The sequence below is a fragment of the Arthrobacter sp. 05T442 genome (assembly GCF_056395945.1).
Genome location: NZ_JBFTKM010000004.1, coordinates 172,757 through 230,427 on the forward strand (window position 1 = coordinate 172,757; position 57,671 = coordinate 230,427).

At 67.6% G+C, this 57,671-nt stretch carries 46 protein-coding genes (2 of these 46 running past the window's edge); 24 read left to right on the forward strand and 22 right to left on the reverse strand.

Annotation, left to right across the window (positions count from 1 at the left end; all coding sequences use genetic code 11):
- The 9 genes from AC1DES_RS06810 to sufU form a co-directional block, all read left to right on the forward strand.
- Positions 1–154, forward strand: the 3' end of a protein-coding gene (locus AC1DES_RS06810) for a ribose-phosphate diphosphokinase (protein WP_476894924.1). The gene continues 827 nt to the left of window position 1, outside the view; 154 of the gene's 981 nt are visible here — the last part of the coding sequence; its start codon lies off the left edge, out of view; the stop codon is at positions 152–154.
- A 288-nt stretch (positions 155–442) separates the two neighbouring features.
- A complete protein-coding gene (locus AC1DES_RS06815; RefSeq protein WP_476894925.1) occupies positions 443–1,039 on the forward strand; it encodes a 50S ribosomal protein L25/general stress protein Ctc in 597 nt (198 codons plus the stop codon).
- 121 nt (positions 1,040–1,160) lie between these two features.
- Positions 1,161–1,748, forward strand: coding sequence for an aminoacyl-tRNA hydrolase (gene pth, locus AC1DES_RS06820; RefSeq protein ID WP_476894926.1), 588 nt, complete (start codon positions 1,161–1,163; stop codon positions 1,746–1,748).
- A 206-nt stretch (positions 1,749–1,954) separates the two neighbouring features.
- Positions 1,955–4,699, forward strand: coding sequence for a helix-turn-helix transcriptional regulator (locus AC1DES_RS06825; protein WP_476894927.1), 2,745 nt, complete (start codon positions 1,955–1,957; stop codon positions 4,697–4,699).
- Positions 4,677–7,400, forward strand: a complete 2,724-nt coding sequence (locus tag AC1DES_RS06830) for a LuxR C-terminal-related transcriptional regulator (RefSeq protein WP_476894928.1) — start codon at positions 4,677–4,679, stop codon at positions 7,398–7,400. The genes AC1DES_RS06825 and AC1DES_RS06830 overlap by 23 nt, the downstream gene beginning before the upstream one ends.
- Before the next feature lie 242 nt (positions 7,401–7,642).
- Positions 7,643–10,381: a helix-turn-helix transcriptional regulator gene (locus AC1DES_RS06835; RefSeq protein WP_476894929.1), complete on the forward strand. Its 2,739-nt coding sequence runs from the start codon at positions 7,643–7,645 to the stop codon at positions 10,379–10,381.
- Positions 10,382–10,441: 60 nt separating this feature from the next.
- Positions 10,442–13,078, forward strand: a complete 2,637-nt coding sequence (locus AC1DES_RS06840; RefSeq protein WP_476894930.1) for a LuxR C-terminal-related transcriptional regulator — start codon at positions 10,442–10,444, stop codon at positions 13,076–13,078.
- A 721-nt stretch (positions 13,079–13,799) separates the two neighbouring features.
- Entirely contained in the window at positions 13,800–15,107 is a 1,308-nt protein-coding gene (locus AC1DES_RS06845; protein ID WP_476894931.1) for a SufS family cysteine desulfurase, read from the forward strand.
- A gap of 12 nt (positions 15,108–15,119) precedes the next feature.
- Positions 15,120–15,575, forward strand: coding sequence for a Fe-S cluster assembly sulfur transfer protein SufU (gene sufU, locus AC1DES_RS06850; protein ID WP_476894932.1), 456 nt, complete (start codon positions 15,120–15,122; stop codon positions 15,573–15,575).
- 10 nt (positions 15,576–15,585) lie between these two features.
- On the opposite strand, the gene AC1DES_RS06855 is transcribed toward sufU, so the two are convergent.
- From AC1DES_RS06855 to AC1DES_RS06870, 4 genes are all read right to left on the reverse strand, one after another.
- Positions 15,586–16,899 carry a UDP-glucose dehydrogenase family protein gene (locus tag AC1DES_RS06855; protein ID WP_476894933.1) on the reverse strand — a complete coding sequence of 438 codons (1,314 nt, stop codon included), beginning with the start codon at positions 16,897–16,899 and terminating at the stop codon, positions 15,586–15,588.
- 158 nt (positions 16,900–17,057) lie between these two features.
- Positions 17,058–17,279 (reverse strand): SCO4848 family membrane protein, encoded by a 222-nt coding sequence (locus AC1DES_RS06860; protein WP_476894934.1) that lies wholly within the window; start codon positions 17,277–17,279, stop codon positions 17,058–17,060.
- 4 nt (positions 17,280–17,283) lie between these two features.
- Positions 17,284–17,781 carry a DUF2505 domain-containing protein gene (locus AC1DES_RS06865; protein WP_476894935.1) on the reverse strand — a complete coding sequence of 166 codons (498 nt, stop codon included), beginning with the start codon at positions 17,779–17,781 and terminating at the stop codon, positions 17,284–17,286.
- Between the two features lie 46 nt (positions 17,782–17,827).
- On the reverse strand, positions 17,828–19,339 hold the full coding sequence (locus tag AC1DES_RS06870) for an SDR family oxidoreductase (RefSeq protein ID WP_476894936.1): 1,512 nt from the start codon (positions 19,337–19,339) through the stop codon (positions 17,828–17,830).
- 246 nt (positions 19,340–19,585) lie between these two features.
- Between AC1DES_RS06870 and mfd the strand changes: the two genes are divergently transcribed.
- Positions 19,586–23,233 carry a transcription-repair coupling factor gene (gene mfd / locus AC1DES_RS06875; RefSeq protein ID WP_476894937.1) on the forward strand — a complete coding sequence of 1,216 codons (3,648 nt, stop codon included), beginning with the start codon at positions 19,586–19,588 and terminating at the stop codon, positions 23,231–23,233.
- A 3-nt stretch (positions 23,234–23,236) separates the two neighbouring features.
- Complete coding sequence (locus AC1DES_RS06880; protein WP_476894938.1) at positions 23,237–24,067, forward strand: metal-dependent hydrolase; 831 nt, start codon at positions 23,237–23,239, stop codon at positions 24,065–24,067.
- 122 nt (positions 24,068–24,189) lie between these two features.
- Here the strand turns inward: AC1DES_RS06880 and AC1DES_RS06885 are convergent, their stop codons facing one another.
- The 6 genes from AC1DES_RS06885 to nirB form a co-directional block, all read right to left on the reverse strand.
- Positions 24,190–24,414, reverse strand: a complete 225-nt coding sequence (locus AC1DES_RS06885; protein WP_476894939.1) for a hypothetical protein — start codon at positions 24,412–24,414, stop codon at positions 24,190–24,192.
- A 53-nt stretch (positions 24,415–24,467) separates the two neighbouring features.
- Positions 24,468–25,196 carry a deoxyribose-phosphate aldolase gene (gene deoC / locus AC1DES_RS06890; protein WP_476894940.1) on the reverse strand — a complete coding sequence of 243 codons (729 nt, stop codon included), beginning with the start codon at positions 25,194–25,196 and terminating at the stop codon, positions 24,468–24,470.
- Positions 25,197–25,337: 141 nt separating this feature from the next.
- Positions 25,338–26,195 carry an FAD-dependent oxidoreductase gene (locus AC1DES_RS06895; RefSeq protein ID WP_476894941.1) on the reverse strand — a complete coding sequence of 286 codons (858 nt, stop codon included), beginning with the start codon at positions 26,193–26,195 and terminating at the stop codon, positions 25,338–25,340.
- A 209-nt stretch (positions 26,196–26,404) separates the two neighbouring features.
- Positions 26,405–27,574: a uroporphyrinogen-III synthase gene (locus AC1DES_RS06900; RefSeq protein WP_476895003.1), complete on the reverse strand. Its 1,170-nt coding sequence runs from the start codon at positions 27,572–27,574 to the stop codon at positions 26,405–26,407.
- 17 nt (positions 27,575–27,591) lie between these two features.
- Positions 27,592–28,626 (reverse strand): uroporphyrinogen-III C-methyltransferase, encoded by a 1,035-nt coding sequence (gene cobA / locus AC1DES_RS06905; RefSeq protein WP_476894942.1) that lies wholly within the window; start codon positions 28,624–28,626, stop codon positions 27,592–27,594.
- A gap of 2 nt (positions 28,627–28,628) precedes the next feature.
- Positions 28,629–31,331: a nitrite reductase large subunit NirB gene (gene nirB / locus AC1DES_RS06910; protein ID WP_476894943.1), complete on the reverse strand. Its 2,703-nt coding sequence runs from the start codon at positions 31,329–31,331 to the stop codon at positions 28,629–28,631.
- 269 nt (positions 31,332–31,600) lie between these two features.
- On the opposite strand from nirB, the gene nirD reads away from it, so the two are divergent.
- Positions 31,601–31,978 (forward strand): nitrite reductase small subunit NirD, encoded by a 378-nt coding sequence (gene nirD / locus AC1DES_RS06915; RefSeq protein ID WP_476894944.1) that lies wholly within the window; start codon positions 31,601–31,603, stop codon positions 31,976–31,978.
- Here nirD and AC1DES_RS06920 read toward each other — a convergent pair whose 3' ends face one another.
- The gene (locus tag AC1DES_RS06920; RefSeq protein ID WP_476894945.1) at positions 31,979–33,718 is read right to left on the reverse strand and encodes a phospho-sugar mutase; all 1,740 of its coding nucleotides are present in this window, start codon (positions 33,716–33,718) and stop codon (positions 31,979–31,981) included.
- Between the two features lie 107 nt (positions 33,719–33,825).
- On the opposite strand from AC1DES_RS06920, the gene AC1DES_RS06925 reads away from it, so the two are divergent.
- Positions 33,826–34,305, forward strand: a complete 480-nt coding sequence (locus tag AC1DES_RS06925) for an RrF2 family transcriptional regulator (protein WP_476894946.1) — start codon at positions 33,826–33,828, stop codon at positions 34,303–34,305.
- A gap of 42 nt (positions 34,306–34,347) precedes the next feature.
- Here the strand turns inward: AC1DES_RS06925 and AC1DES_RS06930 are convergent, their stop codons facing one another.
- A complete protein-coding gene (locus tag AC1DES_RS06930; RefSeq protein ID WP_476894947.1) occupies positions 34,348–35,166 on the reverse strand; it encodes a purine-nucleoside phosphorylase in 819 nt (272 codons plus the stop codon).
- Positions 35,167–35,278: 112 nt separating this feature from the next.
- Here AC1DES_RS06930 and AC1DES_RS06935 point away from each other — a divergent pair, with 112 nt between their 5' ends.
- Together AC1DES_RS06935 and AC1DES_RS06940 are read left to right on the forward strand one after the other, a co-directional pair.
- Positions 35,279–36,694 (forward strand): NAD(P)H-quinone dehydrogenase, encoded by a 1,416-nt coding sequence (locus AC1DES_RS06935; protein WP_476894948.1) that lies wholly within the window; start codon positions 35,279–35,281, stop codon positions 36,692–36,694.
- 166 nt (positions 36,695–36,860) lie between these two features.
- Positions 36,861–37,067 carry a hypothetical protein gene (locus tag AC1DES_RS06940; protein WP_476894949.1) on the forward strand — a complete coding sequence of 69 codons (207 nt, stop codon included), beginning with the start codon at positions 36,861–36,863 and terminating at the stop codon, positions 37,065–37,067.
- A 171-nt stretch (positions 37,068–37,238) separates the two neighbouring features.
- On the opposite strand, the gene AC1DES_RS06945 is transcribed toward AC1DES_RS06940, so the two are convergent.
- Together AC1DES_RS06945 and AC1DES_RS06950 are read right to left on the reverse strand one after the other, a co-directional pair.
- The gene (locus tag AC1DES_RS06945; protein ID WP_476894950.1) at positions 37,239–38,669 is read right to left on the reverse strand and encodes a UDP-glucose dehydrogenase family protein; all 1,431 of its coding nucleotides are present in this window, start codon (positions 38,667–38,669) and stop codon (positions 37,239–37,241) included.
- A 323-nt stretch (positions 38,670–38,992) separates the two neighbouring features.
- Positions 38,993–40,450, reverse strand: a complete 1,458-nt coding sequence (locus AC1DES_RS06950; protein WP_476894951.1) for a benzaldehyde dehydrogenase — start codon at positions 40,448–40,450, stop codon at positions 38,993–38,995.
- Between the two features lie 225 nt (positions 40,451–40,675).
- Here AC1DES_RS06950 and AC1DES_RS06955 point away from each other — a divergent pair, with 225 nt between their 5' ends.
- Entirely contained in the window at positions 40,676–41,245 is a 570-nt protein-coding gene (locus tag AC1DES_RS06955; protein ID WP_476894952.1) for a flavodoxin domain-containing protein, read from the forward strand.
- Here the strand turns inward: AC1DES_RS06955 and AC1DES_RS06960 are convergent.
- Complete coding sequence (locus AC1DES_RS06960) at positions 41,242–41,955, reverse strand: hypothetical protein (RefSeq protein WP_476894953.1); 714 nt, start codon at positions 41,953–41,955, stop codon at positions 41,242–41,244. The two genes, AC1DES_RS06955 and AC1DES_RS06960, sit on opposite strands and share 4 nt — an antisense overlap.
- 319 nt (positions 41,956–42,274) lie before the next feature.
- Between AC1DES_RS06960 and AC1DES_RS06965 the strand changes: the two genes are divergently transcribed.
- A complete protein-coding gene (locus AC1DES_RS06965) occupies positions 42,275–42,637 on the forward strand; it encodes a hypothetical protein (RefSeq protein WP_476894954.1) in 363 nt (120 codons plus the stop codon).
- Between the two features lie 135 nt (positions 42,638–42,772).
- Here the strand turns inward: AC1DES_RS06965 and AC1DES_RS06970 are convergent, their stop codons facing one another.
- Positions 42,773–42,994: a hypothetical protein gene (locus tag AC1DES_RS06970; RefSeq protein ID WP_476894955.1), complete on the reverse strand. Its 222-nt coding sequence runs from the start codon at positions 42,992–42,994 to the stop codon at positions 42,773–42,775.
- A 295-nt stretch (positions 42,995–43,289) separates the two neighbouring features.
- On the opposite strand from AC1DES_RS06970, the gene AC1DES_RS06975 reads away from it, so the two are divergent.
- The 3 genes from AC1DES_RS06975 to AC1DES_RS06985 are packed head-to-tail and all read left to right on the forward strand — an operon-like array spanning position 43,290 to position 45,582.
- Positions 43,290–44,111, forward strand: coding sequence for an amino acid ABC transporter substrate-binding protein (locus tag AC1DES_RS06975; protein WP_476894956.1), 822 nt, complete (start codon positions 43,290–43,292; stop codon positions 44,109–44,111).
- A gap of 36 nt (positions 44,112–44,147) precedes the next feature.
- Positions 44,148–44,813, forward strand: a complete 666-nt coding sequence (locus tag AC1DES_RS06980) for an amino acid ABC transporter permease (RefSeq protein ID WP_476894957.1) — start codon at positions 44,148–44,150, stop codon at positions 44,811–44,813.
- Positions 44,800–45,582 carry an amino acid ABC transporter ATP-binding protein gene (locus AC1DES_RS06985; protein ID WP_476894958.1) on the forward strand — a complete coding sequence of 261 codons (783 nt, stop codon included), beginning with the start codon at positions 44,800–44,802 and terminating at the stop codon, positions 45,580–45,582. Before AC1DES_RS06980 ends, AC1DES_RS06985 begins: the two co-directional genes overlap by 14 nt.
- Here AC1DES_RS06985 and AC1DES_RS06990 read toward each other — a convergent pair.
- Genes AC1DES_RS06990 through AC1DES_RS07000 form a run of 3 tightly spaced genes read right to left on the reverse strand, consistent with a single transcriptional unit; the run spans position 45,579 to position 50,777 of the window.
- Positions 45,579–47,159: an FAD-dependent oxidoreductase gene (locus AC1DES_RS06990; RefSeq protein ID WP_476894959.1), complete on the reverse strand. Its 1,581-nt coding sequence runs from the start codon at positions 47,157–47,159 to the stop codon at positions 45,579–45,581. The genes AC1DES_RS06985 and AC1DES_RS06990 overlap by 4 nt on opposite strands.
- On the reverse strand, positions 47,156–49,384 hold the full coding sequence (locus AC1DES_RS06995) for a molybdopterin oxidoreductase family protein (protein ID WP_476894960.1): 2,229 nt from the start codon (positions 49,382–49,384) through the stop codon (positions 47,156–47,158). Before AC1DES_RS06995 ends, AC1DES_RS06990 begins: the two co-directional genes overlap by 4 nt.
- Position 49,385: 1 nt before the next feature.
- Positions 49,386–50,777, reverse strand: a complete 1,392-nt coding sequence (locus AC1DES_RS07000) for an MFS transporter (protein ID WP_476895004.1) — start codon at positions 50,775–50,777, stop codon at positions 49,386–49,388.
- A gap of 331 nt (positions 50,778–51,108) precedes the next feature.
- Between AC1DES_RS07000 and AC1DES_RS07005 the strand changes: the two genes are divergently transcribed.
- The gene (locus tag AC1DES_RS07005; RefSeq protein ID WP_476894961.1) at positions 51,109–52,518 is read left to right on the forward strand and encodes an MFS transporter; all 1,410 of its coding nucleotides are present in this window, start codon (positions 51,109–51,111) and stop codon (positions 52,516–52,518) included.
- 155 nt (positions 52,519–52,673) lie between these two features.
- Here AC1DES_RS07005 and AC1DES_RS07010 read toward each other — a convergent pair whose 3' ends face one another.
- The 3 genes from AC1DES_RS07010 to AC1DES_RS07020 all read right to left on the reverse strand — a co-directional run bounded on the left by AC1DES_RS07010 (position 52,674) and on the right by AC1DES_RS07020 (position 56,173).
- On the reverse strand, positions 52,674–53,405 hold the full coding sequence (locus AC1DES_RS07010) for a glutamine amidotransferase (RefSeq protein WP_476894962.1): 732 nt from the start codon (positions 53,403–53,405) through the stop codon (positions 52,674–52,676).
- Positions 53,406–53,474: 69 nt separating this feature from the next.
- Positions 53,475–55,298 (reverse strand): acetyl/propionyl/methylcrotonyl-CoA carboxylase subunit alpha, encoded by a 1,824-nt coding sequence (locus AC1DES_RS07015; protein ID WP_476895005.1) that lies wholly within the window; start codon positions 55,296–55,298, stop codon positions 53,475–53,477.
- Between the two features lie 179 nt (positions 55,299–55,477).
- The gene (locus AC1DES_RS07020) at positions 55,478–56,173 is read right to left on the reverse strand and encodes a Maf family protein (protein ID WP_476894963.1); all 696 of its coding nucleotides are present in this window, start codon (positions 56,171–56,173) and stop codon (positions 55,478–55,480) included.
- 127 nt (positions 56,174–56,300) lie between these two features.
- Here AC1DES_RS07020 and AC1DES_RS07025 point away from each other — a divergent pair, with 127 nt between their 5' ends.
- The 3 genes in view from AC1DES_RS07025 to AC1DES_RS07035 are tightly spaced (each overlapping or abutting the next) and all read left to right on the forward strand, a layout consistent with a single transcriptional unit that may run on beyond the window.
- Positions 56,301–56,468 carry a hypothetical protein gene (locus AC1DES_RS07025; protein ID WP_476894964.1) on the forward strand — a complete coding sequence of 56 codons (168 nt, stop codon included), beginning with the start codon at positions 56,301–56,303 and terminating at the stop codon, positions 56,466–56,468.
- Positions 56,465–57,226, forward strand: a complete 762-nt coding sequence (locus AC1DES_RS07030) for a cytochrome b N-terminal domain-containing protein (RefSeq protein WP_476894965.1) — start codon at positions 56,465–56,467, stop codon at positions 57,224–57,226. The genes AC1DES_RS07025 and AC1DES_RS07030 overlap by 4 nt, the downstream gene beginning before the upstream one ends.
- Positions 57,223–57,671 carry the beginning of a hypothetical protein gene (locus AC1DES_RS07035; protein WP_476894966.1) on the forward strand. 505 nt of this gene lie beyond the right edge of the window, so only the first 449 of its 954 coding nucleotides appear in the window; the start codon lies at positions 57,223–57,225; its stop codon lies beyond the right edge, outside the window. The genes AC1DES_RS07030 and AC1DES_RS07035 overlap by 4 nt, the downstream gene beginning before the upstream one ends.

Sequence of the window (57,671 nt, forward strand, 5' to 3'; positions counted from 1 at the left end):
CCGCGAGGTCGTCGTCACCAACACGCTGCCGATCACCGCGGACAAGTACTTCCCGCAACTCACCGTGCTGTCCATCGCGCCGCTCATCGCCCGTGCCATCCGCGAGGTGTTCGACGACGGCTCCGTCACCAGCCTGTTCGACGGCCAGGCTTAGGCAGTCCCGGCGCCTGGCGAACGGGCCGGGCCCGCGGATGAACCGCAGGCCCGGCCCGTTTTCGTGAAACCAGTTCCACGCTGGTAGCCTTGTAGCGAAACCTTGGCGAGGGAGAGCGCCGGTAATCCGTATTAATGGGAAATTAATCGGTGAGCCGGAGTGCTGGTCTCCGTAATCGACTGGGTCTGAATCTCCCTTCGGAAGGGCAGCCGCACGGCCGCCCGGCGTTGAAGGTCGCAAACAGACCTCCGCCCTTGCTGATCACCGTTAGTCCCTTAGGAGATACACATGTCTGAGCAGAAGCTCGCAGCAGAAGTCCGCACCGAATTCGGCAAGGGCTTTGCCCGCCGCGCCCGCATGGCTGGCCTCATCCCCGCAGTGATCTACGGCCACGGCGCCGAGCCGATCCACATCACCCTGCCGGCGAAGTCCACCACGCTGGCCGTCCGTGTCGCCAACGCCCTGCTGACCCTGGACATCAACGGCGAACAGCACCTCGCCCTCGTCAAGGACATCCAGCGCGACCCGATCAAGCAGATCATCGAGCACCTCGACCTCCTGACCGTCCGTACGGGCGAGAAGGTCACCGTGGACGTTCCCGTGCACCTGACGGGCGAACTGGCTCCGGGCAACGTGTACAACCAGGAAATGACCGTCGTCTCCCTCGAGGCCGAGGCAACCCACCTGCCGACCGCCATTGAGGTCAGCATCGAGGGCCGCACCGCCGGCGAGCACATCCACGCCTCGGACCTGGTGCTGCCGAAGGGATCCGTCCTGCTGGCCGACGCCGAGTCCCTCGTCGTTCACATCTCCGAAGCCACCGAAGTCTCCGAGGAAGAGGCCTCGGCCGACACCACGGAAGGCTCCTCGGTCGCAGCCGAGTAATTCCGGCGAAATCACCGGTGGCCGGGTCCCTCTGGGGCCCGGCCGCCGTCGTCTGTTCTGCCTTACGAACCGTCCGGAGCCGGCCGTCGTCACCCGGGCCGGCCCACAGAAGGATTGATCCATGACTGACACCTGGCTGATCGTAGGCCTAGGCAACCCGGGACCCGAGTACAGCCACAACCGGCACAACGTCGGACAGATGGTCCTGGACGAACTCGCCGCCCGCGTGGGAGGCAGCTTCAAGTCCCACAAATCGCGGGCGCAGGTCCTGGAAGGCCGCCTCGGCATCGGCGGCCCACGGATCGTGCTCGCCAAGCCGCTGTGCTACATGAACGTCTCCGGCGGGCCGGTCTCTGCCCTGGCCCAGTTCTACGACATCGATCCCGGACATGTCATCACTGTCCATGACGAGATCGACATCCCTTTTGACACCGTGAAGCTCAAGGTCGGCGGCGGCGAAGGCGGCCACAACGGCCTGCGGGACATCTCGAAATCCCTGGCCACCAAAGACTACTTGCGCGTACGGGTCGGCGTCGGCCGCCCGCCCGGACGGATGGACACCGCGGACTTCGTCCTGAGGGACTTTTCCGCCCCGGAGAAGAAAGAACTGCCGTTCCTCATCGACTCAGCAGCTGACGCCGTGGAAGCGCTGGTCAAGGACGGACTGCTCGCCGCGCAGCAACAATTCCACCCGTCGAAGGCCCCGTAACGGCGCCGGCCGAGCCTGGCCGGCGGCCCTTGGCCAGCGGCCGCGGCGCCCCCAGCGTCACGGCCCGGCGCGCATGACGGGATTCCTTTCCAAGGATCTGCGAATACAGCTATGATCTGTCTACTCTCATGTCGGGGGATAGAGATAGGCTACTTCTATGCGGACAGTCGGGGGTTGCTGACCGCAAGCAGTACGAAGGAAACTACATGTCGAGGGATTCGCTGGGCTGGGGGAATGTTTCCACTACATTGGCACCCGCCGAAGAAGAGTTTGCCGCCGGTCCGGTCAACAGGCACAGGTGGTCCGGTCTGGCGCGCAACGCCGACGCCGAACGGGTTCGCAAGGAACTGCTTGAGCCCGACCGCATGGGCGTCGTCATCACCGGGGACCGCGGTGTAGGCAAGACCCTCGTCGGACGGACAGCCCTAGCCGGATTCGGCCCGGATGTCTACACTCTCCAGCTCCGTAGCGCAGGGCCCGGCTCCGCTACCCCGTACGGCTGCCTGGCCTTCACCCTCGCCCGCCTCCCGCAAAGCTCCCTTGGATCACCAACCGCGATCCTGCACGGCATCACCTCCCTGATCCGTGACGACGCCGCCGGACGCGAATGCGTCATCCTGCTGGACAACGCCGGGTCCCTGGACGAATTAAGTACCGGTGTCCTGCTGAACCTGCTCCAGACCCGGACCGCCCGGCTGATCGCTACGGCCCAGCGCACCACGGACCTTCCTCCCGACTTCTACTGGCTCATCACCTCCGGACAGCTCGCCGAGGTCCGACTGGCGAACCTGACCGAGGTCGAGACCCTCGAAGTGCTGCAGTCAGCGCTCGGCCACCGGGTCTCGACCGCACTGGCCAGCCAGATGCACCAGCTGGTCGGCGGCAGCCCCACCCTGCTGCAGGCCGTCGTCTCGGAGCAAATCGAACGGGGCAACCTCGTGTTGTCCGGCTCCGTCTGGACCCTGCTCGATGAAGTGGTGCTGGACGGCCGCACGGCACTGGAAGACATCGTCAGGGCCCGCTATGCGCGCGAGTCGCCGATCGCGCGGGAAGTCATCGACGTCCTTTCCTGCGCGAGGACCCTTCCGCTGTCCCGGCTCGCGAGGATGTACGGCCCGGGAATCATCGCCGACATGGAGGATGCGGGCCAGATCGTCATCGACCGGACGGACCGGCACCTCGTGACGCTGGGCGACCGCTACCTCGGAGACATTGTCCGGAACTGGCTCAGCGTGGAGCGCCGGCTCGAGTTGAGGGACAAAGTCCCGGGACACCAGCAGCATGAACTTGGCGAGCTCACGGTTGAGGACCTGCTCGCCTACGCAGCCTGGACCCACGATTGCCACGCCCAGCTCGCGCCGGCGCATGCACTCGCGGCCGCCAGCGCCGCGGTCAGGCTCTTTGACCCGAAATTCGCCCTCAAATGTGCCAGCAGCCTGAGCCCGGGGGACCGGGAATGGGCCGCGGGGCAACTGCAAAAATCGGCCGCGTACCTGCAACTGGGCCTGCCCGTGCAGGCCATGGCGGCCTTGGACGACGTCTCCGAGCCGCAGGTCAATGCGCTCCCCGCCGAGAGCTTTGCTGACTTCGTTGCGGCGAAAGCCGACTGCATGGCCTGGCTGGAAGACCGGTCCGGAAAGGTCCCCGAGCTCATCCGGGAGGCACGGGTCCGGCTCCAGGAACTGAGCTTGGACGACCCGGTCCCGGGCCAGGACGAACTCTCGCGGGCAACACTGTGCCTGGACCTCTGCGAATTCAACTACCTGTCCTTCGTCGGAGATTTCCGGCCCATGATGGAGCGGCTGACCGCAGCGGCCACAACCCAGGTTCCGGGTGCTGACCCGGTGCACCGGCTCAGGACGTCGATCATCCTGATGGAAGCGTTGTCCGTGATGGGCAAGGAGCTGGAGGCCCGCAACCTCATGCGGGAAATCGGCGGACAGATGGGCGACTGGTCCAACGTTCCTCGAATCCGCGAGAACTTCGCGTGGCGGTCCTTCAACGTGCTGCTCTTGTCCGGACTCTGGCGCCAGAGCATCGACATGCTTAAAGACGCCAGTGGCCGGGCCGGCCACGGACTGCATTCGGGGAGTGCCGCGACGGACCTTGCGGTCGGACTCGCCTACGTCTATGCCGGCCGCGGTTACATGGCGCTTGATCCGCTGCTCGCCGCGATAGCGCAACTGGAAGTCAGGTCGAGCCTGCAGTCGCTGCGGCAGGCCTACGCCGCGACTGCCTTCGCGTACGCCCAGACCGGCAACTCGATGCAGGCCACGATCTACCTCGACCGGGCCCGGTCGGCAGACGGTCCGGCCCGCTTTGCGATCAGCAGCTCCACGGAATTCTGCATGGACATGGCATCGCGGTGGCTGGGCGATCCCGAGGCGAAGGACCGGCTGGTGCGCTCAGCGGAGGAACATTTCAGGAACGGCCGCTACACGCTGGCAGGTATCTGCATGCTCGGGGCCACCGTCAACGGAACCGCCAAGGACTTCCACTTCATGGAGGAGATCGCGGCGCTCCGGCAGGGCCCGCTCTCAGAACTTTCCCGGACAATTGCCATCGGCAGCAGGAAGAAAGACGCCTCGATCATGCTCGAGGCTGCCGAGCAATCCATCGCCCTGGAACTCGACGCCGTCCAGGCACGATGCGCCGCGCTGGCCTTCGACTTCGCTAAGAGCGCCGGATTGACCGCCAGCGCCAACGTCGCCTACAGCATGTTGGAGAGCCTGTCCGAATCTGTTCCGGCACTGCCGATCATGCCTCGGAACAAGGGCCCGCTGCTGACCGAACGTGAGCGGCAAATAGCAACGCTTGCCGGAAACGGGGTCTCCAACAAGGACATTGCCCTGGAAGTGGGCATTTCAGTGAGAACCGTGGAGGGCCATTTGTACCAAGTGTTCACAAAGCTTGGAGTTTCGTCGCGAAGTGATCTGCTTGGACTCATCTAGGCCCCCCGCGGCAGAGCCCCGCAGTGCTGCGTCTCCAGCCTTGACCGGGCGGTCGGAGGATCTGCAATCGGCCGTGGCCGCCATCGAGGGCAGCACCTTCGTGGCCGTCTTCCTGCTCGGAGACAGCGGCATCGGCAAGTCGACGCTCATTGACGCGGTCGTGGGAGAACTCGGCTCGGAGATCACCCCGGTCCGTATCCACGGCAGCCCCTCCCTGACCAGCGTGCCGTATGGGGTACTCGGTCCCTTCATCGTTGGACTGCCGGTACAGGAAGCGACGTCGCAGCTCGCGGTTTTGAGGACCTTGTGGTCCCATTTGGAAAATGAGAAACGATCGACCCAGAGGCCCCTACTGCTGATTGTCGACGACGCTCACGATCTCGACGAAGCGACGGCGGGAATTCTGGCTGAACTCGCTGCGGCTGGCTGGGCGAAACTGATCGTGGCCGCGGCCGCCCGTCCCGGGCTGCCGGAGCCGCTGCTGCAGCTATGGTTCGAAGGTATCGCCGAACGACATGACCTGAGGCCGCTGACCCTGGTCCAGACCACGGATCTGCTGGAGCAGGAGCTCGGGTCCCAGATCCTGCCTCATGTCGCAGAGATCCTCTGGGAAGTCTCCGGCGGCAACCCCTTGCTGCTCCACGGGCTCCTCGACGACGCGCGGAACGACGGGACGCTCCTGCGGCGCAACGGAGTCTGGCTCTTCACCCGGCCGCTCAACAGCCATGGGGACCGGCTGACAGATGTTGTGCGGCGGCAGCTGCTCCGGCGCCCACCTGAAGAACGGCAGGCCCTGAATCTCGTTGCCCTGGCCGAACCGGTCTCGAGGGAGCTGATCGAGGCCGTCGTGGGGGCACAGGTGGTGACGTCCCTGCTGGACAACGAATTGATCCGCGTCTCGGCCTCCGACCCTCCTGAGCTGCGGTTGTGGCACACGGTCTACGGGGACACGATCCGGAACTTGATTTCGCCCGCGAGGAGCCTCCAGCTCCGGCAGAGCCTCCTGCGGCTCATGGACAGCGAACCGGCCTCCGCCGAAGGTCTGCTCCGGCACGTGAGCTGGTCAATTGAATGCGGCGTGGAGCTCGAGGACCGCCAGCTGTTGAGCGCAGCCGTCCTGGCCAGCCGGCTGTTCGAAGACGAGCTGGCCCGGAAGGCCGCACGTCTGGTCAAGGATCCCGAACTCCAGATTGCCGCCAGGGCGGTCATGGCGCGGACCCACTTCAACACTTCCGACTATTCAGCGGCCCGGGACATCCTTGAGGCCGATCTCGGCCACGGCAGCAGCGTCTCCAGCCTGCTGACGGGGACCCTGCTGTGGGCCGCGGTGCTTTCCGCCCTGGGCCACACACCGGCGGACATCATGGAACGCGCCCAAGTGATACAGCGAGCCGGCGAGCGGCTGGCCAAGGACAACCCGGAAGATGCCGAACGGATCCTTGCAGCCACGCGGGAGCGCTGGCGGACCATGGAGACCATGGTCCTCGCGCTGGCCGGCGAATACCAGGAGGACGGACCTGCGGCGGATGGGGCCGCTGCGCCGCGTCCTCCGGCCAACAACCTCGAGGCGGCGTTCCGCCTGTCCCTGGAAGCGGAACGGCTCCTCGTCCAGGGAAAGCCGCTGACCGCTTTCACTGCCATGACCGAGGCCCTGGACGCATCAGGCGGCGACCTCGCCGAACTCGACGAACTCTACTTCCTTACCGATTTCCTGGTGGTCCGCTCCGCCGCCGTCGCGATCCACGCAGGCGACTGGAAGTCGGCAGAGACCCTCCTGGCAGGATTCGTCGCAGGGTCCGGGCCCAGCCTGATCTCGTTCGGCGGGGGAGTCCACGCCGCCCACGGCATCATCCTGCTGTACCAGGGAAAGGCGACCCAGGCCTTGAATACGCTAAGCGCCGCCGTGGAAGCGCTGCGATTGGCTGACCCCCAGCAACTCTTTGCCCTGACAGCGTCGATGGCTTTCGCAGCCGCCGCTGAAGTCGGGGCCCAGGAGAAGGCGACGCTGTTTCTGGCTGACTACGAATCCTCGCCACCGGCCGTTTCGCGTTACACGCGCGCCCTGTCCAGGATGGCCATCATCTACGGCAAGGCGCGCCTTGGAAACTACCCCGGCGCCATAGCGGCACTCAGGGCGCTGGGCCGGCCCGATCCCGCAACGAACACGGCGGGCCTTGAACTCGACGCGCTTGCGTTCAGCCTCGCCCTGGGGGACGTGGAATCGGCGCCCCGGCTGCTGGAACTGGGGCCGGAGCTGGAAGGCCGGCGGGCGGCAGCGATTTGCGCCTACGCCGGTGCAATCAGCACGGACCAGGCCGCGGACCACATGGAAGCGGCGAAGAGCTGTGAAGCCGCAGAGCTCTGGGGGTTCGCCGCCCTTGCCTATGACGCTGCGGCCCACTCCTACCGGGCCGCAGGAGACACGCTGAGGGAACGCATGGCGAACTCCCAGCGGAAACGGTGCCTGGACCGGGCCGACGACCTCCCCGGCGAGGAGACGGCCAAGAGCGAGGATGCCCTCGGGATCCTGACCCGCCGTGAACGCGAAATCGTGGCACGGGCCGTCCGCGGCCTCAGCGACCGCCAGATCGCCACCGAACTCCAGGTATCCGTGCGCACCGTCGAAGGCCACCTGTATCGGAGTTACGCGAAGCTCAACGTCAAGGGCCGCGAGCAGCTTCCGGGCATTGCAAGGAGCTAGCTGGACCCGTGCGCGGGCGCCCGCGTTGCCCCGCCCGCCCGCTTGGCGGCAGGCACACTTGACCTGGACTGCCGACTACTTGGTTTGGACCGCCCCACAGGTCCAGGACATGTGAGTACAGCTACGTAGAGGGGGCCGATTACTCGCCAAGTATTCGAGTACTACTTACGCATCCCGAAATTACTCGTAGTCCATACCTTGGAGTTATCACTGTTCGTACTTTGATTGCGAAGGTCTCTCTCATGTTTCAGCAGGACGCCGGCTTGCCCGCGGGCAGCGGCCAAACAGATGCGATTTCCCCAGCACACCGTCTCGCCCACGGCCGCTACGAAAGACCCTTCGCACGCCAGCAGATAGTCGCTGAGGTCGTTGAGACACTGACTTCCGGTTCCGGCTGCGGCATAGTGCTCGTCGGGGAACACGGGGCAGGCAAATCCTTCATCGCACAACGCGCCCTTGAGCAGCTCGGCGAGGACTACCTGGTCGTCCAGGTCCGAGGCAGCTCCATCTCCTCCAAGCTTCCCTACGGCGCCCTGAGCGTCCTGCTCAACGACCTCGACGCGTCCCACCTCGAGCACCCGCTGATGGTGCTGCGCGGACTGACCCAGCTGCTGCATACCAAAGCTGAGGGGAGAGGCATCGTCCTTTTCGTGGACAACGCCCACGACCTCGACGAACTCTCCAGCATGATGGTCGCGCAGCTCAGCGCGGGGGCCCACGTCACCTTACTGGCGGCCTGCGTGGACCTCCCGCATGTCGGCGGGGACATCATGGGGCTCTGGAAGGATGACCTCCTCCGGCGGGTAGACCTTGAACCGTTCGACTTTTCGGAGACCGCTTCAACGCTCAGCCATGAGTACGGCGGCAGGTTTTCCCTGACCGCGACCCGGGCGCTCTGGAACGCCAGCGGCGGCAACGCGCTGTTCCTCCATTCCTTGGCCAGGGAACAGATCAAGCTCGGCACCGTTGTCCGCCAAGACGGCGTGTGGTTCCTGGGCAACGGCCCCATCGCCTTGACCGGCGAGATTCGGGATGTGGTGAAGGCCCGGCTGAACCGGCTCGGCGCAGGCCAGCGCGATGTCTTTGAACTGCTGGCACTGGCCGGCGCAGTCCCGTTGCAGACACTCATGCGCATCGCGAACCCGCAGGACATGGATACCCTCCAGGAACGGGCGCTCATCCGGGTCAGCCACGATCATCCGCCGATGGTCAGCGTTGCCAACCCCGTGACGGCCGGAATCGTCGCCAGCGTCGTTCCGCCGGGGCGGAGCGCGGAACTCCGCCGCCGCCTCACGGCCGTCCTTCAGGATTCGGACCACGAGGACGCCGGAGGTTCGATCGGCGTTGCATGGGCCTTGGACTGCGGTGAGCAGGTGAGCCCGCGCATCGCGCTGGCCGCTGCGCGTTCGGCGAACAAGGCGTCCGATCCTGAAGCGGCACTGCGGTTCATCCATGAGATCGACGGAGGCGACGCCGACCCGGGAGTTGCCGTCGAATCGGTCCACGCCCACATGGCCGTGAACAATGACGATTCTGCGCGCCGCATTCTCAACGCCCTGGAGGATTCGGCCCGGACGGAGCTGCCGCTGGCCGAGTGGACGGCGCTGCAGCTGCTCCACGCGGAGCTGGACAAGCGCAACCCCGCCACGGCGGCGGACGCCGCAGCCAGGCTCCAGGAAATCCATGCGCGCCTCGCCGCGGAGCCGCAGGTGCACGATTCGGCTGTGGAATCGGCCCGGCAACAGCTGCGCCTTGCAGAGGCCGGGCACGCAGCCTTCCAAGGACGGTACGCGGACGTCCTTGCCATGACCGATGCCGTGGAAACGGGGGATCTGGGCAGCGAATCGAGGATCGTGGCTGCGAGCCTGCGCTGCGAGGCGCTCGCAGTCACCGGCAACGTTCTTGCAGCATTCGCGCTCGGCAAACAGGTACTCCTGGCGGCAGCAAGCGTCCGGCTCCCGGACCATGCGATGCGTGAGATCAGGGGCCGTTCCCTGCTTCTCATGCTGCTCTCGGCGAAGTTCGGGGAGGCGTCCGCGTTTCTTGCCGAATCCTACGCAAGCGGAGACCCGCAAGCACGGCTGGGAGGGATGTTCGAGATCGGACAAGGCGTCATTGATCTTCACGTCGGGCATCTCGACGACGCCCTGTCGCGGCTTCAGGCGGGTGTGTGGCAGCTTCGGGCGCAGGATCCGGCCGCGTTGGCGGGCCTGGCCACGGCGGCGGCCGCCTATGCCGCAGCGCTTCAGGGCGACGAGGAAAAAGCCAGCGCACTGCTGGCCGAGCTGGCACAGTTGAGGACACCTGCGTCCTGGCTGGCGGACCGGGTGACACGGTATTTCGAACTGTCCGCCCAGGCCGAACTGGGACACCGGGCCACGTCCATCCGGGGCCTCATTGCCGAAGCGGATGCGGACACCGAAGCCTCGGCATTGGCGCCGGGGCTCTTGTTCCTGTCAGCGGCCGCCAGGCTCGGGGACCGCCAGGTGGGGCAGAAGCTCGGCAACCTCGCCGGCCGGGTGACCGGACACTTCGCTGGCCTGTGCTCGCGGCTGGCCGAGGGCATGCGGGAGTCCGACAGTGAGCAGCTGCTGGGCGCCTCCAAGGATGCTGACGCCGCCGGCAACGCCGTCTTCGCGAGGGACGCGGCCCACAAGGCCGTCAGCTGCGCCAACGACGCCGGAAACCGGATCGCACTGCGGATCGCCCAACGTGCCCAGCAGTCACTCGATGACAGGTTCGGCAGCCCCAAGAACGGCCTGCACTCACTGACGACGTCGACGCTGACAGCCAGGGAATGCGAAGTGGCTGTCAGGGCGGCTGCCGGAACGTCCAACCGCAAGATCGCTGAACAGATGCAGGTTTCAGTCCGCACGGTGGAGGGCCACCTCTACCAGGTGTACTCGAAGCTGCATGTGGCCAGCAGGTCAGAACTCAAAGATGTCATCGCCACACCGGCGGACAGCGCGCGACTCGGCTGACCGGTCCAGCGCCCGAGGATCTTCCCCGGGAGCAGCCGAGTCCGGCGGGAGGATCCGGGTATGGAAAGCCTCAATGCAGCAGTCCCGCTGATCGAGCGGTCAGCCCTCGTGCGTGACGTGCTGGGTTGCCTGCGCGACGACGCCAGATCCGGCGTACTTCTCGTCGGCAGCGCCGGGACCGGGAAGACGGCCGTGGCCAAAGCCGCCGTCAGGGAGCTGCGGCCGTCCGGCCCGGTGATCCGGCTGACCGCAACTCCGGCATTGGCCGCGGTGCCCTTCGGTGCGCTGGCACCCTATCTGTCCAATCTGCCTGCCAGTGAGCTCGACTCCTTTGCCGCCGTCGTGAAGGCCATGACGGTGCGGCTGAAAGCCGAGGCGAAGCGGCCCCTCTTCGTGGTCGACGACGCCCAATGCCTGGATCACGGAACTATCCAGCTGCTCGCACGCGCCGCAGCCACCGGGGCCGCAAGCATCCTGGCCACCAGCCGGCCGGGGCACAAGATCCCGGACGAATTCCTGGCCCTTTGGGGCGACGGAATTATTGCGAAGTTTGACCTTGCAGTCCTCAGCAGGGCAGGCACGCATCAGCTTTGCGTACAGGTCCTGCGGGCGGACGTGTCGCCGTGGGTGAGTGCACTGTTCCACGAAATGGCGCAGGGCAACCCGCTGATGCTCATGTCCTTGATCCAGCACTCGCGCACCAGCGGCGCGCTGGGCCGACGCCACGGTGTCTGGTACCTCCTGTCAACGCCCGACGTGGCCGGGGTGCCTGCGGCGGATCTTGTCGACCAGCAGCTTCGCTCCCTCACACCGGAGGAGAAGACCGTGGCGACCATCGTCGCCCTGGCAGGGCCCCTGTCACTGGGCCAGACTCTCCGACTAAGCGGTCCCAAGATCGTCGACGCACTGGACATGGCGGGAATCATCAGCATCTCCCCCGGGTATGACCGGGTGGTGCGCCCCGCGAGTTCGATCGTTGGCGAGATCATCCGCCACCGCGTCCCGGCCGCCCGCAGTTCGGTGTTGCGTGCCAGCGTCCTGGCACTTCCGTCGGCGGCCGCTGCCCTTCCGGGATCAGCCCTCAACCGGCTTCGGTGGTCGCTGGACTGCGGAGTGGAAATCCCTCCCGGGCAACTGCTGCTTGCGGCTGTTTCATCGAACGTGGCGTTGGACCCGGCGTCGGCGTCCCGGGCTGCCAGCGCCGTCCGGGACAAGGGCTTCCTCCCCGACGCCCGGCTCCAGCTTGCGTATTCCCAGTTCATCCTGGGCAGGCCCGAGGCGGCGGCAGGCTATCTCCAGTCCGCCCGGCCCCTGCCCTATGGTCGGTCCTCCTACCTGGCAGATCTCCTGGCCGCGCGTCTGGGAAGGTCCGCAGAGACGCGGGAGCTGCGCAGCGAAGCGCCGGACGCTTCCGGCGGCACCGTGGCCTCGGCCACGGACGGGCAGCTCTGGACGCGGTCGCCCGCGGCCGGTATGGCGGCGGCGATCATGAACCGCAACTGGGACGGGCAGTTCCCCGGCATCGAGGCCGCGCTGCGGGAACTCGTTGACACCGCGGGGACCAACCCCGAGATCCGGATCCCGGCGGTCTCCCTCTTGTCCGAGCTCTTGACGGCCCAAGGCCGGCTCGTGACGGGGATGCGGCTGGATGGGGAGGCCTGGCGCGGTGCCCGCAACGCCAGCTCCGCTCTTCCCCTTGCGTACGAAGACCTGGTCACGCGCCACTGCCTGAACCTTATCCGGGCCGGCGACCTGGACGAGCTCGGAGTGGTCCTGGACGACTATGCAACCGGCCAGCCCGCGCGTCTGCTCTACAGCGGAGGCATGCTCCATCTGATGCGCGGGTACTCGCGGCTGCGCCAGGGCAGAATGCGGGAAAGCTTTTCGGAGCTGCTGCTGGCCGTCGACGAACTCACGATTGCCGACCCGTTGAACCTGCTGCCGTTCGCGCACGCGGTCGCAGCCTACGCGGCTGCAGGTGTCGGCCGCCAGCATGAGGCACACGAACGTTCACTGGCCTATCGGCTGTCCGTCTACCGGGAACCGAGGACGCTGCGCCTGTTGGCCGAAGCCTATGCCAGGGCGGCAGACCCCCAGGCCGGGCTGGAACGCGGCGGCGTCGTTGCCCTCGCGGAATTGGCCGACGAGGCGAAACGCCAGGGACTCAGGGGTGTGGAAACTGACATCCGGCGGCTCGCCCTCAGAAGCGGGGACACGGGGAGCTCGGCCGCCCTCGCGTCCAGCAGCAGCGTGGTCGAAGGCCCTGAAGCGCGTTTGCTCGAGGCGTACGGGCGCGCCGTGTCCGCGTCCGACGCGACCGACCTCATCGGCATCAGCGACGACGCCCTCGGTGCGGGGCACCCGCTGCTGGCCCTTGAAGCTGCACAGCAGGCCGCGCGGTGCCTGGCGGACAACCCGGACCGGGGGAGGCTTACCGGGGTCCAGCGCAGGGTGCATCATCGCCTGGTGGAGGCCGGGATGTCCCCGAGGTTGGAGGTTGTCCGCAGCGAACATGGAACCCTGCTGACCGCCCGCGAAACCGAGATTCTTGAACTGGTGTCCCACCAGGCAACCAACGCCGAAATTGCCAAGGGGCTTTCCTTGTCGCGGCGGACTGTAGAAGGCTACCTCTCCAGGATTTTTGCCAAACTCGGAGTCAGCCGGCGCGTGGAACTCCTTGAATGGGGCACCCCATGATCCGAGGCGGAGCAAGACGCTGACCTTGGGTTTCTTCCGGCCCGTTGCCGTTTCTGCGTACAGCCCGGGTGGCGGGCGGTCTTCGCAAGAGTATGCCCAAGTAGTCGGACGCGGACCATCGCTACAGAATCGGGTAAACGCTACTCGTGTGCGGTTGTGGCCTGGGGGATTCACTTAAGACACTCCCCAGGAACAACGGACAAAGGTCTTACAAATAAATCTAAATTTCAGGGCGGCAATCGACCGCGGGCATCAACAGCACGACGGAGGGGCCAGAATCTCCCCCCGGTGGGCTGCCGAAGCCTTCGCCACCATCATGGGTGGTCGCGCCGAAGCCGACCTACACCGAACTCCTTCACGGGATTCGCACGGTGCCGATTCAGGCAGCCGCGCGCCTAGGTCGGAGCCGGCGGCGTCAGAGCCTTCTGAGACCGAGGCTCTCCCCCCAGCCGCCGCCGGCTCCCTTATTTGGTCTGCATCGCGGAAAAACGTGAGCCTGGAGGGCGTCGACGCGGCGTGGGCGCCGCGGACGACAGACCCGGCGACGGCGGTCAGAGACGGCCGCCGGAGACACCCCCGGGGGCAGCCGCGAGGGGCTGCCGAGAAGGACTGCTGCGGGAACGTGGGATAATTAGGCTTAATCTGTGTGACGTATTTGGTTAGTCCGGCCCCGCCGGCTGCACCGTGCGCCGCAGCGAACGCCGATCCAGGAGTCTCCGCCATGGTAGCCACGCCAGCCCATCTCCGCCGCTCCGCCGTTGCGCTCGGAAACGAAGAGGTGTTGAGGATCCGGAACGACTTCCCGATCCTGCAGCAGCACGTCAACGGCAGGCCGCTCATCTACCTGGACTCGGGGGCCACCTCGCAAAACCCCCTGAGCGTGCTGGAGGCCGAGCAGGAATTCTACGAGCAACGGAACTCCGCAGTGCACCGCGGGGCGCACCACCTCGCCGTGGAGGCTACCGAAGCCTTCGAGAACGCCCGGGAAACGGTGGCTGCGTTTATCGGCGCCGGCTGGGATGAACTCATCTGGACCTCCAACGCCACCGAAGGCCTGAACCTGCTGAGCTACTCCTTCCTGAACGCCTCGCTGCCCGGAGCCGCACCGGAAGCGGCGAGGTTTGCCCTGGCACCCGGCGATGAACTTGTGGTCACGGAGATGGAGCATCACGCCAACCTGATTCCCTGGCAGCAGCTGGCCGAACGGACCGGAGCCGTGCTGAAGTTCATCCCCGTGGATGACAACGGCGCCCTGGATCTGGATGAAGCCGCGCACATCATCGGGGCACGAACGCGGGTGCTGGCTTTCACCCACGCCTCCAACGTCCTCGGCACCATAAACCCTGTTGCCACGCTGGTGGCACAGGCCCGGGCCGTGGGCGCCCTCGTGGTGCTCGACGCGTGCCAGTCCGCGCCGCACCTGCCCCTGGACGTCAAGGCGCTGGATGTGGACTTCGCCGTCTTCTCCGGCCACAAGATGCTGGCCCCCACCGGAATCGGCGGGCTGTACGGCCGCGCGGAGCTGCTCAACGCCATGCCGCCCTTCCTGACGGGGGGTTCCATGATCACCACCGTGACCATGGAACGGGCAGGATTCCTGCCCAGCCCGCAACGGTTTGAGGCGGGAACGCAACGGATCTCCCAGGCCGTGGCCCTCGCCGCGGCGGCAAACTATCTCACCGAAACCGGCCTCTCCCGCATCCACACCTGGGAAGCGGAACTCGGGCAGCGCCTCGTCGTCGGGCTCGAATCCATACCGGGAATCCGGGTGCTGGGGCCGGCGGCCGGCCAGGAGCGGATCGGGCTGGCTGCCTTCGACGTCGCGGGAGTGCACGCGCACGACGTCGGGCAGTTCCTGGACAGCCGTGGCATCGCCGTGCGCGTAGGCCACCACTGCGCCCAGCCGCTGCACCGCAGGCTCGGGCTGACGGCCACCACGCGTGCCAGCACCTACCTGTACAACACCACGGACGACGTGGACGCGTTTCTCGACGCCGTCGCCGGTGTCCGCGCATACTTCCAAGCCTGAGGACGGCAGCACATGAGTCTCGACCAGCTTTACCAGCAGATCATCCTGGAGCACTCCAAAGCCCGCCACGGCAGCGGGCTGGCCGGTTCCGCGGCGCCCGCAAATGCGAGCAGCGGCCAGTCCCACCAGCTGAACCCGGTCTGCGGCGATGAGATCACGGTCAGGGTCGCGGTGTCCGGGGGGAAAGTCAGCGAACTGCGCTGGGACGGCGACGGCTGTTCGATCTCCATGGCGTCAGCCTCCGTGCTCACAGACCTCGCGGAGGGCATGACCACGGAGGATTTCCGGACCGTGATTGAGCGTTTCCGCGAGGTGCTGCGCTCCCGCGGCAAGGTCGCCGCCGATCCGGAGATCCTCGGGGACGCCGCCGCGTTTGAGGGCGTGTCCCGTTACGCCGCCAGGGTCAAGTGCGCGATGCTCTCCTGGGTGGCGGCCGAGGACGCCCTCGGCCAGGCACTGTCCGCCTGAGGGGTCCCGGTCAGGGCCGGCCGAGGCCCTTGTAGGTCCAGCCGGCGGCGCGCCACTTGGCCGGATCCAGGACGTTGCGTCCGTCAAGGATGCGCGGTGCTGACACGAGTGCCTTGGTCACGTGCGGGTCCAGCTCCCGGTAGGCCTTCCACTCCGTCAGCAGCAGAACGGCGTCGGCCTTGAGCAGGGTGGTCTCCAGATCCGGCTCCATCTGGAGCTCGGGAAAACGCTTGGCCGCGTTGTGGAGCGCCTGGGGATCGGTGACGGTCACGACGGCGCCCTGGAGCTGGAGCTGCGCGGCCGCGCTGAGGGCGGGGGAGTCCCGGACGTCGTCGCTCTCGGGCTTGAACGCGGCGCCCAGGACCGCGATGCGCTGCCCCATCAGGGTCCCGCCGCAGAGCTCACGGGTCAGCTCCACCACCCGGGTGCGCCGCCGCATGTTGATGGCGTCGACCTCCCGCAGGAAAGTCAGGGCCTGATCCGCACCCAATTCGCCGGCGCGGGCCATGAACGCGCGGATGTCCTTGGGCAGGCAGCCGCCGCCGAAGCCGATGCCGGCGTTGAGGAACTTCCGGCCGATCCTGTCATCGAGTCCGATCGCGTCGGCCAGCCGGGTGACATCGGCCCCCGTGGCCTCGCAGACCTCGGCCATAGCGTTGATGAAGGAAATCTTGGTGGCGAGGAACGAATTGGCAGCCGTCTTCACCAGCTCCGCCGTTGCGTAGTCCGTCACGAGCCTCGGCGTCCCGTTGGCCAGCGGGGCCTCGTACACGCGGTCCAGCACGTCCACGGCCGGGTTCTCTTCGCTGCCGTCCGGCATGCCGTAGACGAACCGGTCCGGATTCAGCGTGTCGGTCACCGCGTGGCCTTCGCGCAGGAACTCCGGGTTCCAGACGAGTGTGGCACCCGGCTCCGTTTCCGCGATGACTTCGGCAAGCCGCGCCGCGGTGCCCACCGGCACTGTGGACTTTCCGGCGATCACATCGCCGGGCGAAACATAGGCGGCCAAGGACCCCACGGCGGCGTCGACGAACCGGAGGTCAGCGGCGTTTTCGCCGCGCTTTTGCGGCGTGCCCACGCAAATGAAGTGGACCTCCGAGCCGCGGGCGGCGGACATGTCGGTAGTGAACCGCAGGCGCCCGGATTCTTCAAGCTCGCTGAGGAGATCGTCCAGCACCGGTTCGTAGAAGGGGGCATGTCCGCCGGACAGCTGCGCCACCTTGTTTTCGTCAACGTCGATGCCCACGACGTCGTGGCCGAGCTTTGCCATGCAGGCCGCGTGGACCGCCCCCAGATAACCGCAGCCGATAACCGAGATCCGCATAGTTCCGATGTCCTCCCGCGTCGCTTGTTCACAGCGTACGTGTCCGGTGGCCGGTTCGCCCAGCCACCCGGCGCGCCACGCCAGGCCAGGAGGAACAGCGCGACGGCGGCAGCCGGTTCGCCCAGCCGCCGCCGGGCAGCCGGCCGGCGGGGGGAGTACTAGCCGAGCAGCCCCGCAATCCCGATTGCCGCCGTCGCGGCCCCGAGCACCATGGAGATGCTAACGAGGACGACGTGGACGGTCAGGAAGCGGGTGGCCTTGCCGCCGGAGTCGCGGGCCCTCGGGTCCTTCATGACCCGGCGCAGGAACTGCGGCCAGACAGCGAGGGACCAGACGCCGGCAATGATCAGGACGACAGCCAGGAGTGCAGGCAGTTCCACTGCGCTAGTGGCTTTCGAGCCAGGCCTGGGCCTGGGTGGACTGGATGTTCAAGGCCTTGCCGACCATGGGTTCGGCGGCCTCGGCGATTTTGCCGCCAAGGAAGGGCACGGAGGACGTCACATTGCCCTCAAGCTCGATCCGGGTGCTGCCGGCGTCGGACACGAGACGCTGGACGGCGTTCACATCCAGCGGTGCCCCGGCGATCTTCAGGGAGATGTTGCTCTGGCGCGAGCCGTCGGCGGACGGAGCCTCCCAGGTCTCCAGCTGCGTCACGGTGAGCCGCTCGCCCACGAACTTCCGGGCGACGTCGGGCATCCGGGTGGTGGGGACCGTGCGGACGGTGGTGGTGCTGAACGCGCCGGCGGGATCGCCGTCGACGACGAATGATTCGAGGGTGCCGCCGACAAGTTCGCTCGTGTGGCGCAGGAAGTCCTCGTTGACGAAAACCGCGGTGACGCGCTCTACGCTGTGCGGAACGGTGGTGGATGCACTCAGGGCCATGGGGGTCCTCCGTGGTGTGGAATTGGACGTTTCGGGCTCCAACATCCTACGCGGTGTGCCGGGCAGGCTCCGATTCGAGGTCCTGCAGGTCCCGTGCCGCGGCCGTGATGTTGCGTGACATGGCCGGGAAGATGACGCTGTGGAACGGCAGGACGGCGAGCCAGTAGAGGCGCCCGCTCAGGCCCTTGGGGAAGAAAATGGCCCGTTGCCGGTACAGGCTTCCGGTTCCCTGGGGCTCCACGGAAAGCTCCAGCCAGGCGCGGCCCGGGGCCCGCATCTCGGCCCGCAGCCGCAGCAGCCGGCCGCGGTCGATCCGCTCGGCACGCCACCAGTCCACCACTTCGCCCTCCGCCAGCAGGTGCGGGTGGCGGCGGCCGCGGAGCAGTCCCGCTCCGCCCGTGAGCTTGTCCAGCCAGCCGCGCACGCGCCATGCCAGCGGAAGCGAGTACCAGCCGTTTTGGCCGCCAATCCCCTCGATGATGGTCCAGACGTACTTAGGGTCCACGGGGCTGGAAAAGCTCCGTTCGTCAACGTAGACGCGGTGGCCGGCCCAGTCGGGGTCGCTGGGGAGGGGATCCGCGTCCGCGCCGGCGCTGGCCCAGGTCGTTTCGACCTGGGCGTCGCGTTCCTTGCCCAGGGCGAGGCCCACCGCACGGCGGTACGGCGTCAGGCCGCCCGCCGGCACCGGGATGAGGGAATCGATGTCGTGTTCGCGGGACACAGCGTCATGCTGCAGCGATTCCACGAGGGGCAGGGACATGGACAGCGGGATCGGAGTCGTCAAAGCGACCCACATCCCGGCGAGCTTCGGGGCGGGCACGGGCAGGGCCAGCACGAGGCGGTGCGGGAGGCCGGCCTCGGCGGCATATTCGTTCATCATTCCCGCGTAGGTCAGGACCTCGCGGCAGCCGATGTCGAAGGTGCGGTTGATCGCGCCACTGAGGGATGCCGCCGCCACGAGGTAGTACAGGACATCGCGCACCGCGATGGCCTCGATCCGGTTCTTCACCCAGCTCGGGGCGGGCATCACCGGAAGCGTTTCCGTGAGGTGCCGGATCATCTCGAAGGAGGCCGATCCGGAGCCGATGACGACGCCCGCCTGGAACACGACGGCGTCGACCGGGCTGTCGAGGAAGACCTTCCCCACCGCTTCCCGGGACCGCATGTGCGTCGAGAGCTCGGCGCCTGCCGGGTGCAGGCCGCCCAGATAGACGATCCTGCCGACTCCCGCGTCCGCGGCTGCCGTGGCGGCGGTCCCGGCCATCGTTTTTTCCTTGGCCTCGAAGCCCGGGCCGGCGGCCATGGAATGGACCAGGTAGTACAGGACATCGACGCCCTCCAGCGCCCCGCGCAGTGCACCGTCGTCGTCGAGGCTGCTCTGGATCACCTCCACGTCGTCCAGCCACGGCACGCCGGCGATCTTCGCCGGCGTGCGGACGAGGACCTTCACCGTGTGCCCGGCCTCGAGCAGCCGGGGGACCAGCCGGCCGCCGATATAGCCGGTGGCGCCAGTGACGAGGACTGTCTTCGGATGTTCTGCCGTGGGAGTGCCGTTCATGGTTGGCCCCTTGTCAGTGCTCATTTGTCAGTGCTGATTTGCCCGTGTCTATTTTCTGGGCTCCGTGTCATTGCCCGTGGAAGCTATTCGGAGCGACCGCCGCCGCGGACCGGTCCGTGCTGCCAGCTTAGCCCCGCAGGCCTCACCGTCCCGGCCTCCGCGGTAGGCTTGGAAGACCCGGGATTCTCGCGAATTCCGGCTATTCGTGTTGCCTGCATTTTCGTGATCCCATCAGGAGCAACAGTTATGAGCCCCAACGGCCCCTCACTTACCGGTCTGCGCCGTGCCCTGGCCGAGGACCGGAACTACTCCCGCGTCCGGGCCGAGGCCTCCCGCGGCTTCGAAGCCCGCAGCGAGGACTACCAGATCAGCGCCCCCGCCGGCATGCGGGCAACCCTGCTCGCGGAAATGGCCGACGGCCTCGCCTCATCCCCCGGAGCGGTTGTCCTGGCCGTCACCGCCACCGGCCGCGAGGCCGAGGACCTGACCGAGGCCCTGCGCGCCTTCCTGCCGGCCGACACGATCGCCGAATTCCCCAGCTGGGAGACCCTCCCGCACGAACGGCTCTCCCCGCGCTCAGACACTGTCGGCCGTCGCCTCTCCGTACTCAGGCGCCTTGCCCATCCCGAAGCCTCCGCCGCCGGTGCCCTGCGCGTCGTGGTGGCGCCGGTCCGTGCCGTCGTCCAGCCGATCGTGGCCGGCCTCGGCGAACTGGTGCCCGTCACGTTGAAAGTCGGCCAGGAAATCTCCTTCAGCAACGTCGTGAAAAGCCTCGCCGATGCAGCCTACGCCCGCGTGGACATGGTGACGCGCCGCGGCGAATTCGCTGTGCGGGGCGGAATGCTGGACGTCTTCCCGCCCACCGAGGACCACCCGGTCCGGGTTGAGTTCTTTGGCGACGAGGTCGAACAGATGCGCTGGTTCGCTGTAGCCGACCAACGCTCACTGTCGGCGCCCGGCGTGCACCACCCCACAGAACTCCATGCTCCGCCGTGCCGCGAAATCCTGATCACGCCCTCCGTCATGTCCCGGGCCGCGACGCTGAAGGCGCAACTGCCGGCCGCGGCGGACATGCTGGAAAAGATCGCCGGCGGCATTGCCGTGGAGGGCATGGAATCGCTGGCCCCCGTGCTGGTGGATGCCATGGTGCCTTTCCTGGACCAGCTCCCCTCCGGTTCCCTCTCCGTGGTGATCGAGCCGGAAAAGGTACGCGCCCGTGCCCACGACCTCGCCGCCACGAACGAGGAATTCCTGGAAGCGGCATGGTCCACAGCCTCAGACGGCGGCAGGGCACCGCTTGATCTGAGCTCGCAGGCGTCGGCGGCGCTGCATTCGGCCAGCTTCCGGTCCCTGACCGAAACCCGTACGGCCGCCCTCGCCCACGGCGTGTCGTGGTGGTCGATCACGTCCCTGGCGACAGATGAAGAACTCATGCCGGATGTCGATGTCCTGAACCTGCACGCCCGCGAGCCCCGCGGCTACCAGGGTGACGTGGCCGAAATGATGGACTTCATCGGCTCCCGCGTGCGGGACCAGTGGCGGATTGTCGTCGTCACCGGGGGCCCGGGCCCGGCACAGCGGCTCGCGGAACTGTTCCATGACAACGACATCCCGTGCGCCCGGGTGGACTCCCTCGACGCCGAACCCCAGCCCGGCCTGATCGAGGTCACCACCGCCGCCGCCGGCCGCGGATTTGTCCTGGACCCGCTCAAGCTTGCCCTGTTGACCGAGGCTGACCTGCTGGGCCGCACCTCGGCCGGCTCCACGAAGGACATGCGCCGGATGCCCTCCAAGCGGCGGAACGCCGTGGATCCGCTCCAGCTGGTGGCCGGCGACTCCGTCGTGCACGAACAGCACGGCATCGGCCGGTTCGTGGAGCTGATCCAGCGAAGGATTGCAGTCGGCGGCTCAAAAGACTCAGTTGGTGTCCGCGAGTACCTCGTCCTGGAGTACGCGCCGTCCAAGCGCGGCGCGCCCGGCGACCGGCTCTTCGTGCCCACGGACCAGCTGGACCAGGTGACCCGCTACGTCGGCGGCGACACCCCGGCCCTGAGCAAGATGGGCGGCGCGGACTGGGCCAGCACGAAGTCCAAGGCGCGCAAGGCGGTCAAGGAGATCGCCGGCGAACTGATCCGGCTGTACTCGGCCCGGATGGCCTCCCGCGGCTATGCCTTCGGCCCGGACACGCCGTGGCAGCGTGAGCTGGAGGAAGCTTTCCCGTATGTCGAAACCCCGGACCAGCTGACCACCATCAACGAGGTCAAGGCCGACATGGAGCGGGAGATCCCCATGGACCGCCTCATCTCCGGGGACGTGGGCTACGGCAAGACCGAGATCGCGGTCCGGGCCGCCTTCAAGGCGGTCCAGGACGGCAAGCAGGTCGCCGTGCTCGTGCCCACCACCCTGCTCGCCCAGCAGCACTACGAGACGTTCACCGAGCGGTTCTCCGGGTTCCCGCTGCGGGTCAAGCCGCTGTCCCGTTTCCAGGGCGCCAAGGAAGCCAAGGAGACGGCCGAAGGGGTCAAATCCGGCGCCGTGGATGTTGTGATCGGCACGCACCGGCTGCTGTCCAAGGACTTCGCGTTCAAGGACCTGGGCCTCGTGATCGTGGATGAGGAGCAGCGCTTCGGCGTCGAACACAAGGAAGCGCTGAAGAAGATGCGCACCAATGTCGACGTCCTGGCCATGAGCGCCACGCCGATTCCGCGGACCCTGGAGATGTCCCTGACCGGCATCCGTGAGACCTCGACCCTGGCCACCCCGCCGGAGGAACGGCACCCCGTGCTGACCTATGTGGGGCCCTACACGGACAAGCAGACCTCGGCCGCCATCCGCCGCGAACTCATGCGCGAAGGGCAGGTGTTCTTCGTGCACAACCGGGTCTCCACGATCGACCGGACCGCGGCGAAGATCCGGGAACTCGTGCCGGAGGCCCGCGTGGAGGTAGCGCACGGCAAGATGTCCGAGAGCCGGCTCGAGCAGATCATCGTGGACTTCTGGGAGAAGCGCTTCGACGTCCTCGTCTGCACCACGATCATCGAGACGGGCCTGGACATTTCCAACGCCAACACGCTGATCGTGGACGGGGCGGAGAAGTACGGACTCTCCCAGCTGCACCAGCTGCGCGGCCGCGTGGGCCGCGGCCGCGAACGCGCCTACGCGTACTTCCTGTATCCCTCGGAAAAACCGCTCGGCGAAGTGGCGCTCGAACGCCTCAAGGCCGTTGCCACGCACAACGAACTCGGCGCCGGCATGCAGCTGGCCATGAAGGACCTCGAGATCCGCGGCGCCGGCAACCTGCTCGGCGGCGAGCAGTCCGGGCATATCCAGGGCGTCGGCTTTGATCTGTACATCCGGCTCGTGGGCGAAGCCGTCGCGGAATACCGCGGCGAGGCCGAGGAAAAGGCCGCGGAAATGAAGATCGAGCTCCCCGTCAACGCGCACCTGCCGCACGACTATGTCCCCGGCGAGCGGTTGCGCCTCGAGGCGTACCGAAAGCTGGCCTCCGCCATCACTTACGAGGCCATCGATGAGGTTGTCGCCGAGCTGGTGGACCGCTACGGGGAGCTGCCGCTGCCCGCGAAGAACCTGATCGACGTCGCCCGCTTCCGGGTGGGGGCACGCGAGGCGGGGCTCTCCGACGTCGCGCTCCAGGGGAACTTCATCAAGTTCTCCCCGGCGCAGCTGCCGGAGTCCAAGCTCATGCGGCTGACCCGGATGTACCCCGGCGCGCAGGCCAAACCGGCGCTGGACGCCGTGCTCGTTCCCAAGCCCAAGACGGCGAGGATCGGCGGCCGGGACCTGCAGGACGCCGAGATCCTGGAGTGGGCCAACGGCGTCATCCGCAACATTTTCTCCGACGCCCCTCTTGCCGTTGAACAGGCGAGGAGCTAGGCAATGATGGGCGGACACCACGCCGCGTCAGGAGCCGCGGCGTGGGTAGCCATTGCCTCGACCGGACCGTATGCCCTGGGCTGGTACCCGCTGGACGCCACCGGGATCGTGATCGGCGGAATGGCGACGGCGGGGACAGCCCTGGTGTGCGACTGGGACCACCGCTCCAGTACCATTGCGCACTCGCTGCCGCCGCTGTCCAACGTGATCGCCGTCGGGATCGAGAACGCCAGCGGCGGCCACCGCCAGGGCACCCACTCGGTGCTGGGCGCGGCGGTCTTCGTGCTGCTCGCGGCCATGGCCGGGCAACTCCAGCTGCAGACGGGCTGGGGGCTGCTGTCCGTGGGGGCCGGGCTGCTGTGCATGTTCATGATTAACATCGCGGCGAAAGCCCTCAAACTTTTTCCGAAGTACGGCTGGATCAGCAACTGGATCTTCGCCCTGCTCATGGCAGGCCTGGTGACGTGGTTTGCTCCGCACCAGTGGACCTGGCTTCCGGTGTCGATGCTCACAGGCGTGCTGGTGCACATTGTCGGGGACATGATCACGACCGGGGGAGTGCCGCTGCTGTGGCCGCTCGTGATCAAGCCGCCAAAGGTCCTGCGCAAGCTGCCGCTCGTGAAGGACATCTGGCGGCCCAACGGGGCGTTCTCCATCCCGCTGCTGGGCCGTGCTGGCTCCCGGCGGGAATGGTTCGTCCTGATCCCGGTCAGCGCCTACGCCATGGTCGGGATGTTCGGCGCGGTCCTGGCCATGGCCAAGGTCCATTTCCCGGCCGCCGCGGCGATGGGGACAACGCTGGTCAACGGCCTGTTCTCGCTGCTCCCGGGCTGAGGGCCCTGTTCCCGGGCTGAGCCGGCGGTGAACTGGGTCCGCGACGGAGGATTGGCGACGGGTCCTTAACTGGCTGAAGCTCCGGAATATCCGGAGCTTCAGCCAGTTAAGGAAGGGAAAGCCTAGTTTTCGCCCGCCGAATCCGAGCGGCCCAGGATGGTCTGCGGGATCCAGAACGAGCCGGCGAAGAGGAGCAGGCAGACGGCCATCGGCCACGGGTTGTCCAGCGACAGGTAGGACAGCGAGTACAGCGCGCCGAGGAACAGCACCATCATCAGAGCGAAGAGGATGATGCTGGACGCGAGGCTGTTCTCGCTCTGCCGGGTGTTGCTGTTGATCTTGGACATTCGTTCCTCCTCGGCCCCTGGGGGCTCAAAACTGTGGCGGCTGCCGGCGCGAATCAGTACGCGGACGAACCCTGTTCACCCTTGACGATCGCGATGCCGGAGCTGGCGCCAATACGTGTTGCACCTGCAGCAATCATAGCCTGCGCGTCGGCGAGGGACCGCACGCCGCCGGAGGCCTTGACACCCAGGTCCGGGCCCACCGTGCGGCGCATCAGCGCGACGTCCTCGGCCGTGGCGCCGCCGCCGTTGAAGCCCGTGGAGGTCTTCACGAAGTCCGCCCCTGCTTCCACCGCGGCCTCGCAGGCCAGCACCTTCTGGGCGTCGGTCAGCAGCGCCGTTTCGATGATGACCTTCAGGATCGCCCCGCCGTCGTGGACGGGCTCGGCGACGGCGGCGATGTCATCCACCAGGGCGCCCTTGTCGTTGGCGCGGGCCGCGGCGATGTTGATCACCATGTCGACCTCTTCCGCGCCGTCCAGGACGGCCCCGCGGGCCTCGAAGGCTTTGACGTCACTCGGGGTGGCGCCGAGCGGGAAGCCCACCACGGAACACGTCAGCACGCCCGAGCCCTTGAGGGCTTTCTTGACGGTCTTGACCCAGATCGGGTTCACGCAGACCGACTTGAAGCGGTACTCGGCGGCCTCGGCGCAGACTTTGAGGATCTCGGCCTCGCCCGCTTCCGGCTTAAGCAGGGTGTGGTCAATGTAGGAGGCAATCGGGTTCGCGGTGCCCGAGGTTGCAGGGGCGGCGCTTCCGGCGGCTGCAGCGGCTTCGTTGCTCATGGTGGTCCCTTTCATGGCGGGCCCTGGACTGTGAAGTTCCTCTGGGAGGCCTTGTGGGCCTGCGGACACCGCGTTCTTCGTGGCTGGTCAGATGTCCATCTTGCCATAACGGGTCCCCTTCCGGAGGGCCGGGCCGGACCGCTAAGCGGCCTGCGCGAGGGCGTCCGCCGGGCCGCCCTGCAGCAGCTGGGACGCGCAGGCGGACGCCGCGGGACCGGCGGCCACGAGCAGTCCCAGCCGGACGCCGTCGAACACTGCAGCGTCTCCGATAGCCCAGATTCCCGGGACGGACGTGCGGAAGTCCTGGCCGATCACGATCCCGCCCTGCGGTGCGGTCTTCAGGCCCGCGCTGACGGCAAGGGCGTCGCGGGCAACCCGGTCCTCGGCGAGGACCACGAGGTCGCCGTTCATGCTGGAGCCGTCCTCAAACACGATGCCGGCGGCCGGCAGCGCCGAGCCGGCGAGGGTCGGAAGGGCGGCGGAAGGCCGCTGAGTGGTGCGGACGGGGCGCACACCGCGGGCGCGCAGCACCGCTTCGGCCTGGCCCGCGGCCGTCCCGGTGCCCACGAGAATGCCCAGCGGACGCCGGCCCAGGACCCGGGTGATGTCCTTGACGGCCTCGCCCAGGCGGGCGACGTCGTCGATCGTGGAGTAGCTCAGGCACCGCCGGGCCCCTTCCAGGGGCGGGGCAGCGGGCGAGGACCCGGTGGCGATGACGAGCTGGTCGTAGTTGAATTCCAGGCCGTCCGCAGTGACCACACAGCGGCTGTCGGGATCGACGTAGCTGGCCGGCTGGCCGAAGCGGACGGACACCTGGGGGAGGGCGGCGAGTTCCAGGAGTTCGGCGGGGGCATCGTCCCGGTTGCTGAGAACGGTAACCGCGCCGGCGAACGGTGTCCGGGCGAGCTGGCGGACGAGGGCCTGGGCGGCGGGGCCGGCTCCTGCGATGACGATCCGTGGCCGGGTCTGGGAATCGGGAGTAACGCTCGTGGCGGACATGGTGGCCCTTTCGCTGGTGGCCGATGGTGTGGCCGGTTCTGCTTGATGGACCCCAGCGTAGGCGTCCGGTTTTTCGGGGGTGTTTCCCGGGTGTTGCGGTTTTTCCGCTGCCCGTTCGCCAATGTTTACGTGCCGGTAACAAAGCAACGCGGGGTCATTTGGCGCCCATGGATGAGCGTGGGATGGGCGCCAGGGGCCCCGCGTTGCTGTCAGACGCGGACCCGGTAGCCGCGCTTCACCACGGTTTCGACCAGGCGCCCGTCCGGCAGGGAGGACCGCAGCCGGCTGACCGTCATGTCCAGGGCGTGGACGGAGCCGCGCAGCTCCAGGAGCTCGGAGAGTGCCTCGCGGGACAGCACGGCCCCCCCGGCGCCCAGCAGGGCCCGGAGCAGGAGCAGGGGCGCAGGCGCCATTTCCACGGCCTGCCCGTCGATCCTGAGCGAGCGGCCGCGGAGCTCCACACTCCCGGACACGGTCTCGAGGCGGCGGACATGGTTCAGGCCCAGATGCTCGCAGACCAGCCGGATCAGGGCGCCCATGCGGTAGCGCTCCGGGACCAGCGGCTGCAGGCCGGCGTCGATCAGCGGCTGGGCGGTGACAGGTCCGACGACGGCGGTGGCGACCGTGGTCTTCAGGCTCTCCACGAGCTGCTTGTAGACGCCCATCTCGTGCGCGGTGCTCCACATCGCGTCCACGGCCGGGGCACTGGTGAAGGTCAGCACATCCAGGTTCCCGCTGCAGGCAGCCTCGATCAGCCGCGGCAGGCGGTCCGCGCCGTCGGGCTTGACCCAGCGGTACGGCGTGACGGTCAGGACCGTGGCGCCGGACATCCGGAGGCGTTCGAGCTGGCGGACATCGGTGTAGCCGTGCAGCTGGACCGCCACCGTTTTCCCCCGCACGCCCTCGGCGAGGAGCATGTCCACCAGGGTGGCCGTGGTTTCGTCGCTGCTGATCCCAACGTCGGCCAGTCCGGCCGCGCGGACCGCTCCGCGGGCCTTGGGCCCGCGGACGAACATCCGGCAGCCCGAGAGGGTGTCCAGCAGCTGCTCGCCAATGCCGAAGGTGTCTGCCGCCTCGCACCAGCGGCGCATGCCGTACGCGGTGGTGGCGATGCACAGCTCGGGGCGGGCTTCGATGATGGCGCGGGTGTCCTCGATCAGGCGCAGGTCCTCCTGTACCGGGGCGATCTTCAGCGCCGGAGCGTGCAGTACCTCGGCTCCGCGCCGCTCCAGGGCCTCGATCAGGTCCTGGGACCGCCGGTGCGACGTGACCCCGATCCGGAAGCCGTCCAGCGGCAGGTCTTTCCCTACGGCCTCGCCGGCCGGCCCCGGCCCGGGAACGTCGGCGGCCTGCGGGGAGGCCGCGGCGATGGCGTTCAGTGCGCTCATGATCGCTTTCACGCCTCCATCAGGGATGCGGCGAGCCTGTCGAGCTCGGCAGCCGCGTCGGCGCAGCCGCGGTTGGCCTCGGCCACCCGGACCACGTCCCCGATCACCAGCACCGCGGGGTTCGTGCAGCCGGCGGCCGCGGTGGTGATGGTGCCGAGTTCGGCGATGGTGGTGCGCTGGCCGGGCCGGTAGCCGCGCTCGACGACGGCCATCGGCATGTCCGCGCGCATGCCGGCCCGTCGCAGCCCGGAAGCCAGCTGGTGCAGGGTGCCGATCCCCATGAGGACGACGATGGTCCCGCCCAGGCCAGCCAGGTGCATGTGTTCCTTGTCGGTCAGCGGGGCGTGCCCGGAGACCACCGTGAACATGTGGCTGACCTCGCGGTGCGTCACCGGGATCCCCGCAGCGGCCGGGACCGAGATGGCGCTCGTAACGCCGGAAATGACGCGGACCTGAACGCCGGCCTTCACACAGGCAGCCACTTCCTCGCCACCGCGGCCGAAGACGTACGGGTCCCCGCCCTTGAGCCGGACGACGTTCCTGCCCGCGAGGGCGGCCTGCACCATGAGTTCCTCGATGCCGGACTGGCTGACCGGGTGGTGGCCCGGCCGTTTGCCCACATCCACCAGCTCGGCCGATGCCAGCGACGCGAGCTCCTGGTACGGGGCCAGCCGGTCATAAAAGACGACGTCGGCGTCCCGCAGCGCCGCCACGGCGGCGACGGTCAGCAGCTCGGTGGTGCCCGGGCCGCCGCCAACGAGGGTGACGTGGCCGGCGGGGCCCGCGGCAGGCTCCGCGGCGACGGGGATGCCCGTCGCCCGGCAGCGGTCCAGCAGGGCGTCCCAGCCGGGCTGGCCGTCGTCGACGGCGGCCACGAGGTACGGCCGTTCCGGCAACGCGCCGTCATGTGCGGCCCCGTGCGGGCTGCTGAGCCGGGACACGACCGCACCGGCGGCGTGGTAGCGGCGGACGGCCTGGCGGGCGGCGGCGTCCGAGCCGGTGATGAGGACTTCCCGGCCGCTGAGATCGATGCTGAGCTGCATGGTCAGACCTTGCTTTCGGTAGCGGCAGCGGTGGCTGCATCAGCGGCGCTTGCGCTGGACGGCCGGACGGGGATGGTGGAGGCGATCAGGACTGGTTGCTGATCGGCCAGCGCCTTTTCCTCGGCCGTCGCGGGGCGCATCTGGCCGCGCTCATCGGGGACGAACGTGATGGAATCGTCCCTCTGGTCGGGGGCATTGACGAAGGACCGGAAGCGGCGGAGGCGTTCGGGATCCTTCAGGGTGTCGGCCCATTCGTCGACGTAGGTGTCCACGTGCCTGGCCATGGCGGCCTCGAGGTCCCCGGCGATGCCCAGCGTGTCGTGCACCACCACGTCCTCGACGTGCTTGATGCCGCCGTCGAGCTCTTCCTGCCACCGCGCGGTACGCTGCAGCCGGTCGGCGGTGCGGATGTAGTACATGAAGTAGCGGTCGATGTACTTGATCAGGGTTTCGTCGTCGAGGTCCTTGGCCAGCAGCTGGGCGTGCGCCGGGGTGGCCCCGCCGTTGCCGCCGACGTAGAGGTTCCAGCCGTCGGCGGTGGCGATGACCCCGACGTCCTTGCCCCGGGCCTCGGCGCATTCGCGGGCGCAGCCGGAGACGCCCATCTTCAGCTTGTGCGGGCTGCGCAGGCCGCGGTAGCGCAGTTCCAGCGCGATGGCCATGGCCACCGAGTCCTGGACCCCGAAGCGGCACCACGTGGAGCCGACGCAGGACTTCACGGTGCGCAGGCTCTTGCCGTAGGCCTGGCCGGATTCGAACCCGGCGTCCACGAGCACCTTCCAGATTTCCGGGAGCTGTTCCAGCCGGGCACCGAACATGTCGATCCGCTGGCCGCCGGTGATCTTGGTGTAGAGGCCGTACTGTTCGGCGACCGCCGCGATCACGCCGAGCTTCTTCGGGGTAATCTCGCCGCCGGCGATGCGCGGGACCACCGAGTAGGTGCCGTCTTTCTGCATGTTGGCCAGGGCACGGTCGTTGGTGTCCTGCAGGGTGCCGCGGCCGGCGTCGAGGACGTAGGCGCTGTTCTGGCTGGCAAGGATGTTGGCGATGGTGGGCTTGCAGATGTCGCAGCCGTCTCCGGTGCCGTACGTGGCCATGATCTCCTCGAAGGAGGTCAGTTCCAGGACACGGATGGTCTCGAAGAGTTCCTGCCGGGAGAGTTCAATGTGCTCGCACAGCGCCTTGGAGACCTCGACGCCGGACTTGGTCAGTTCGGTTTCCAGCAGCTTCTTGAGCATCGGCACGCAGGAGCCGCAGCTGGTTCCGGCGCGGGTGCAGCCCTTGAGCTCGCCGAGTTCCTGGACGGGGGCGTTCCCGTCGCACGCCCCGCAGCCGTTGACGGTGTCCCGGATGGTCCCGGCCGACACGTTGTTGCAGGAGCACAGGATGGCGTCGTCGGGGAGCTCGGTCTCCGGGGCGTCGCCGCCGGCCGCCGTGAGGTACGCGCCGGGTTCAGCGGCCAGTTCGCGGCCGAGCATCGGGCGCAGGGAAGTGTAGGGGGTGGCGTCGCCGACGAAGATGCCGCCAAGGAGGGTCTTGGCGTCGTCCGTGGTGACGATTTTCTGGTAGACGCCGCGGGCCGGGTCCGCGTAGACGATTTCAAGCGCGTGCTCGGTCCTGGCGAAGGCATCACCGAAGCTGGCGACGTCCACGCCGGAAAGCTTGAGTTTGGTGGCCGTGTCGAAGCCGGGGAAGGTCGCAACGCCGCCGTGCAGCCGGTCCGCCACGATCTCCGCCATGGTGTTGGCCGGGGCCACGAGGCCCAGGCACATGCCGCCGAAGTTGGCGACCTCGCCGATCGCCCAGATGCCGGGAACCTCGGTGGAGCAGTCGTCGGAGATGACGACGCCGCCGCGCTGGCCGAGCTGGAACTGCTGCTGCTCACCCTCGGCGGCCCGGAACAGCTCGTCGCGGGGCCGGACGCCGATGGCGACGATCACGATGTCGGCGTCGATGATGCGGCCGTCGGCAATGAGGACGCCGGTGACCTGGCCGTCGTCGTCCGAGAGGACCTCGGAGGGGAACACGCCGCCGTGGACGGTGAAGCCCTTGGCCTCGATGAGGCGCCCGAGCGCCTGCCCGGCGCCCTCGTCCAGCTGGGTGTTCATGAGCCAGGGGGAGCCGTTGATGACGATCGGGGTGGCGCCGAGCTGTTCGGTGCCGGCCGCGGACTCGAGGCCCAGCAGGCCGCCGCCGATGGTGACCGCGTTGACCTTGCGGCCCAGCGTCTCCGTCAGCTCCGCGATCGCCTTGTTGATGGCCCGGACATCCTCGAGCGTGCGGTAGACGTGGGTGAGTTCGGATCCCGGGATCGGCAGGCGGGCGGCATCCGAGCCGGTGGCGACGACGAGGTCGTCATACGGGTACAGGGTGCCGGCGGCGGTGGTCACGGTCCTGCCTGCGGTGTCGATGCCGGTCACGCGCTCGCCGGTCTGCAGGGCCAGCGCCGCGTGGTCCCACATCGAGGCGCTGCCCAGGGTGAGGTCGGCGTCGGCGTCGGTGAGGGCTTTGCTCAGCGCAACGCGGTCATAGGGAAGGTGGGCCTCCTCGGTGAGGACTGTGACGTGCCAGCCGTCGAGGCCGCGGGCGTGCATGGCGTCGGCGAAACGGTGGGCGGCAGGGCCGCCTCCGGCGACCACGACGCGGCGCGGTGTGGTGGTTCGCGCTGCGCCCTGGTTCTGGGGGCTTGAAGTCTGTCCGGTCACGGTGGGCCTTTCGCATGGGCCGCAGTCGGTGCTCTGCGGCCTTCTCAATCGAAGTGTCCCTCCAGACTAGGCAAGCGCAGTTTCGCTTCAGTTTCCCTTATGTTTCGTGATCTTAACTTCTGCATCACGAACGCGTTTCGGGCCGTGTGAGGTCTCTTTTACCCGCCGGACACATTGACTGCACGCCGATGAAACACCCGGGACCTAGCTTGGGTATGTGGCCGCAGCAGCAGCTGAGCCCGACAGAGATGTATCAGAAAGGGGCCGAAATGACTGCCGTACTTGAGAGCGCAGCACGAAGCTTCGTTAAACACCCCGGCTTTGGGACGGGCTGGCACCGCGTGTGCGCCGTGGGGGACCTGGAGCCGGCCTGGGGCGAAGCCGCGCTGATCGCCGGCCGCCAGGTGGCCATGTTCCGCACGGTGTCCGGTGAGGTCTACGCCGTCGCCCACGAGGACCCCGCCACGGGGGCGCACGTCATGGCGCGCGGCATCATCGGGTCCCGCGGGGCACGCCAGACGCTTGCCTCGCCGTTGCACAAGGAGGTCTACGACCTCGTCACTGGGGAGTGCCTGGGCACCCCGGCACTTCGGCTCCAGACCTTCGGTACCCGGATTGTGGGCGGGTACATTGAGGTCGAACTCTAGCTAGAGTCCCAGCGCCTCGCGGACGTCCGCAAGGACGCCGTCGAGTGCCGCGCGGGCCTCGCGCCGGGCCTCGGACAGGCCTGCGGCTGATTCAACGCCGCGGATGACCTCCAGGTAGCACTTGAGCTTCGGCTCCGTCCCGCTGGGGCGGATGATCACGCGGCTGCGGTCCTTTGTCAGGTACAGCAGGCCCTCCGTGGGCGGCAGGTGCTCGCTTCCTTCGGCGAGGTCCGTGACCGTCTCGACGGCCGAGCCGCCGAAGGAGCCCGGGGGGCTGACCCGCAGCCGGTTCATCATGGCGTCCAGCAGGCCAAGATCCGCCACCCGGATGCTGAGCTGGTCACTCGCGTGCAGCCCGTGCACAAGGTACAGCTCATCAAGGGTTTCGAAAATGGTCTTGCCGTCGGCCTTCGCCGCGGCCGCGAGTTCGGCGATCAGGACCGCCGCGGAAATCCCGTCCTTGTCCCGGACCAGCGAGGGCGCGACGCAGTACCCCAGCGCCTCCTCGTAGCCGTACAGCAGTCCGGGCACGCGGGCGATCCATTTGAAGCCGGTGAGCGTTTCCTCGTGGGCGAAGCCCGCCGCGGACGCTATCCGCGACAGCAGGCGTGAGGACACGATCGAATTGGCAAAGACACCTGACGGCGTCTCGTCCCCGGCGTCCAGCCGCGCCACGACGTGCGCGCCCAGCAGGACCCCGACCTCGTCGCCGCGCAGCATGCGCCAGGTGCCGGTGTCCGGGTCCTTCGCGGCCACGGCGGCGCGGTCGGCGTCGGGATCGTTTGCGATCACGATGTCCGCGCCTACGCGGGCGGCCGTTTCCAGCGCCAGGTCCAGGGCGCCGGGCTCTTCGGGGTTGGGGAAGTTCACGGTGGGGAAGTCCGGATCCGGTTCCGCCTGTTCCGTCACGAGGGTGACGTCGGCGAATCCGGCGGCATGCAGCACCGCTACCGCGGTTTCGCCGCCCACGCCGTGCATCGGTGTCAGAACGATCTTGAGCTCCCGTGCCGGGAAGCGCGCCGGCAGAGCCAGAGCGGCAACGGCAGCCTCGTAGCCGGCGGTGACCGACGCGTCCAGCACCGTCCATCCTTCCGCAGCCAGGGCAATGGATTCCAGGCTTTCGACGGCGTCGATCTTGGCGGCGATCAGGGCGTCGTAGGGCGCAACGATCTGTGCACCGCGTCCGCTCTCCTCGACGGCGTGGCGGCCCAGATACACCTTGTAGCCGTTGTCCTGCGGCGGGTTGTGGCTGGCCGTCACCATGACGCCGCCGTCGCAATCCAGCGCCCGCACCGCGTAGGCAAGCAGCGGCGTCGGAAGGGCGGCAGGCATCAGGAACGTCTCTATGCCGGCCGCCGTGAGGATCGCGGCCGTTTCCGCGGCGAAAATATCGGAGTTGTGCCGTGCGTCGTAGCCGACGACGGCGCGCGGCCGGGTGCCGGGGGAGGCCTGCGCGACGGCGGCCGTGAGGAACGCGGCGAAGCCGGCCGCGGCGCGGCGCACTACCACGCGGTTCATCCGGTTCGGGCCGGCCCCGAGGGCTGCCCGCAGCCCTGCGGTGCCGAACTGCAGGGTGCCGCTGAAGCTGTCGGCCAGTTCCTGGCGTGCAGCGGGGGCGCCGTCCTCGGCGAGCCGGATCAGTTCGCTCAGGGCAGCGCGGGTGGCGGGGTCCGGGTCCTGGGCGGCCCATGCACGGGCATCGCCCAGCAGGCTGGTGAGTTCGGCATCAGGTGACATCATAAGAACCAAACTATCGCCAATCGCCGGCGATGCCTCCCCCGACAAGCGAGAGTCCGCGGGCCGGTTATCCTTGACACCTAATTTTCCGGACACGTAGCGTCTGGAATATGAAGATGGGCCGTGGCGTGGAATGGGCCGTGCACAGTTGCGTCACCATGGCGTGGACGCCGCCGGGCGAGGCGGTCAACAGCGCCAGGCTGGCGGAGTACTACAAGCTTCCCGCCGCGTACCTGAACAAGCAGCTCCAGGCCCTGGTCCGGGCCGGCGTCCTGGCCTCGGTCTCGGGGCCGCGGGGCGGCTTCCACCTGGCCCGCCGCCCGGAGAACATCACCGTCCTGGACATTGTCCTGGCGCTGGAGGGCGCGGAGCCGGCCTTCCGCTGCGAGGGGATCCTGGGCAACGTTCCCGAACCGGACCACCAGGAGAATTTCGCCCGGACGTGCCTCATTTCGCAGACGATGCGGCAGGCGGAACTCGCCTGGCGGCAGGCCCTGGCGCGCCAGAGTATCGCCGGGATTGCGGAGTCGATGGAACGGCGGTTCCCGGCGGACAAGAGGAAGTCCCTCAAGTATCTGGCCCTGCAATGATCCGGCCGCCGGGCGCCCGCGCAGGAACCACCGGCACTCCGTTTAGAGCTTGGCGATGATCTCTGCGAGCAGCTTGGAGATCCGCGGTCCCGCGGCCTGCCCGGCTTCGAGGACTTCCTCGTGGCTGAGCGGTGCGGGGCTGATGCCCGCTGCGAGGTTGGTCACCAGCGAGATGCCGAACACCTCCATGCCCGCATGGCGTCCCGCGATGGCCTCCAGTGCCGTGGACATGCCCACGAGGGAGGCGCCGATCCGCTTGGCATACTGCACCTCGGCGGGCGTCTCGTAATGCGGTCCCGTGAACTGCGCGTACACCCCTTCGTCCAGCGACGGGTCCACCTCCCGGGCCAGGCCGCGGATCCGGGAGGAGTAGAGGTCCGTCAGGTCCACGAAGGTGGCGCCCTCAAGAGGTGAGGTGGCGGTGAGGTTGATGTGGTCGCTGATGAGCACCGGCGTGCCGGGCGTCCAGTCCTCGTTCAGGCCGCCACACCCGTTGGTCAGGACGAGGGTCTTGCAGCCGGCGGCGGCCGCAGTGCGGACTCCGTGGACCACGGCGCGGACTCCCTTGCCCTCGTAGTAGTGGGTACGCGCGCCCAGGACCAGTGCCCGCTTGCCCTCCTTGGTCAGCACGGACCGGATGGTGCCTACGTGGCCCACCACTGAGGGGGAGGAGAAACCCGGTACCTCTGCGGCGGACAGCGTGGCGGTGGTCTCGCCGATCTGCTCCGCGGCGTCTCCCCAGCCCGAGCCGAGCACGAGGGCGACGTCGTGGGCATCGACGCCCGTCTCTTCGGCGATGTAGTCGGCGGCGGCGCGGGCGGCGTCGAAGGGGTCCGTGTTCAGGAATTCTGTTGTACTCACCGGTACAAGCTATCGTGCTGTGCGCCCGCTGCCCAGCACGCGATAGCGCGGGTTTGTCGGCCGGCCCGGGTTTATTGGTAGTGCCGTGGCGGATAGGGGACAATGGATGATTGTGACTACGCATCCCGATTTCAGCTCACCCCGCATCGCAATTCTCGGCGGAGGGCCCGGCGGCTACGAAGCCGCCATGGTCGCCGCCTCACTGGGGGCCCAGGTCACCATCATCGAGCGCGCGGGGCTCGGCGGATCAGCGGTGCTGACCGACGTCGTACCCTCCAAGACCCTGATTGCGACGGCGGATTTGATGACCCGCGTCGGCGAGGCCGGCGAGCTGGGCGTCAAGTTCGACGTCGACGGCGGCGACTGCTCGCCGACGATGCGCGCGGACCTCAAACACATCAACGACCGCCTGCTCGGCCTGGCCCGGCAGCAGTCCGAGGACATCCGCAAGGGCCTCGAAAACCAGAACGTGCGCATCGTGATCGGCTCCGGCAAGATGCTGGACAACCACACGATCGAGGTCCTGACCGTTGACGGCACCGAGACGATTGAAGCCGACGCGATCCTGCTGGCTGTCGGCGCGCACCCGCGGGAGTTGCCCACCGCGCGGCCGGACGGCGACCGCATCCTGAACTGGGCGCAGATCTACACCATGGACGAGCTCCCCGAGGAGCTGATCGTCGTGGGATCCGGCGTCACCGGCGCCGAATTTGCCTCCGCCTACAACGGCCTCGGCTCCAAAGTGACGCTCATTTCCAGCCGTGACCGCGTCCTCCCGGGCTCGGACACCAACGCCGCGGAGGTCCTTGAAGGTGTCTTCGAACGCCGCGGGCTGACAGTACTGTCCCGCTCCCGTGCCGAGACGGTCGAACGCACCGGGGACGGCGTCGTGGTAACGCTCGGCGACGGGTCCAAAGTCACCGGCAGCCACTGCCTGGTCTGCGTCGGGTCCATCCCCAACACCGCAGGGATCGGGCTGGAAGAGGCCGGGGTCGCGCTGACCGAGAGCGGCCACATCAAGGTCGACGGCGTCTCCCGCACGACGGCGTCCAACATCTACGCGGCGGGCGACTGCACCGGCGTCCTCGCCCTGGCCTCCGTGGCGGCCATGCAGGGGCGGATTGCGATTGCCCACTTCCTCGGCGACAGCGTCATGCCGCTCAAGCTGCACCAGGTCGCGTCCAACATCTTCACGTCGCCGGAGATCGCCAACGTCGGGGTGTCCGAGGCCGAGATCAATTCCGGCAAGTACCAGGCCGATGTCATCAAGCTTTCGCTCAAGAGCAACGCGCGCGCCAAGATGCGCAACCACAAGGACGGTTTCATCAAGATCTTCGCCCGCAAAGGCTCCGGCACCGTGATCGGCGGCGTCGTGGTGGGCCCCAACGCGTCCGAGCTGATCTTCGCGATCTCCCTCGCGGTGACGCAGAAACTGCACGTCGACGACGTCGCCAGCACCTTCACGGTGTACCCCTCCCTGAGCGGTTCAATCTCCGAAGCGGCCCGTCGCCTGCACGTCCACATGTAACCGTCCGGGCCGCAGCCCGCTCGTCGACCGGCGGTGATCAAGGTCGCGGCCCGAAGACTCTGGACGGATCGGGTCGTGGGGCGTTGAATGTGGTCCAGTGCATATAGCACTGCCGGCCGCAGCCGTGGCCGCAGGCCCTCGGCTGCATTGCGAAGGAGCATATTCAATGGCGGGAATTGAAGACCATTTCGACAAGGCACACCACGGCAAGTCGGCGGCCGAGCTGGCCGACTCCCCGGTCGACGCCCTCAAGGGTGTCACCGAGGCCGACGGCGAGCATCTGAAGGCCGCGTTCGGCATCACAACAGTCAAGGACCTGGGGACGAACAAGTTCTTCCTCTGGGCGCAGGACGTTGCCAAGCAGGCAGGGTAGCGGACGCGTTCCTACTGTCCCAGCGCTGTGCGCCGCACGGCGCTGGGAAGCTGACATGAAGAAGGGTCCAATGGCCCGCCATTGGGCCCTTCTTCATGTCAGCCTGCCGGGCCCCGTCTTGAGGCCGGGGGGCTGGGCGCGGACAGGGGCTGGGCACGGACGGTGGCCGGGCTAACCTACGCCAAGTTCAACCCTTTGCCCGGCGGCCTCGAACTCTATGGCCGGGACGGAGCCTGCGCGCACCGGGATGCCCAGTGCGCGGTAGTCCCAGCCGGCAGCCTGATAACGGTCGGCATCGAGGGCATGCCGCCCGTCCACGATGAACCTGGTTTTCACGAGTTCACCGAGACGGACGGGATCCGCGTTCCGGAACTCGTCCCACTCGGTGAGCAGGACCACCACTTCGGCTCCCGTGACGGCGCCATCCAGTGACGTGGCGTAGTTGAGGTCCGGGTAGCCGCGGCGGGCGTTCGCCATGGCCGCCGGATCATAGACAGTCACGACAGCCCCGGCTTCGTGGAGCATACGTGCCACATCGAGGGCCGGCGCGTCCCGGACGTCGTCCGAGTTCGGCTTGAAGGCGGCGCCAAGAGCTGCCACCCGTGCTCCCTGCAGTTGCCCGCCGACAAGTTCGCAGACAAGGTCGACCGTGCGCTGGCGCCTCCGTTGGTTGATGGCGTCGACGTGGCGCAGGAACGAGACAGCCTGCCCCACGCCCAGCGTTTCTGCCCGGTGGGCGAACGCCCGGATGTCCTTTGGCAGGCATCCGCCGCCGAACCCCAGGCCCGGCTTCAGGAATCTCCCGCCGATCCGGCTGTCGTAGGAAAGGGCTTCGGCCAGGTGGCTGACATCCGCGCCGGTTGCCTCGCAGACTTCCGCCATCGCGTTGATGTAAGAGATCTTGGTGGCCAGGAAGGAGTTTGCGGCGACCTTGACCAGCTCCGCTGTGGCGAGGTCGGTGGATACCACCGGGGTTCCTGCCTCGATGATGGAGGTATAGCAGGCGGCCAGCTGGGCGCGCGCCCAGTCCGACTCCGCGCCGAAGACCAGCCGGTCGGGTTCGAGGGTGTCCTTGATGGCGAAGCCCTCGCGCAGGAATTCGGGGTTCCAGGCCAGTTCCACGGTGTTCCTGGCCGGTGCTGCGGCGTGAACGAGCCTGGTCAGCCGCTCCGCGGTCCCCATCGGCACCGTCGACTTCCCGACTATGAGGCACTTGCGGGCCAGCTCCCGGGCCAGGGAGGTGACGGCAGCGTCCACGTAGCTCAGGTCCGCGGCATCTGAGCCCTTCGACTGCGGGGTTCCGACGCAGATGAAGTGGACGTCCCCATGTGCGGCTGCCAGAGCCACATCCGTGGTGAACCGGAGCTTGCCGGAGGCCAGGGTTTCCTGCATCCTCTCTTCCAGGCCCGGCTCGTAAATAGGCAAGATGCCGGCTGCGAGCTGGTCGATCTTGGTCCGGTCGACGTCCAGGCCGACGACGTCGTAGCCGAGCAGTGCCATGCAGACGGCGTGGGTGGCACCGAGGTAACCGGTGCCGATGACGGTGATGTTCGGGTGATCGACAATGGCCGGGGCGGTGGCCGTGGCGGGATTCCGGGGCACGGTTGCCACGGAACCGGAACCGGAACCGGAACCGGGAATGAGCGGTGATGGGCCCCGGAAAATAGGCATATGTTTTGAATCCCCCTTGAATGGCGGCGGCTCTGAGCAGCTTCGCCGTGACCTTCAAAACATATTTGTGACACCCGCGACCGCACCCGAGTAGGGGGTACTGCACTTGTTAGGCGCCTGCACAAGTGATTCTCCTTGATGTCCCCGGAAAATCACTGCGTGGGGACAGGAAGCCCACTTGTTTCTTTGGGCAACTACCTGGGTGCTGTCCCTGCGCCATCCATCCGGCGCCTCACCGGAGCATTTGCAGTCGGCTAGAACGGGTACGGCGCGATGTCCGGCCTGACGGTCAGCCACTGGATTTCCGTGAAGGATTCCATGTTGGCGTGGTGCCCGCCGATCCGTGAGCCGTTGCCGGAGCTCTTGACGCCGCCGAAGGGTGAGTTCGCCTCGTCGGAGACTGTCTGTTCGTTGATGTGGACCTTGCCAGAGTCGAGCTGGTCGGCGATCGTCATGGCCATGCCGACATCGCCGAGGATGCCGATGGAGAGCCCGTATTCGTTGTTATTTGCCAGCGCAACTGCCTCCTCGATGGTGGAGAACTTCATCACCGGCGCCACAGGGCCGAAGATCTCGTCTTTCCACGCCGGGCTGGCGGGATCAAGGTCGGCGAGCACGGTCGGCCGGTAGAACCGCCCATCGTGGGTGCCCCCGGCTGCCAGCCGGGCGCCGCCTTGCACCGCATCCTGGACGATCGTGTCCACCCGGTGGAGCTGCTTGTCGTCAATGACGGGACCCAGCGCCACGGTGCCGCTCTTGGGGTCGCCCACGGGAAGGTGTCCCGCCTTCGCCGCGAGGGCGCTGACGTAGTCCTCATAGATGTCCTCGTGGACGATGTGCCGGCCGGCGGCCATGCAGATCTGCCCCTGGTGCATGAAGGATCCAAAGGCTGCCGCGGAGACGGCCTTTGGAAGATCGACGCCGGGCAGCACGATGATCGCGTTGTTGCCTCCCAGTTCCAGATGGGCCCGCTTGAGCAGGCGGCCGGCCGCCTCGCCCACTTTCCGGCCCGCCGCCGTCGAACCTGTGAAGGCGATGACGCTGACCTCGGGTGCCTCGACGACGGCCGTGCCGATCTCCGCGCCGCCGGGCAGCAGGGACAGGACGCCGGGCGGCAGCCCGGCCTCCTCGAAGACGCGCATCAGCGTCACGCCGCCGCAGACCGCCGTGCGGGGATCGGGTTTGAGGAGCACGCCGTTGCCCAGCGCAAGGGCCGGCGCGACGGCGCGGATGGAGAGGATCAGGGGGAAGTTGAACGGCGCGATGACGGAAACGACGCCGGCCGGCCGCCGGCGCGCGAAGGACCACCGGTTCTCGTTCGAGGTCAGTACGTCCCCGGCCGGCAACGAGGGCAGGGCGGAGGCGTCGAAGCATTCGTTGGCGGCGATATGCGTCTCGAGGGCCGCCTTTGGCGGGATGCCGCCGGACTCGCGGACGATCCAGTCCTGGATTTCAGCGGCGTGCTCCTCCCAGAGCAGCCCGGCCCGGCGCAGCACGGCGGCACGGTCTTCGGGATTGCGCAGGGCCCATTCCTTATGGGCGGCCGCCGCGGTGGTGGCCGCCTCGAGGACGTCGTCCACGGAGGCCACGCCGTAGTGCCCGAGGGTTTCGCCGGTGGCCGGTTCGACGGCGTCGCCGGTCCCGCCGCCGCCGGCGCGCCAGCCGTTGAGGTAGATCTTGCCCTCCCAGAGGGAAGAGTCGAGCAGGGACATGCGGTGTCCTTTCATCGTGGGATCTCGCTCGTCGTCGGCCTGCCGATCGAGGAGCGGCTGTAGCCTGCGTCCATGACATGCTCTCGGGGCGCCGCCGTCAAGGGTCCGATGCCCCGTGCGTGGGGATAAGGCCTGATGCCGGGGCTCGTTTCGCGGGCGGGACTGCCAGGGCCCCGGGGACGTTGGACCCTACCGCGGCCCCGCAAGGGGCAGCCACACTGGACCATGGCCAAGATCTACATCCCCTATGGGACCGTCGAAGGACAAACCGCCCAGATCGCGGATTACGTCGCCGAGGTGATCAGGGCCCACGGGCACCAGGCAGATACGGCGGACCTCAAGCACACGGACGACGCACTTCCGGGCGGCTACGACGGCGTCATTGTGGGCGCCTCCGTGCATGTCGGCAAGCACGAGGCGTACGTCCGTGACTTTGTGCTGAGGAACCACGCAGAGCTGGAGCGCCTCCCGTCCGCGCTTATCTCGGTCAGCCTTGCCGCCCACGGCGACGGGGAGAACGCCGAGAGCTACGTGGAGAAGTTCGAGGAAGAAACCGGCTGGCGCCCCGCCCACGTGGGGCTGTTCAGCGGCGCACTGCTTTACACCCACTACGGGTTCCTTAAAAAGCACCTGATGAAGAAGATCGCCAGTGACAAGGGCAGCCCCGATACGGACATATCCCGCGACTACGTCTACACCGAGTGGGACGGCGTGAAACGGTTCACCGAGGACTTCCTTGCGGGACTGTCCACTCCGCCGGACCAGGGCAAGCCGAGCTGGGACAAACCGGACTAGGACGCCGCGTACGGCGGAACAGTGTCTCCCGGGTCGAACGGCTTGAACCAGTTCTCAACGCCCAGCCGCCCGGCGTCGCCGCTCTCACCGCCGTCGAGGCCGTCGTCGCCGTCGAGGTCCTCGGAGTACAGCGCTTCGCTGTCCGCGTCCTCCAAGAGGACTTCCTCCACGTGCGGCCGCCAGCCGTCCGGGAGATCCAGTTCGTAAATGTCCTCGGTGATTTCGGCCTGGTCAAGCAGGCACCGGACGGCGAGCTCGGCTGCAAGGCACCCCGGGGCGGTCCAGCCCCGGACCAGGGACGCCGTGACGTCTGCTGCGACCACGATAAACTTCTGCGTGAATTTCACGTCGTAGCTGGCGGCGAAAAGCGGGGGCAGCGAGGACAGGACCGAGGACCCGGCAATGTCGATCGGGGTCACGACATCCAGCCTGCTCAGCGTGCCAAGATCACGAAAAAGCTGGTCGATGAGAATGCTCGAGGAGTTCCACAGCAGGCCGGCCAGCAGGCGCGTCTGGCGTACGGATATTTGCCGCTCGGCCGGGTCGACGGCAGCCATCGCCGCCAGGTCCTCAGGGTCAAACTGAAGCCGCTGCTCAGGAGTCATCTCATCCGGATGCGGGTCGAGCCCCAGCAGTTCAAGGCCCAGCCCGGTGAGCTTCCCGGCGTCAGCAAGCAGTTCTTCGGTGATGTCGTCGTCGTCAGCACTCATGGCCCCGATGCTACCGGCCATTCGAACCGGGCCCGATTTCCGTTACGTCGCGGGCCTCCTTGGATCCGTCGGCCCCTGGTTGGCCTCGGCTCTCCAAGATGATGGCCAGCGCGGGCCGGATTCCCTTCGGGTGCGCAGGTTTTCCCTGAGGGCTTTGTCTTGTGAAAACCAGAAATCCGGATCGTTCTGCCGCCCGTGGAGGGCACGGCATGCCAGCGCAGTTGCTGCTCATCATCAGTACGACAGGTGAGGACTATGCGGACGACAAATCCGTGCGGCTGCTTAGGGAGTACGACCTCTACCACCGGGCGTGGAGCACATGCATAATGTCGCCATGTGGATCCCCGCGCTATTCCTAATCTTGGTCGTCATCTCGGTACTGGTCTATTACTGGCCGCTCACGCTGACCGGGATCGCCATTTGGGCACTTGCGGCCCACACCAAGCGGGCCGCGGCTGACCCGAAGCCGGGCTACCCCCGGAAGTCCGTCCAGATCCGGCCCGTGGCCAGGCCCGTCCAGACTCGTTCTAAGCCCAAGCCTGTCCAGTCCCGGCCTGAGCCCAAGCCTGCCCGCGGGATGCGCGCCCCCGAATACCTGCCCAGATGGACTGCGAACCGCAGGCTGGACGCAGGCCGCGAGCATGCCCAATGGCAAAAGAAGTTCGACAATGCGGTGCAGTAGGACCCCGCCGGGCCCGGGTCCACCAAGGGGTAGTGCGGCCGCGACGGTGTCCGGCGGAAAAGGCTATTGCGCCTCCGGGGCCCGGAACCCGGGACGGATCCGGCGGTGGCTCGGGGTGGCCGAAGCCGGCCGGCTCTACGGACGGTTAAACTCCTGCTGCCACCGTGCCTTATCCCACCTCTCGTGCAGCTTTCGGTCCATGGTCCATTTACTCTCCCACGTGTCGAAGCTGGCCTTGAAGGTGGGCACATAGTACTTGGAGTCCTTGTGGCGGGTTCTCTTTTTGAGCCTCAGCAAGAGCCCGAGCAGGGTCCATAGTGCGATGAGAATTACGACCAGGAAGAATATCGTCTCCACGGGCAACCAGTCCTCGAAGGGATTTAATGCCCCTATTTTAATCCCGCAAGCGCCGGATAACGAAGCGTGCTGCTTCCCACCGGGTGTGCGCGGTCCGGGCGCAAACAGGAACACGACGGCACGTTCCTTGGCAGAACACCGAAACGGGCATTCGTCAAGGCCGTCTCACGGCGGGGCGTCACACGCCGTCATTTAGGGTCTCCATCAAGGGGCAGAACTTGCTATCGTCGCTAGGAGGCCGCCGCCACGCGGCCCAGCTGGCGAGCCCTTTCCGGCTCCTCGACGAAGGACCATCATGAAGCGCACACGACTTTCCGTAATCGGCCTCATCGCAGCTGCAGGACTTGCCTTAACCGGCTGCGGGTCGGCGTCCACCACTCCTTCAGGTTCCGCGCCGGCGGGCGGCGCGGACACCTCTTTGAGTGACGTGAAGAGCGCAGGCGTGCTCAAGGTCGGCACGGAAGGCACCTACAAACCCTTCTCGTTCCACGCCAACGGCAGCGGCGAACTGACGGGATACGACGTCGAGATCATCACCGCCGTCGCCGGCAAGCTCGGCGTCAAGCCGTCCTTCCAGGAAACCCAGTTCGACGCCATCTTCGCCGGACTCGAAGCCAAGAGGTTCGACGTCGTCGCCAACCAGGTGTCCATCACGGACGAACGCAAGGCGAAATACGATTTCTCCACCCCGTACACCGTGAGCACGGGCGTCATTGTCACCAAGTCCGACAACAACAGCATCAACTCTTTCGACAGCCTCAAGGGCAAGACGACGGCGCAGTCTCTGACGAGCAACTGGTACAAGCTGGCGCAGCAGAGCGGCGCCAACGTGCAGGCGGTTGAAGGCTGGGCGCAGGCGATCACGCTGCTCAAGCAGGGACGCGTCGACGCGACCATCAACGACAAGCTCACTTACTTGGACCAGCAAAAGACCGCGCACGACGACAGCATCAAGATTGCCGCCGAGACCACGGACAAGTCACTGAGCGCCTTCGCGCTCCGCAAGGGCTCAACCAGCCTGGCCGACGCCGTCAACAAAGCCCTGACCGAGCTGCAGGCCGACGGCACCCTGACGAAGATTTCGCAGAAGTACTTTGACGCCGACGTCACCAAGTAGCGGGATGGACACCGTCGAAGAACGCTGCGCCAGACCATGACGATCAACTGGGACCTCGTCTGGGGGTCACTGGGACCCATTCTGATGGGCGCGATTACCGGCACCATTCCCGTGGCGCTGGCATCGTTCGGCCTTGGCCTGTTGCTCGCCCTGCTGGTGGCCCTGATGCGGCTGAGCCGCAATCCACTCCTCTCCGCGATTGCGCGGATCTACATTTCCGTCATCCGCGGCACGCCCCTCCTGGTCCAGCTGTTTGTCATCTTCTACGGGCTGCCGTCCATCGGCATCACCATCAGTCCCTGGCCCAGCGCGATCATCGCCTTCTCCCTGAACGTGGGCGGTTACGCCGCGGAGGTCATCCGGGCGGCCATCCTGTCCGTGCCGAAGGGCCAGTGGGAAGCCGGACACACCATCGGCATGTCGCGCCGCCAGTCACTGGTGCGGATCATCCTGCCGCAGGCCGCCCGGGTCTCGGTCCCGCCCCTGTCCAACACCTTCATCAGCCTGGTCAAGGACACATCGCTGGCTTCGCTGATCCTCGTTACCGAACTGTTCCGCCAGGCACAGCAGGTGGCGGCCTTCAGCCAGGAATTCATGCTGCTGTACCTGGAAGCAGCCGTCATCTACTGGATCATCTGCCTGGTCCTCGCCAGCGGACAGTCCGTCCTTGAGAAGAGATTGGACCGCTATGTCGCCCACTGAATCCGATCTCCCGGACGCACCGCTGCTGACCGTCCGCGGACTCCGCAAGGCCTTTGGTCGGCATGAAGTGCTCAAATCCATCGACGTGGACGTCCGCCGCGGCGAAGTGGTCACCCTGATCGGGCCGTCCGGTTCAGGCAAGACGACGGTCCTGCGGTGCCTCAACGGACTCGAAGTTCCCGACGCCGGCATCGTGGAGTTCGCCGGCGATCTCACGGTCGACTTTTCCACGCCGGTGCCGAAGAAACAGCTGGCTGCCATGCGGGACCGCAGCGCCATGGTGTTCCAGCACTACAACCTCTTTCCGCACAAGACCGCCCTGGAAAACGTCATCGAAGGCCCGGTCCAGGTGCAGAAGCGGCCCAAGGCCGAAGCCGTGCAGGAGGCCAGGGAACTGCTGGCCCGCGTCGGGCTGGCGGACAAGGAGGACAGCTATCCCTTCGAGCTCTCCGGCGGCCAGCAGCAGCGCGTCGGCATCGTGCGCGCGCTGGCCCTGCGCCCGCAGCTCCTGCTATTTGACGAGCCGACGTCGGCGTTGGACCCGGAGCTTGTGGGCGACGTCCTGACGGTCATCAAGGAGCTGGCAGACGAAGGCTGGACCATGGTGGTGGTCACCCATGAGCTCGCATTCGCCCGCGAGGTCGCCGATGAAGTGATCTTCATGGACGGCGGGGTCGTCGTCGAACGCGGCCACCCGGACACTGTGCTGCGCGACCCGCGGGAAGAACGTACGCGCCAGTTCGTGGACCGGCTGCTGAATCCGTTCTAAAGCAGGTCCTTTTCCCAGGCAGCCGCCCCCTGGAAGTGCTGCTCGATGATGCCCCGGATGTCGTCGTGGCACCCGCCGCAGCCAGTGCCGGCGCGGGTGGCGCCGGACACCTCGGCGACTGTCCCGCACGCGCCGGAGATGACTGCGTCCTGGATCTTCGTCCCGCTGACACCGGCGCACCGGCACACAGTGCGCTCGGGGTCGGCGGCACCGGGGGCGGAGAGCTGGTCCGGCCCGTCCAGGCGCAGGAGCAGGGACCGGTCCGCGGGGAGCTCGGCGCCGCGTTCGAAGAGCTGCACCAGCTCGGCGGACGTGCGGGGCATCCCTACCGCCACCAGGGCCTCGAGCACCCCGCCGCGGGTGGTCATCTTCACGTAGCGGCCGTGCTCGGGATCGGCCCACTGGGCGATCTGCAGGCGCGGCCGCCCGTTCACCGCCCCCGCCGTCAGGGCCTCCTCGTCCCACGGCTCGGCTGAAACATCCCCGGCCACGGCCATGTTCATGCCGCGGCCCTTCAACACGATCACGCCGGGCTTTTCCGGCGGCAGCGCCCCCAACGCGTCCGCTTCCGCCTCAACGCCGGACGCCAAAAGGAAAAGGTACTCCGCGAGCCACTCGGCCTGCCGCCAGCCCGGACCCACCAGCCCGGACGGTCCCCGGGCGGTGCGGCACGCCAGGCAGCCAGGGTCAGGGCAGCGGACCTCGGCGCAGTCGCCGATCGCGAAAATATGGGGTTCGTGATGGGCGCGGAGCTTGTGGTCCACCAGGATGCCGGCGCCGGTCGAGAGTCCGCAGCCCTCCGCCAGTTCGGCCCGCGGCAGGACGCCGCAGGAGAGCACCAGGAGGTCGCCGTCAATCGCGGAACCGTCATCGAGCAGCAGCGCCGAGAACCCGCCGTCGGCGGCGTTGTGCTCCACGCCGGTGGAGCGGGCGTTCCCGGCCACCCGCACGCCGCAGTTCCGCAGGCTCGCCGCCAGGACGGCGCCGCCCCCGCGGTCGATGTTCCGGCCGAGGGGATGCGGGCCGTTGTGCACGACGGTGACGGTGGCGCCCTCCTCGGCAGCGGCCAAGGCAGTCTCCAGGCCCAGCACGCCGCCGCCGAGGACCACCACCCGCTTGCCGCCGGCCACGGCTTCCCGAAGGACGGCGGCGTCACGGAGGTCGCGCAGCGCCGTTACTCCCGGCGGCAGCACCGGCGCAGCCGGGTCCGGGTTGAGCCCGGTGAGGTTGGGGATGACCGGGCGGGAACCGGTGGCGAAGACCAGCCGGTCATAGCCGGGGGAGGCCCCGTCGGTGAGGACCACCTGCTGGCGGGCGCGGTCCACCCGGCGGACCCGGACGCCCAACCGGACGTCGACGCCGTCGGCCACCAGTGCGGCGGCGTCCGCGAGGGCCAGGGCGTCCGGCGTCGTCCGGCCGACGCCGAGATCGGCCACCAGAACGCGGTTGTACGCCGCCGCCGACTCCTCGCCGATGACCGTCAGGTGGACCAGCCCGCTGCGCACGGCCGGCAGCAGCTCGTCAATCAGCCTCGCGGCCACGGGCCCGAAGCCCACCACCACAATCCGCTCAGTCATGAGGCCTCCTCGGCTTGAAGAACACGGGATTCAGGAACTCGGGTCTTGGGGACATCGCGCGCCGGACGGACCCACACCGTGCTGGTCTTGAACTCCGGCATCCCGGAAATGGGGTCCGTGGCCGCTTCCGTGAGCCGGTTGGCGCTCTCCAGCTCCGGGAAGTGGAACGGCAGGAAGACCGTTTCGGGGCGGATGTCCGTGCTCAGCTCGGCGCGGCACCTGACTTCGCCGCGGTCGTTGGCGATAGAGACGAAGTCGCCGGCGGCAATGCCCTGCGAAGCGGCCGCCGCGGGGTGCAGCTGCAGCCGGGCCTCGGGCTGGGCTGCCATGAGCGGGGCAACCCGGCGGGTCTGGGCGCCGGACTGGTAGTGCTCCATGAGCCGCCCGGTGATGAGGGTCATCTGCCGGCCGCCGCGGTCCCCGGCGCCCGCGGCCGCAGGGGCGGAGGATGCCCGACGGCGGGGCGAGACTGCCGTGAAGACCGCGCGTCCGTCGGCGTGGGCGAAGGCGGCCAGGAACAACCGCGGAGTGCCGGTGCTCCCCGCGGGGTAGGGCCAGTACGCGGCCTCGCCGCGGTCCAGCAGGGCGTAGTCGATCCCGGAGTAATCAGCCAGTCCGCCGGAGGAGGCGAGCCGGAGCTCCTCAAAGACAGTCTCCGGGTCCTCGCTGAAGGTGGAGGGCGCGTGCAGCGCCTCGGCCAGCCGGGTCATGATCCACAGCTCACTCCGGACGCCGGGCGGGGGAGCCAGGGCCCGGCGGCGTCGGAGCACGCGGCCCTCAAGGTTGGTCAGGGTACCTTCCTCCTCGGCCCACTGGGTGACCGGCAGTATCAGGTCGGCTTCCGCGGCGGTCTCGGACAGGAAGAAGTCGCAGACCACCAGGAAATCCAGGCTGCGGAGGCCTTTGATGACGGCGTTGGCGTCCGGGGCGGAGACTGCCACGTTGGCGCCGTGCACGAAGAGGCAGCGGACGCCGTCGGGCTGTCCCAGGGACTTGAGGAGTTCGACGGCGGGGACTCCGGGTCCGGGGATCAGCGCCTCCGGGACGCCCCAGACCTTCGCCATGTGGGCGCGGGCGGCGGGATCGGTGATCTTGCGGTAGCCGGGCAGCTGGTCGGCCTTCTGGCCGTGTTCGCGGCCGCCCTGGCCGTTGCCCTGGCCGGTGAGCGTGCCGTAGCCGCTGCGGGCGGACCCCGGCAGGCCCAGCAGGAGTGCAAGATTGATGGCGGCCGTGGCGGTGTCCGTGCCGTCCACGTGCTGTTCGACGCCGCGGCCGGTCAGGATGTAGCTGCCACCCTGCCGTGCGCCGTCGGCCAGCCGGCGGGCGGTGTCCCGGATGAGTCCGGCAGGGACGCCGGTGAGGGACTGGACGCGCTCGGGCCAGTAGGAGGCGACGCTGCGGGCCAGGGCCTCGTAGCCGGTGGTGCGGGCCGCGATGTAGTCAGTGTCTGCCAGGCCTTCGTGGATCACGACGTGGGCCAGGCCCAGGAGGAGGGCGAGGTCGGTGCCGGGCAGCGCCTGCAGGTGCAGCCCGCCGCCGTCGGAGGTGAACGCGGCGGTGGCGGAGCGGCGGGGGTCCACCACGATCAGGCCGCCGGCGTCCCGTGCGCCCTGCAGGTGCTGCACGAACGGCGGCATGGTCTCGGCGACGTTGGAGCCGAGCATCAGGATGGTGCTCGCGGCGTCGAGGTCCGCCAGCGGGAACGGCAGGCCCCGGTCCAGGCCGAAGGCGCGCATCCCTGCCGCGGCGGCCGAGGACATGCAGAACCGTCCGTTGTAGTCGATCCGGGAGGTGCCGAGGGCCAGCCGGGCGAATTTGCCCAGCTGGTAGGCCTTCTCGTTGGTCAGCCCGCCGCCGCCGAACACGCCGACGGCGTCCGCGCCGTAGCTGTCGCGGGTCTGCTTCACTGCGGAGGCGGCGAGCATGAGGGCCTCGTCCCAGCTGACCGGGCGGTGCACGCCGTCGGGGCCCTTGAGCAGGGGTTCCGTGACCCGTCCGGGATGGTTCAGCAGCGACGCCGACGTCCAGCCCTTGCGGCACAGGCCGCCGCGGTTGGTGGGGAAGTCGCGTCCGGCGACATCCACGAGAGGCGCGTCCCCGGGCAGTGCTGCAGGCACGGGCGCTGGCCCCGGCTGGTCAGCCGGGGCCAGCGCCGCCGGGGCGCTCAGCGTCATGGCGCACTGCAGGGCGCAGTAGGGGCAGTGCGTGTCGGCGCCGTTGGTCATGTTAGACGTGTCCTTTTCCATTTCGGCTGGCATTGCGGATGTAGCAGAACCAGCAGACGGCGAGCATCAGGACGTACGCCCCGACGAAGCCGTAGAAGGCCGGTGTGTACGAGCCACTGGCGGTGTTGGAGGCGTTCAGGACCTGGGGGATCACGAACCCGCCGTAGGCGCCGATCGCCGAGACGAGGCCCAGTGCGGAGGACGCCAGGCGCTGGGTGGCCACGGTGCTGGCGCCGGAGCGTGCTGCCCGGCTGGACGTGGCGAAGATGACCGGGATCATCCGGTACGTGGCACCGTTTCCGAAGCCGCTGGCGGTGAAGAGGACCAGGAACAGGCCCAGGAAGAGCCAGAAGTTCTTCAGCGGCAGGGTCCAGATCATGGCCAGGGTGATGACGGCCATCGCGGCGAAGGCGGCCACGGTCATCCGGGCGCCGCCCATCCGGTCCGCCATGCGTCCGCCGTAGGGGCGGGCCAGGGAACCGACCAGCGGGCCGAGGAAGGCCAGCGACAATGCCACCGTGCCGACGCCGATCGAGGAGAAGGCGGGGAAGTAGTCCTTGATGAGTTTGGGGAAGACGCCGGCGAAGCCGATGAACGATCCGAACGTGCCGATGTACAGCAATGCCATGATCCACAGGTGCGGTTCTTTCAGGGCGGCGAGCGAACCGGCCACATCGCCCTTGGCGCTGGTGAGGTTGTCCATGTACTTGTACGCGCCAAACGCGGCGAGCAGGATCAGCGGGGCCCACATCAGGCCCGCAACGGGCAGGTTCACCGTGCCGGCGGCCAGCAGGGTGACGGCGATGGGAACGGCCAGCTGCGCGACGGCGGCACCCAGGTTGCCGCCCGCGGCGTTCAGGCCCAGCGCCCAGCCCTTTTCACGGGCGGGATAGAAGAAGGTGATGTTGGCCATGGAGCTGGCGAAGTTGCCGCCGCCGAACCCTGCGAGGGCCGCGACCAGCAACATGACACCGAATGGGGTGGCCGGGTTGGAGACGCAAACAGCCAGCCCGGTGGTCGGGATCAGCAGCAGGAGGGCGGAGACGATGGTCCAGTTGCGGCCGCCGAAACGCGGAACCATGAAGGTGTAGGGAATGCGGAGCGTGGCGCCCACGAGGCTGGGCATGGAGATCAGCCAGAAGATCTCATTGGTGGAGATCTTGAATCCTGCGCCGGGCAGCTGGACCACCACAATCGACCAGAGCTGCCAGACCACGAAGCCCAGGAATTCGGCAAAGATAGACCAGTTCAGGTTGCGCCGGGCGATGGCACGGCCGGCCGACTCCCACTGCTGTTTGTTCTCTGCATCCCAGTTGGCGATCCAGCGGCCGGGCCGGTGGTCAAGGGTAAGGGTGTCGGCAGTGCGGGCGGCGTCGGCATCTGCGGTGCCGATTTCGGCGGTGCGTTCAGCAGTCACTTAGGAGACCTCCTTGGGGGGTGTTGTCCTTCCAAGGTAGGGACCCCGCGTTTCCGGGACCGTCGCTGTTTGTTAACGTGCTGTGACGTTTGCCTATCTGGGCCTTTATGACGGTGTGAGGAGTGCCGTGGCGGCCACGGTGACGACCACGGGGTGGGACAGCGCAACTAGGTCCAAATAGTGGACCTTTTGTCCATTGACTGGACGGCTGGAACTATTATCAGACGTATACGAATCCCTCGCCGGACGGACTTGGGGCATCGGGCTCTTCAGAGCATCCGTCCGGTCCTCATGAAAGCGTCACTACATGTCATCCAATGCCACCCTGTCGAAGCAGGGGCCCGCCAAGCAGGTGAACTCCCGCGGCCGCGTAATCGTCGCCAGCCTGATCGGCACCACCGTTGAGTTCTATGACTTCTACGTTTACGCCACCGCCGCGGTCCTGGTCTTTCCCAAGCTCTTCTTCCCCGGACAGAACGAGACCACCCAGCTGCTGAGCTCCTTTGCCGTCTTCGGCGTCGCGTTCATTGCCCGCCCGCTGGGCTCCATCGTGTTCGGCCACTTCGGTGACAAGTTCGGCCGCAAGGGCACCCTCGTGGCATCGCTGCTGACCATGGGCATTGCCACGTTCCTCATCGGCTGCCTGCCGACAGCCCTGGTCCCGGGCTGGACCTTCTGGGCTCCGGCGCTCCTGGTCGTCATGCGCTTCGCCCAGGGCCTGGCCCTCGGCGGCGAGTGGAGCGGTGCGGCACTGCTCGCCACCGAGAATGCCCCCGCCAACAAGCGCGCCATCTACGGCACATTCCCGCAGCTGGGCGCTCCGATCGGCTTCATCATCGCGAACGTGCTGTTCCTGGTCTTCAGCTACACCCTGACCCCCCAGTCATTCGCCGACTGGGGCTGGCGTGTGCCCTTCCTGGTCAGCGCCGTCATGGTCATCATCGGACTGTACGTCCGCCTCAAGCTCATTGAAACCCCGGCCTTCACCAAGGTCCTGGAGTCCAACGAGGTCGCGAAGCTGCCGCTGGGCCGCGTCTTCAAGACCAGCTGGCGCCCGCTCATCCTCGGCACATTCATCATGCTCGCCACCTACGTGCTCTTCTACCTCATGACCACGTTCACGCTGACCTACGGGACCAAGCCCACGCTGGCCGGCGCGCAGGCGGCTGCCGTCAAGGCAGGCAAGCCGATGACGGACGCAGCCGCTGCCGCCTTCGTCCCGGGCCTGGGCTTCACCCGCAACGACTTCCTGTGGATGCTCATTGCCGGCGTCGTATTCTTCGGGATCTTCACCCTGGTGTCCGGCCCGCTCGCGGAGAAGTTCGGCCGCCGCAAGATGCTCCTCGCGGTGACCGCCGGCATCTTCGTCTTCGGCCTGCTGTTCGTCCCGCTGTTCAACGGCGGCTTCGTGGGCACCATGGCGGTGCTCATCCTCGGCTTCACCCTGATGGGCCTCACCTTCGGTCCGATGGGCGCACTGCTCCCTGAGCTGTTCCCCACCAATGTCCGGTACACGGGGTCCGCCATCAGCTACAACGTCTCCAGCATCCTCGGCGCTGCGGTGGCTCCCTTCATCGCCGTGTGGCTGTGGGAGTCGGCCAAGGGCAGCCCGGTGCTGGTGGGCGTGTACCTCAGCGTGATGGCCGTGCTGACGCTGATAGCCCTCTTCCTGAGCAAGGAAACCAAGGACCTGGACTACGAGAACAACGTGGCCTGACGCTCCTTCCCGCTTCTTACCGCAAATGCCCGGCGTGTTCCTTGGACACGCCGGGCATTTGCGTGTCGGCCGGAAAGCAACTGGGCAGGAACGCGGGCCGCAGGCTTGAACAGCGGCAGCGGCGGCCACGGCGGGCCAATGCGGGGCGGGGAGGCTTAGCTGGCGTACCGCTCGACGAAGTTCCGCAGGATGTCCATGGGCTCGGTCACGCTGAAATGTCGTGCGCTGGCCATGAGCTCCTCGGCGGATTCGGGCGGGAAGTAGCCGGCGTGGCGGTAGATGTCGATCCGGGTGATGAGCCCGTCAGCGTCGAGCTCCGGGTGGAACTGGGTGGCGTAGAGGTTGCTGCGGATCCGGAACATCTGCACGGGGCAGGCGGGGGAGCCCGCCAGCAGCACAGCATGGGCGGGCAGGATGGTGCACGCCTCCTTGTGGCCGGCGAACGCAATGAACTGCTCCGGCATCCCTTTCAGGAGGGGATCCTGCAGCCCCTCCGGCGTCAGGGTGATCGTCACCGCGCCGAGGCCTTCGCCGTAGGTCCTGTCGATCACGGCGCCCTGGTGCAGGCCGAGCGTGCCGACCCCGTAGCAGGCGCCCAGGAAAGGGAAGTCCTCGGCCACGATCCGGTCCAGCAGCCTGGCTAGCTCCCGCTCCACCCTGTGCTGGGTGGCGCTCTTCTCTTCGACGGGGTCGCTGGATGTGAACGGGCTGCCGCCCACGATCACTCCGGAATACGTCGTGAGGTCCAGCTCCGGGAGCGGGGCGGCTTCCATCCTGATCCGGTGCAGCTGCTCCGGCTCAAGGCGTCCATAGCGCAGATAGGCGCGGTATTCGTCGTCGGCTGCGGCGTCCTCGGCGCGCGAGGCGAGGAGTAGGAATGGCTTCACACCCCAAGTCTGCACGGGCCGGTCGCGGAGGCGCCACAGGCGCGCCCGCAACCGGCCAGCAAGGCGATGCTACTCTGCGGCGCCGTCTTCGATCAGGGCGATCACGGCGCCGGCGGATACCGTCTCACCGGCAGAGGCGGACAGCCCGATCACGATTCCGGCGCGGTGCGCGGTCAGCGGCTGCTCCATCTTCATTGCCTCAAGCACGACGACGAGATCGCCTTCGGCCACGGCGTCGCCTTCCGCCACGGCCACCTTCACGATGGTGCCCTGCATCGGCGACGTCAGGGCGTTGCCGCTGGCCGCCACCACGGCGCCGCCGCTGCGGGAGCGCTTCTTGGCCTTGGCCGGCTTGCCGCCGCCGGGCCCGCCGGTGCCGGAACCCAGCGACGCCGGGAGGACAACCTCCAGGCGCTTGCCGCCGACCTCGACGACGACGCGCTGGCGTTCGCCGGCGTCGGCCGGTTCAGCCTCGGAGCCGGAGGGGGTCCAGGCGGGGATGTCGTTGACGAAGGCCGTCTCGATCCAGCGGGTGTGGACCTTGAACGGGCCCTCGGCGGGGGCGAAGTCCGGGTTGGTGACGACGGCGAGGTCGAACGGGATGACGGTGGGGATGCCCTCCACCACCATCTCCTCGAGCGCGCGGCGGGCGCGCTGCAGGGCCTGGGTGCGGGTCGCGCCGGTGACGATCAGCTTCGAGAGCATGGAGTCGAAGTTGCCGCTGATGATGTCGCCCTGTTCCACGCCGGAGTCGACGCGCACGCCGGGGCCGGTCGGGTTCTTCAGGGTGGTGATGGTTCCCGGGGCGGGCATGAAGTTCCGGCCCGGGTCCTCGCCGGTGATGCGGAACTCGATGGAGTGGCCGCGGACTTCGGGGTCCCCGTAGCCGAGTTCCTCTCCGCGGGCCAGCCGGAACTGCTCGCGGACGAGGTCGATCCCGGTGACTTCCTCGGAGACGCAGTGCTCCACCTGGAGGCGGGTGTTGACCTCGAGGAAGGAGATGGTGCCGTCCTGGCCGACGAGGAACTCGCAGGTGCCGGCGCCGAGGTAACCGGCCTCCTTGAGGATGGCCTTGGAGGACTCGTAGAGGCGGCGGTTCTGCTCCTCGGTCAGGAACGGGGCCGGGGCCTCCTCGACGAGCTTCTGGTTGCGGCGCTGGAGCGAGCAGTCGCGGGTGGATACGACGACGACGTTGCCGTGCGCGTCGGCGAGGCACTGGGTCTCGACGTGCCGCGGCGCGTCCAGGAAGCGCTCGATAAAGCATTCGCCCCGGCCGAACGCGGCGACGGCCTCACGCACGGCGGATTCAAAGAGTTCGGGGATTTCCTCGCGGGTGCGGGCGACCTTGATGCCGCGGCCGCCGCCGCCGAAGGCAGCCTTGATGGCCACGGGCAGGCCGAACTTGTCCACGAAGTCGAGGATTTCCTCGGCGGATTCCACCGGGTCGGCCGTGCCGGGGACCTGCGGGGCGCCGACCTTTTCGGCGATGTGGCGGGCCTGGACCTTGTCGCCCAGGGCGGAGATCGCTGCCGGGGAGGGGCCGATCCACGTGATGCCGGCGTCAATCACCTTGGCGGCGAACTCGGCGTTCTCGGCCAGGAAGCCGTAGCCGGGGTGGATGGCGTCGGCGCCGGACTGGCGGGCCACCTCGATCAGCTTGTCCATCACAAGGTAGGACTCCGCGGCCGTGTTGCCGCCGAGCGCGTAGGCCTCGTCTGCCAGCCGGACATGCAGTGCATCGCGGTCCGGGTCCGCGTACACGGCCACCGAAGTGATGCCTTCATCGCGGGCGGCGCGGATGATGCGCACGGCGATTTCGCCGCGGTTGGCGATCAGCACCTTGCTCAGCCGATGGGTGCCGGCGGCAGTGCTTTCATTGGCTGATCGCTGCACGGTGTTTGCGGACTGCTCCGAATTTGCTGACAAGGCGTCTCCTTCTTTCCTTCAGGGAGCCTAGCGCGGTTTTGTGGGTTCCGCCGATATTACTTGCGGATTCCGCGCGTAAACGGCCGCTACTTTGTAGGGTTGCTACAAGGCGCCGCGAATTGGTTCACTCGGCTCCCAGTCGCTGCTCACTCGGCCCGGACGTCCGCCGGGTCCACGGCCCCGCCGGTCCAGAGTTCGGTGATCCCCACATTTGCCTGGCTGAGCAACGCTCGAAGGGTGGAAATGGAGAGCCCGACGACGGTGTGGGGGTCGCCGTCGACCTTGCGGATGAAGGCCCCGCCGTAGCCGTCGATCGTGAACGAACCGGCGCACTGAAGCGGCTCGCCCGTGGCGATGTAGGTGTCGATTTCCGCGCCGGTCATGTCCATGAAGTGCACTTCGGCGGAGGAGACGGAGCCGAGGGTCGCGCCGGAGCCACGCGCAGTGACGACACCGCCGTCGCCCGCCGCCGGATCGACGTCGGTGTCGCGGCAGTCCACGAGCCAGTGGCCCGTGTGCAGGATGCCCATGCTGCCGCTCATGCGGAGCATCCGCTCGCGGGCGACATCGGCGGTGTACGGCTTGCCGTGGGCCTCGCCGTCGAACTCGAAGACCGAATCGCAGCCGATGACGATTGCGCCGTCGGCCTCCGGCAGCGAGGCGACCGCCTCGGCCTTGGCCCGGGCCAGCAGCAGGGCGGTATCGTGCGGGTCGGTCACGCCGTAGCGGGCCTGGACGGCGTCCTCGTCCACATCCGAGACGAGGACCTCGTGCTTGATGCCGGCATTGGCGAGCAGCTTGGTGCGGGCGGGGGACTGGGAGGCAAGGATGAGGCGGGTCACCGCTCCAGCCTAATTGACCCCGGACGGACTGGGGAGTTGCGGGTACCGGGCGGGGCGAAAGCCTCTGGTTACGGACATTTGGCCATGGTGTGGTTGAGGCAGGACCCTACGGAGAATCGAGAAGTCCATGACCGGCTGGCTAATCGCGGGCGTCACCACAATAGGCGCCGGAACATATTTTGGCTGGGACGGCTTCACCATCCAGTCGGGAAACCTGATTGTGATCGTCGTGATGATCATCCTGTTCGTGCTGGCACTGGTCCTTCCTTTTCCCGGCGGGAAGCGGCGGAAATGACCGCCCGGACCACACCGGCGCACGGGTTGCCGGCGGAGGACCATGACGCGCACACCTGGACCGGCAAAGCCCGCCGGTGGATGCTTGGGAAGCTCCCCCCGGACAAACTCCTGCCCGAGGACCAGCCAAGCTATGTCATGTCCTGGGCCTATGTCTTCGGTATGGGGGCTATCGCGTCGCTGCTCTGGATCATCATCTCCGGGATCGTGCTGGGACTGAACGGACCCCAGTGGTATCACGTTTCCTCCCTCGGCAGCTTCGTCAACAGCACCCACTTGTGGAGCGTGGAACTGTTCTTCATCTTCATGGTGGTCCACCTCTGGCTGAAGTTCTGGATGGCGGCCTGGCGCGGTGGCCGGGTTCTGACCTGGATCACCGGCATGCTCTCCTTCGTCGTGTCCATCGTGGCGGCCTTCACCGGGTATCTTCTCCAGACAAACTTCGATTCCCAGTGGATTGCCTTCGAAGCCAAGGATGCGCTGAACGCCGTGGGGGTGGGCGCCTGGTTCAACGTGACCAATGTCGGACAGATCTTCGTGTGGCACATCACGCTGCTGCCCCTGGCCGTGGGCGCCGTGGTGATCCTGCATGTCCTGCTGGTCCGGGTCCACGGTGTTGCGCCACCGTTGGAAGCCGCCGAGGGTGACGCCCAACTGCGCGACAACAGCCCGGCGCCCAGCCAGGCCCAGGCGCCCAGCCATCCGGTGGAGTCCGCCATTCCCCAGGAGTCCGACGAACCGAAGGACGCAGCGCCATGACCGGCAAGAGCAGCACCGACTCATGGCGGAAGACGGACGACGTTGCCAGCCGGCCGTGGACGGGCCGCGTCCGTGAGTATGACCTCCTGAAGGAACTCACCATTGGGGTTGTGGTCGTGGGACTGCTGGTGTTCGGTGTGTCGGCCATCTTCGGCGCACCGGACGAGCCCAGCGTCAGCCTCAAATCGTGGGCGACCACCGCCCCGGCGGACTTCGTCGCCACCGCCGCCACGGAACTGGGCGGAACGTCCGGCACCGCCGGGTACGGGCCGCCGTACAACTCCACTCCGGACGCCTCGCAGAAAATCGGCCCGGTGGACCTCCAAAGCCTCTCCGGCGTCCGGCTTCCGGTCGATACCGCCCAGGACTTCGTGATTGGCCCGCTGGAGTCACTGCCGTCGCCACCGGCCGCCCTGGCCGACTGGACGGCCGCCACGGACCAGCA

Bases quoted from the DNA above. Each gene is read 5' to 3' on its own strand.
- AC1DES_RS06815 (WP_476894925.1), top strand. From the start codon at position 443: ATGTCTGAGCAGAAGCTCGCAGCAGAAGTCCGCACCGAATTCGGCAAG.
- pth (WP_476894926.1), top strand. From the start codon at position 1,161: ATGACTGACACCTGGCTGATCGTAGGCCTAGGCAACCCGGGACCCGAG.
- AC1DES_RS06825 (WP_476894927.1), top strand. From the start codon at position 1,955: ATGTCGAGGGATTCGCTGGGCTGGGGGAATGTTTCCACTACATTGGCA.
- AC1DES_RS06835 (WP_476894929.1), top strand. From the start codon at position 7,643: ATGTTTCAGCAGGACGCCGGCTTGCCCGCGGGCAGCGGCCAAACAGAT.
- AC1DES_RS06840 (WP_476894930.1), top strand. From the start codon at position 10,442: ATGGAAAGCCTCAATGCAGCAGTCCCGCTGATCGAGCGGTCAGCCCTC.
- AC1DES_RS06845 (WP_476894931.1), top strand. From the start codon at position 13,800: ATGGTAGCCACGCCAGCCCATCTCCGCCGCTCCGCCGTTGCGCTCGGA.
- sufU (WP_476894932.1), top strand. From the start codon at position 15,120: ATGAGTCTCGACCAGCTTTACCAGCAGATCATCCTGGAGCACTCCAAA.
- AC1DES_RS06855 (WP_476894933.1), bottom strand. From the start codon at position 16,899: ATGCGGATCTCGGTTATCGGCTGCGGTTATCTGGGGGCGGTCCACGCG.
- AC1DES_RS06865 (WP_476894935.1), bottom strand. From the start codon at position 17,781: ATGGCCCTGAGTGCATCCACCACCGTTCCGCACAGCGTAGAGCGCGTC.
- AC1DES_RS06870 (WP_476894936.1), bottom strand. From the start codon at position 19,339: ATGAACGGCACTCCCACGGCAGAACATCCGAAGACAGTCCTCGTCACT.
- mfd (WP_476894937.1), top strand. From the start codon at position 19,586: ATGAGCCCCAACGGCCCCTCACTTACCGGTCTGCGCCGTGCCCTGGCC.
- AC1DES_RS06880 (WP_476894938.1), top strand. From the start codon at position 23,237: ATGATGGGCGGACACCACGCCGCGTCAGGAGCCGCGGCGTGGGTAGCC.
- AC1DES_RS06885 (WP_476894939.1), bottom strand. From the start codon at position 24,414: ATGTCCAAGATCAACAGCAACACCCGGCAGAGCGAGAACAGCCTCGCG.
- deoC (WP_476894940.1), bottom strand. From the start codon at position 25,196: ATGAGCAACGAAGCCGCTGCAGCCGCCGGAAGCGCCGCCCCTGCAACC.
- AC1DES_RS06895 (WP_476894941.1), bottom strand. From the start codon at position 26,195: ATGTCCGCCACGAGCGTTACTCCCGATTCCCAGACCCGGCCACGGATC.
- cobA (WP_476894942.1), bottom strand. From the start codon at position 28,626: ATGCAGCTCAGCATCGATCTCAGCGGCCGGGAAGTCCTCATCACCGGC.
- nirD (WP_476894944.1), top strand. From the start codon at position 31,601: ATGACTGCCGTACTTGAGAGCGCAGCACGAAGCTTCGTTAAACACCCC.
- AC1DES_RS06920 (WP_476894945.1), bottom strand. From the start codon at position 33,718: ATGATGTCACCTGATGCCGAACTCACCAGCCTGCTGGGCGATGCCCGT.
- AC1DES_RS06925 (WP_476894946.1), top strand. From the start codon at position 33,826: ATGAAGATGGGCCGTGGCGTGGAATGGGCCGTGCACAGTTGCGTCACC.
- AC1DES_RS06940 (WP_476894949.1), top strand. From the start codon at position 36,861: ATGGCGGGAATTGAAGACCATTTCGACAAGGCACACCACGGCAAGTCG.
- AC1DES_RS06950 (WP_476894951.1), bottom strand. From the start codon at position 40,450: ATGTCCCTGCTCGACTCTTCCCTCTGGGAGGGCAAGATCTACCTCAAC.
- AC1DES_RS06955 (WP_476894952.1), top strand. From the start codon at position 40,676: ATGGCCAAGATCTACATCCCCTATGGGACCGTCGAAGGACAAACCGCC.
- AC1DES_RS06960 (WP_476894953.1), bottom strand. From the start codon at position 41,955: ATGAGTGCTGACGACGACGACATCACCGAAGAACTGCTTGCTGACGCC.
- AC1DES_RS06965 (WP_476894954.1), top strand. From the start codon at position 42,275: ATGCATAATGTCGCCATGTGGATCCCCGCGCTATTCCTAATCTTGGTC.
- AC1DES_RS06975 (WP_476894956.1), top strand. From the start codon at position 43,290: ATGAAGCGCACACGACTTTCCGTAATCGGCCTCATCGCAGCTGCAGGA.
- AC1DES_RS06980 (WP_476894957.1), top strand. From the start codon at position 44,148: ATGACGATCAACTGGGACCTCGTCTGGGGGTCACTGGGACCCATTCTG.
- AC1DES_RS06985 (WP_476894958.1), top strand. From the start codon at position 44,800: ATGTCGCCCACTGAATCCGATCTCCCGGACGCACCGCTGCTGACCGTC.
- AC1DES_RS06990 (WP_476894959.1), bottom strand. From the start codon at position 47,159: ATGACTGAGCGGATTGTGGTGGTGGGCTTCGGGCCCGTGGCCGCGAGG.
- AC1DES_RS06995 (WP_476894960.1), bottom strand. From the start codon at position 49,384: ATGACCAACGGCGCCGACACGCACTGCCCCTACTGCGCCCTGCAGTGC.
- AC1DES_RS07005 (WP_476894961.1), top strand. From the start codon at position 51,109: ATGTCATCCAATGCCACCCTGTCGAAGCAGGGGCCCGCCAAGCAGGTG.
- AC1DES_RS07025 (WP_476894964.1), top strand. From the start codon at position 56,301: ATGACCGGCTGGCTAATCGCGGGCGTCACCACAATAGGCGCCGGAACA.
- AC1DES_RS07030 (WP_476894965.1), top strand. From the start codon at position 56,465: ATGACCGCCCGGACCACACCGGCGCACGGGTTGCCGGCGGAGGACCAT.